General features: G+C 70.9%; 56 protein-coding genes and 1 tRNA gene (2 of these 57 running past the window's edge). 28 read left to right on the top strand and 29 right to left on the bottom strand.

What is annotated here, in order from left to right:
- Positions 1-1,219, bottom strand: the 5' portion of a protein-coding gene (locus tag ABH926_RS05705; protein ID WP_370364272.1) for an MFS transporter. The gene continues 134 nt to the left of window position 1, outside the view; the window shows 1,219 of its 1,353 coding nt (coding positions 1-1,219); it begins with the start codon at positions 1,217-1,219; its stop codon lies off the left edge, out of view.
- Positions 1,220-1,351: 132 nt separating this feature from the next.
- Between ABH926_RS05705 and ABH926_RS05700 the strand changes: the two genes are divergently transcribed.
- Together ABH926_RS05700 and ABH926_RS05695 are read left to right on the top strand one after the other, a co-directional pair.
- The gene (locus ABH926_RS05700) at positions 1,352-1,885 is read left to right on the top strand and encodes a MarR family winged helix-turn-helix transcriptional regulator (RefSeq protein WP_370364271.1); all 534 of its coding nucleotides are present in this window, start codon (positions 1,352-1,354) and stop codon (positions 1,883-1,885) included.
- A gap of 163 nt (positions 1,886-2,048) precedes the next feature.
- Positions 2,049-2,669, top strand: coding sequence for a YbjN domain-containing protein (locus ABH926_RS05695; RefSeq protein ID WP_370364270.1), 621 nt, complete (start codon positions 2,049-2,051; stop codon positions 2,667-2,669).
- Between the two features lie 156 nt (positions 2,670-2,825).
- On the opposite strand, the gene ABH926_RS05690 is transcribed toward ABH926_RS05695, so the two are convergent.
- Positions 2,826-3,842: a DMT family transporter gene (locus tag ABH926_RS05690; RefSeq protein WP_370364269.1), complete on the bottom strand. Its 1,017-nt coding sequence runs from the start codon at positions 3,840-3,842 to the stop codon at positions 2,826-2,828.
- A gap of 155 nt (positions 3,843-3,997) precedes the next feature.
- Here ABH926_RS05690 and ABH926_RS05685 point away from each other — a divergent pair, with 155 nt between their 5' ends.
- On the top strand, positions 3,998-4,993 hold the full coding sequence (locus ABH926_RS05685) for a hypothetical protein (protein WP_370364268.1): 996 nt from the start codon (positions 3,998-4,000) through the stop codon (positions 4,991-4,993).
- A gap of 2 nt (positions 4,994-4,995) precedes the next feature.
- Here the strand turns inward: ABH926_RS05685 and ABH926_RS05680 are convergent, their stop codons facing one another.
- Together ABH926_RS05680 and pknB are read right to left on the bottom strand one after the other, a co-directional pair.
- Entirely contained in the window at positions 4,996-6,834 is a 1,839-nt protein-coding gene (locus ABH926_RS05680) for a SpoIIE family protein phosphatase (RefSeq protein ID WP_370364267.1), read from the bottom strand.
- Positions 6,835-7,084: 250 nt separating this feature from the next.
- Entirely contained in the window at positions 7,085-8,908 is a 1,824-nt protein-coding gene (gene pknB, locus ABH926_RS05675) for a Stk1 family PASTA domain-containing Ser/Thr kinase (protein ID WP_370364266.1), read from the bottom strand.
- Positions 8,909-9,083: 175 nt separating this feature from the next.
- Between pknB and ABH926_RS05670 the strand changes: the two genes are divergently transcribed.
- The gene (locus ABH926_RS05670) at positions 9,084-10,616 is read left to right on the top strand and encodes a DUF4157 domain-containing protein (RefSeq protein WP_370364265.1); all 1,533 of its coding nucleotides are present in this window, start codon (positions 9,084-9,086) and stop codon (positions 10,614-10,616) included.
- Between the two features lie 87 nt (positions 10,617-10,703).
- Here the strand turns inward: ABH926_RS05670 and ABH926_RS05665 are convergent, their stop codons facing one another.
- The 4 genes from ABH926_RS05665 to ABH926_RS05650 all read right to left on the bottom strand — a co-directional run bounded on the left by ABH926_RS05665 (position 10,704) and on the right by ABH926_RS05650 (position 14,255).
- Positions 10,704-11,522 carry a thiazole synthase gene (locus tag ABH926_RS05665; protein WP_370364569.1) on the bottom strand — a complete coding sequence of 273 codons (819 nt, stop codon included), beginning with the start codon at positions 11,520-11,522 and terminating at the stop codon, positions 10,704-10,706.
- Positions 11,523-11,547: 25 nt separating this feature from the next.
- Entirely contained in the window at positions 11,548-11,781 is a 234-nt protein-coding gene (gene thiS / locus ABH926_RS05660) for a sulfur carrier protein ThiS (protein ID WP_370364264.1), read from the bottom strand.
- The gene (gene thiO, locus ABH926_RS05655; protein ID WP_370364263.1) at positions 11,778-12,935 is read right to left on the bottom strand and encodes a glycine oxidase ThiO; all 1,158 of its coding nucleotides are present in this window, start codon (positions 12,933-12,935) and stop codon (positions 11,778-11,780) included. The genes thiS and thiO overlap by 4 nt, the downstream gene beginning before the upstream one ends.
- 84 nt (positions 12,936-13,019) lie before the next feature.
- Positions 13,020-14,255, bottom strand: a complete 1,236-nt coding sequence (locus ABH926_RS05650) for a low temperature requirement protein A (protein ID WP_370364262.1) — start codon at positions 14,253-14,255, stop codon at positions 13,020-13,022.
- Positions 14,256-14,306: 51 nt separating this feature from the next.
- Between ABH926_RS05650 and ABH926_RS05645 the strand changes: the two genes are divergently transcribed.
- The 5 genes from ABH926_RS05645 to ABH926_RS05625 all read left to right on the top strand — a co-directional run bounded on the left by ABH926_RS05645 (position 14,307) and on the right by ABH926_RS05625 (position 17,612).
- Positions 14,307-15,476, top strand: a complete 1,170-nt coding sequence (locus tag ABH926_RS05645) for an NAD(P)/FAD-dependent oxidoreductase (protein ID WP_370364261.1) — start codon at positions 14,307-14,309, stop codon at positions 15,474-15,476.
- A gap of 10 nt (positions 15,477-15,486) precedes the next feature.
- Complete coding sequence (locus ABH926_RS05640) at positions 15,487-15,909, top strand: Rv2175c family DNA-binding protein (RefSeq protein WP_370364260.1); 423 nt, start codon at positions 15,487-15,489, stop codon at positions 15,907-15,909.
- A gap of 68 nt (positions 15,910-15,977) precedes the next feature.
- Positions 15,978-16,616, top strand: a complete 639-nt coding sequence (thiE, locus tag ABH926_RS05635) for a thiamine phosphate synthase (protein ID WP_370364568.1) — start codon at positions 15,978-15,980, stop codon at positions 16,614-16,616.
- 109 nt (positions 16,617-16,725) lie between these two features.
- Positions 16,726-17,196: a ribonuclease domain-containing protein gene (locus tag ABH926_RS05630; protein WP_370364259.1), complete on the top strand. Its 471-nt coding sequence runs from the start codon at positions 16,726-16,728 to the stop codon at positions 17,194-17,196.
- Positions 17,193-17,612, top strand: coding sequence for a barstar family protein (locus tag ABH926_RS05625; protein ID WP_370364258.1), 420 nt, complete (start codon positions 17,193-17,195; stop codon positions 17,610-17,612). The genes ABH926_RS05630 and ABH926_RS05625 overlap by 4 nt, the downstream gene beginning before the upstream one ends.
- Here the strand turns inward: ABH926_RS05625 and ABH926_RS05620 are convergent.
- A complete protein-coding gene (locus ABH926_RS05620) occupies positions 17,584-17,874 on the bottom strand; it encodes a sensor histidine kinase (protein WP_370364257.1) in 291 nt (96 codons plus the stop codon). The two genes, ABH926_RS05625 and ABH926_RS05620, sit on opposite strands and share 29 nt — an antisense overlap.
- Before the next feature lie 355 nt (positions 17,875-18,229).
- On the opposite strand from ABH926_RS05620, the gene ABH926_RS05615 reads away from it, so the two are divergent.
- The 3 genes from ABH926_RS05615 to ABH926_RS05605 all read left to right on the top strand — a co-directional run bounded on the left by ABH926_RS05615 (position 18,230) and on the right by ABH926_RS05605 (position 21,476).
- Positions 18,230-20,137, top strand: a complete 1,908-nt coding sequence (locus tag ABH926_RS05615) for a glycosyl hydrolase family 18 protein (RefSeq protein WP_370364256.1) — start codon at positions 18,230-18,232, stop codon at positions 20,135-20,137.
- Between the two features lie 234 nt (positions 20,138-20,371).
- The gene (locus tag ABH926_RS05610; protein WP_370364255.1) at positions 20,372-21,076 is read left to right on the top strand and encodes a hypothetical protein; all 705 of its coding nucleotides are present in this window, start codon (positions 20,372-20,374) and stop codon (positions 21,074-21,076) included.
- A 94-nt stretch (positions 21,077-21,170) separates the two neighbouring features.
- A complete protein-coding gene (locus tag ABH926_RS05605) occupies positions 21,171-21,476 on the top strand; it encodes a hypothetical protein (protein ID WP_370364254.1) in 306 nt (101 codons plus the stop codon).
- A 65-nt stretch (positions 21,477-21,541) separates the two neighbouring features.
- Here ABH926_RS05605 and ABH926_RS05600 read toward each other — a convergent pair whose 3' ends face one another.
- Positions 21,542-22,357, bottom strand: a complete 816-nt coding sequence (locus tag ABH926_RS05600) for a class II aldolase/adducin family protein (RefSeq protein WP_370364253.1) — start codon at positions 22,355-22,357, stop codon at positions 21,542-21,544.
- Between the two features lie 86 nt (positions 22,358-22,443).
- On the opposite strand from ABH926_RS05600, the gene ABH926_RS05595 reads away from it, so the two are divergent.
- Positions 22,444-23,058 carry a TetR/AcrR family transcriptional regulator gene (locus ABH926_RS05595; RefSeq protein ID WP_370364252.1) on the top strand — a complete coding sequence of 205 codons (615 nt, stop codon included), beginning with the start codon at positions 22,444-22,446 and terminating at the stop codon, positions 23,056-23,058.
- 12 nt (positions 23,059-23,070) lie between these two features.
- Here ABH926_RS05595 and ABH926_RS05590 read toward each other — a convergent pair whose 3' ends face one another.
- On the bottom strand, positions 23,071-23,436 hold the full coding sequence (locus tag ABH926_RS05590) for a MerR family transcriptional regulator (RefSeq protein ID WP_370364251.1): 366 nt from the start codon (positions 23,434-23,436) through the stop codon (positions 23,071-23,073).
- Positions 23,437-23,494: 58 nt separating this feature from the next.
- Between ABH926_RS05590 and ABH926_RS05585 the strand changes: the two genes are divergently transcribed.
- Both ABH926_RS05585 and ABH926_RS05580 read left to right on the top strand, forming a co-directional pair.
- Complete coding sequence (locus ABH926_RS05585) at positions 23,495-24,373, top strand: NAD(P)-dependent oxidoreductase (RefSeq protein WP_370364250.1); 879 nt, start codon at positions 23,495-23,497, stop codon at positions 24,371-24,373.
- Positions 24,374-24,477: 104 nt separating this feature from the next.
- A complete protein-coding gene (locus tag ABH926_RS05580) occupies positions 24,478-25,425 on the top strand; it encodes a TIGR01777 family oxidoreductase (RefSeq protein WP_370364249.1) in 948 nt (315 codons plus the stop codon).
- A 222-nt stretch (positions 25,426-25,647) separates the two neighbouring features.
- Here ABH926_RS05580 and ABH926_RS05575 read toward each other — a convergent pair whose 3' ends face one another.
- The 3 genes from ABH926_RS05575 to ABH926_RS05565 form a co-directional block, all read right to left on the bottom strand.
- A complete protein-coding gene (locus ABH926_RS05575; protein ID WP_370364248.1) occupies positions 25,648-25,947 on the bottom strand; it encodes a DUF2218 domain-containing protein in 300 nt (99 codons plus the stop codon).
- A gap of 7 nt (positions 25,948-25,954) precedes the next feature.
- Positions 25,955-27,037, bottom strand: coding sequence for an aldo/keto reductase (locus tag ABH926_RS05570; RefSeq protein WP_370364567.1), 1,083 nt, complete (start codon positions 27,035-27,037; stop codon positions 25,955-25,957).
- Positions 27,038-27,103: 66 nt separating this feature from the next.
- Positions 27,104-28,336, bottom strand: a complete 1,233-nt coding sequence (locus ABH926_RS05565) for an Ig-like domain-containing protein (protein ID WP_370364247.1) — start codon at positions 28,334-28,336, stop codon at positions 27,104-27,106.
- Positions 28,337-28,444: 108 nt separating this feature from the next.
- Between ABH926_RS05565 and ABH926_RS05560 the strand changes: the two genes are divergently transcribed.
- Positions 28,445-29,734: an adenosylmethionine--8-amino-7-oxononanoate transaminase gene (locus ABH926_RS05560; protein WP_370364246.1), complete on the top strand. Its 1,290-nt coding sequence runs from the start codon at positions 28,445-28,447 to the stop codon at positions 29,732-29,734.
- 33 nt (positions 29,735-29,767) lie between these two features.
- Here ABH926_RS05560 and ABH926_RS05555 read toward each other — a convergent pair whose 3' ends face one another.
- Positions 29,768-30,085: an SDR family oxidoreductase gene (locus tag ABH926_RS05555; protein WP_370364565.1), complete on the bottom strand. Its 318-nt coding sequence runs from the start codon at positions 30,083-30,085 to the stop codon at positions 29,768-29,770.
- A 49-nt stretch (positions 30,086-30,134) separates the two neighbouring features.
- Here ABH926_RS05555 and ABH926_RS05550 point away from each other — a divergent pair, with 49 nt between their 5' ends.
- Entirely contained in the window at positions 30,135-31,202 is a 1,068-nt protein-coding gene (locus ABH926_RS05550; protein ID WP_370364245.1) for a phosphotransferase family protein, read from the top strand.
- A 173-nt stretch (positions 31,203-31,375) separates the two neighbouring features.
- On the opposite strand, the gene ABH926_RS05545 is transcribed toward ABH926_RS05550, so the two are convergent.
- The 3 genes from ABH926_RS05545 to ABH926_RS05535 are packed head-to-tail and all read right to left on the bottom strand — an operon-like array spanning position 31,376 to position 33,602.
- Positions 31,376-32,026 (bottom strand): hypothetical protein, encoded by a 651-nt coding sequence (locus ABH926_RS05545; RefSeq protein ID WP_370364244.1) that lies wholly within the window; start codon positions 32,024-32,026, stop codon positions 31,376-31,378.
- Positions 32,027-32,068: 42 nt separating this feature from the next.
- Positions 32,069-32,716 carry a Tat pathway signal sequence domain protein gene (locus ABH926_RS05540; RefSeq protein ID WP_370364243.1) on the bottom strand — a complete coding sequence of 216 codons (648 nt, stop codon included), beginning with the start codon at positions 32,714-32,716 and terminating at the stop codon, positions 32,069-32,071.
- A gap of 7 nt (positions 32,717-32,723) precedes the next feature.
- The gene (locus tag ABH926_RS05535; protein ID WP_370364242.1) at positions 32,724-33,602 is read right to left on the bottom strand and encodes a hypothetical protein; all 879 of its coding nucleotides are present in this window, start codon (positions 33,600-33,602) and stop codon (positions 32,724-32,726) included.
- A gap of 271 nt (positions 33,603-33,873) precedes the next feature.
- On the opposite strand from ABH926_RS05535, the gene ABH926_RS05530 reads away from it, so the two are divergent.
- From ABH926_RS05530 to ABH926_RS05520, 3 genes are all read left to right on the top strand, one after another.
- Entirely contained in the window at positions 33,874-34,698 is an 825-nt protein-coding gene (locus ABH926_RS05530) for a TetR/AcrR family transcriptional regulator (protein WP_370364241.1), read from the top strand.
- Between the two features lie 170 nt (positions 34,699-34,868).
- The gene (locus ABH926_RS05525; RefSeq protein WP_370364240.1) at positions 34,869-35,474 is read left to right on the top strand and encodes a DUF6230 family protein; all 606 of its coding nucleotides are present in this window, start codon (positions 34,869-34,871) and stop codon (positions 35,472-35,474) included.
- Between the two features lie 3 nt (positions 35,475-35,477).
- On the top strand, positions 35,478-35,948 hold the full coding sequence (locus ABH926_RS05520; RefSeq protein ID WP_370364239.1) for a DUF6114 domain-containing protein: 471 nt from the start codon (positions 35,478-35,480) through the stop codon (positions 35,946-35,948).
- A 66-nt stretch (positions 35,949-36,014) separates the two neighbouring features.
- Here ABH926_RS05520 and ABH926_RS05515 read toward each other — a convergent pair whose 3' ends face one another.
- The gene (locus ABH926_RS05515) at positions 36,015-37,268 is read right to left on the bottom strand and encodes an FAD-binding oxidoreductase (RefSeq protein ID WP_370364238.1); all 1,254 of its coding nucleotides are present in this window, start codon (positions 37,266-37,268) and stop codon (positions 36,015-36,017) included.
- The gene (locus ABH926_RS05510; RefSeq protein WP_370364237.1) at positions 37,262-38,764 is read right to left on the bottom strand and encodes an FAD-linked oxidase C-terminal domain-containing protein; all 1,503 of its coding nucleotides are present in this window, start codon (positions 38,762-38,764) and stop codon (positions 37,262-37,264) included. Before ABH926_RS05510 ends, ABH926_RS05515 begins: the two co-directional genes overlap by 7 nt.
- A 311-nt stretch (positions 38,765-39,075) precedes the next feature.
- On the opposite strand from ABH926_RS05510, the gene ABH926_RS05505 reads away from it, so the two are divergent.
- Positions 39,076-40,107, top strand: coding sequence for a GlxA family transcriptional regulator (locus ABH926_RS05505; protein WP_370344264.1), 1,032 nt, complete (start codon positions 39,076-39,078; stop codon positions 40,105-40,107).
- Positions 40,108-40,233: 126 nt separating this feature from the next.
- On the opposite strand, the gene ABH926_RS05500 is transcribed toward ABH926_RS05505, so the two are convergent.
- Positions 40,234-40,608 (bottom strand): cupin domain-containing protein, encoded by a 375-nt coding sequence (locus tag ABH926_RS05500; RefSeq protein WP_370364236.1) that lies wholly within the window; start codon positions 40,606-40,608, stop codon positions 40,234-40,236.
- Positions 40,609-40,736: 128 nt separating this feature from the next.
- On the opposite strand from ABH926_RS05500, the gene orn reads away from it, so the two are divergent.
- From orn to ABH926_RS05485, 3 genes are all read left to right on the top strand, one after another.
- Positions 40,737-41,378: an oligoribonuclease gene (gene orn / locus ABH926_RS05495; protein WP_370364235.1), complete on the top strand. Its 642-nt coding sequence runs from the start codon at positions 40,737-40,739 to the stop codon at positions 41,376-41,378.
- 128 nt (positions 41,379-41,506) lie between these two features.
- Positions 41,507-41,579, top strand: a tRNA-His gene (locus ABH926_RS05490).
- A gap of 89 nt (positions 41,580-41,668) precedes the next feature.
- Positions 41,669-42,979, top strand: coding sequence for a (Fe-S)-binding protein (locus ABH926_RS05485; RefSeq protein ID WP_370364234.1), 1,311 nt, complete (start codon positions 41,669-41,671; stop codon positions 42,977-42,979).
- Here the strand turns inward: ABH926_RS05485 and ABH926_RS05480 are convergent.
- Entirely contained in the window at positions 42,948-43,802 is an 855-nt protein-coding gene (locus ABH926_RS05480) for a hypothetical protein (RefSeq protein ID WP_370364233.1), read from the bottom strand. The two genes, ABH926_RS05485 and ABH926_RS05480, sit on opposite strands and share 32 nt — an antisense overlap.
- 98 nt (positions 43,803-43,900) lie before the next feature.
- A complete protein-coding gene (locus ABH926_RS05475) occupies positions 43,901-44,893 on the bottom strand; it encodes a hypothetical protein (protein WP_370364232.1) in 993 nt (330 codons plus the stop codon).
- A 246-nt stretch (positions 44,894-45,139) separates the two neighbouring features.
- Between ABH926_RS05475 and asnB the strand changes: the two genes are divergently transcribed.
- Entirely contained in the window at positions 45,140-47,803 is a 2,664-nt protein-coding gene (asnB, locus tag ABH926_RS05470) for an asparagine synthase (glutamine-hydrolyzing) (RefSeq protein WP_370364231.1), read from the top strand.
- Positions 47,804-47,919: 116 nt separating this feature from the next.
- Here the strand turns inward: asnB and ABH926_RS05465 are convergent, their stop codons facing one another.
- Entirely contained in the window at positions 47,920-48,111 is a 192-nt protein-coding gene (locus tag ABH926_RS05465; protein ID WP_370364230.1) for a hypothetical protein, read from the bottom strand.
- A 147-nt stretch (positions 48,112-48,258) separates the two neighbouring features.
- Between ABH926_RS05465 and ABH926_RS05460 the strand changes: the two genes are divergently transcribed.
- Entirely contained in the window at positions 48,259-48,849 is a 591-nt protein-coding gene (locus tag ABH926_RS05460; protein WP_370364229.1) for an SMI1/KNR4 family protein, read from the top strand.
- A 195-nt stretch (positions 48,850-49,044) separates the two neighbouring features.
- On the opposite strand, the gene ABH926_RS05455 is transcribed toward ABH926_RS05460, so the two are convergent.
- The 4 genes from ABH926_RS05455 to ABH926_RS05440 form a co-directional block, all read right to left on the bottom strand.
- The gene (locus ABH926_RS05455; RefSeq protein WP_370364228.1) at positions 49,045-49,524 is read right to left on the bottom strand and encodes a carboxymuconolactone decarboxylase family protein; all 480 of its coding nucleotides are present in this window, start codon (positions 49,522-49,524) and stop codon (positions 49,045-49,047) included.
- Positions 49,521-50,609: a dihydrodipicolinate reductase gene (locus ABH926_RS05450; protein WP_370364227.1), complete on the bottom strand. Its 1,089-nt coding sequence runs from the start codon at positions 50,607-50,609 to the stop codon at positions 49,521-49,523. The genes ABH926_RS05455 and ABH926_RS05450 overlap by 4 nt, the downstream gene beginning before the upstream one ends.
- Positions 50,599-52,242, bottom strand: coding sequence for a GMC oxidoreductase (locus ABH926_RS05445; protein ID WP_370364226.1), 1,644 nt, complete (start codon positions 52,240-52,242; stop codon positions 50,599-50,601). Before ABH926_RS05445 ends, ABH926_RS05450 begins: the two co-directional genes overlap by 11 nt.
- 128 nt (positions 52,243-52,370) lie before the next feature.
- Entirely contained in the window at positions 52,371-53,003 is a 633-nt protein-coding gene (locus tag ABH926_RS05440) for a flavin reductase family protein (RefSeq protein WP_370364225.1), read from the bottom strand.
- Positions 53,004-53,069: 66 nt separating this feature from the next.
- Between ABH926_RS05440 and ABH926_RS05435 the strand changes: the two genes are divergently transcribed.
- Both ABH926_RS05435 and ABH926_RS05430 read left to right on the top strand, forming a co-directional pair.
- Positions 53,070-53,813 carry an ArsR/SmtB family transcription factor gene (locus ABH926_RS05435; RefSeq protein ID WP_370364224.1) on the top strand — a complete coding sequence of 248 codons (744 nt, stop codon included), beginning with the start codon at positions 53,070-53,072 and terminating at the stop codon, positions 53,811-53,813.
- 243 nt (positions 53,814-54,056) lie between these two features.
- Positions 54,057-55,523: a choice-of-anchor P family protein gene (locus ABH926_RS05430; RefSeq protein ID WP_370364223.1), complete on the top strand. Its 1,467-nt coding sequence runs from the start codon at positions 54,057-54,059 to the stop codon at positions 55,521-55,523.
- A 128-nt stretch (positions 55,524-55,651) separates the two neighbouring features.
- Here the strand turns inward: ABH926_RS05430 and ABH926_RS05425 are convergent, their stop codons facing one another.
- Positions 55,652-55,740, bottom strand: the end of a protein-coding gene (locus ABH926_RS05425) for a hypothetical protein (RefSeq protein ID WP_370364222.1). 466 nt of this gene lie beyond the right edge of the window; the window shows 89 of its 555 coding nt (coding positions 467-555); its start codon lies off the right edge, out of view — the gene reads right to left on this strand; its stop codon occupies positions 55,652-55,654.

Raw genomic sequence — 55,740 nt, 5'->3', positions numbered from 1 at the left:
GTGGGGCTGGCGGCTCGTCGACGAGTTCGTCCGCGACCGGGTGCGGGCTCGGACGTACCGACACGGCGAGGGTGAGCAGACAGACCACCAATAGGCCCGCGAACGCATAGCGCGACCCGCGTCCGCTGCTGTGGTTGGCCAGCGCGATGGCGGACGTCACCACGTACACGCCACCGGACGTGCCGAGGCTGCGCGCGGTGTTCAGCAACCCGCTGACGACACCGGAGGACTTCTGCGGGACCGCCGCCATCACCTGGGCGTTGTTCGCCGGTGCGTAGGTGCCCAGGCCCAGGCCCAGAACGCCAAGCAGGGGCACCAGCACCACCGGTTCGAAGGGGAGCACGAGCAGCCCGGCCAGGGCGGCGACCGCCAGACCCAGCCCGATCCCGGCGCGGCACTTCAGGAACGACGCGCCGATCGCGAAGCCGACCGGCAGCGTGGTCAGCACCAGCCCGGAGGACAGCGCGCTGCTGCCGCGGGCCGCCATGATCACCGGCACCAGCACCAGCGGCCCGAACAGGACCAGGTAGCCGCCGGCCGCGCCGAGCAGGCCCCGGCGCACGGCGCGCTGCCGCAACGGGGCCAGGTCCAGCCGCAGCCCCGGGGTGCGCTCCCGGGTGCGCGGGAGCAGGAACACGCCGCCGATCAGGGCCACCACGCCGACCGGGACGTTCACCCCGAACACCCAGCGCCAGCCCAGGGTGTCCACCAGCAGGCCGCCGACCGCCGGGCCCAGGCCCAGCCCGAGCGCCTGCGCCGCGGCCTGGACGCCCAGCGCCTGGCGCAGCTTCTCGCGCGGGGCCGCGTTGGAGATCAGCGCGATGCTGTTGGCCTGGAGCATCGCCGCGCCCAGGGCCTGGACCACGCGGAAGGCGATGAGGGTGTCCAGGCTGGGGGCCAGCGCGCAGGCCGCGGAGGCGGCGGTGAAGACGGCGAAGCCGTAGACGTAGAAGAGCTTGCGACCCAGGGCGTCCGACAGGCGTCCGGTCGGGACCAGCAGGACGGTGAGCGTCAGCAGGTATGACAGGGAGACCCAGGAGACCGCGCCCAGGGAGGCGCTGAACTCAGTGCGCAGGGCCGGGTAGGCCAGGGTGGTGATCGAGGCGTCGAGCTGGCCCATGAAGGCGCCGAAGCAGACCGTCAGGACGGCCAGGCGCCACGCCGAGGGGTGGTTGCGTATGCGGTCCGGGCGGGGTCGCTCACGAAGGAGGACGTTCACAGCTTTTGGATCCAGCACATCTGCAGCGTACTCCGAAAGTTTCGGACACCGAAATATTCGGAACGCCGACACTGTGTCTCAACCCCGCGGAGGGGCGGGCGTAACCGGGCCCCGGTCTTCTAAGGTCTGGACATGCCTACGCAGGAGACCCCCGCGACGCCCGCCACGCCCGAGCCGTCAGCACCGTCCGCGCCGTCCGACGCGACCGCTCAGCAGCTCACCGACGTGGTGACGCGGCTGCGGCGCGCGCTGCGCACCTCGATCCGCACGGAGTACCCGTGGGAGGCGCTGCCGATGGCGCAGATCGAGCTGATGCAGGCGCTCAGCGACCGCTCCCCGGCCCGCGTGGGCGATCTGGCCGCGCGCCAGCGCCTGTCCACCTCAACGGTCAGCGGCCTGATCGGCCAGCTGATGACCGCCGGCCTGGTGGTGCGCGGGACGCACGCGGACGATCGCCGGGTGGCGGTGGTGGAGCTCACCGAGGCCGGCCGCCGCCAGCTCGCCGACTGGCAGGCCGCGCACCAGCGGCGCATCGGCGCCGCGCTGGAGCGGCTGGAGGTGCCCGAGCAGGAGGTGGTGGCCGCGGCGCTGCCGGCGCTGGCGAAGCTGGTGGAGTACCTGTTCGCGGGGTCGGGGCTGGGGGCCGAGGGCGGCGACGAAGGCTAGCTTTGCGTGAACATCGGCCGACATCCGGGCGATCCCGGCTCCGTCTCGGCCACAATGCTCCAGTGGCGCCGCATCCGACGCGTGCCGTCTGGAGTACAGCCTGGCGGCCGGGTGATGACAGGATGGAAGAGCCAACTTCTGAATCTGCCGCTGAGGACAACGCATGACCATCGACCCGGGAGCCATCCCGAACTTCGGCCCGCAGCAGCCGCCGCAGGGCCCGCCGCCGATCATCAAGCCGGACGCGAACCTGATCGGCGACCTGTTCGAGCAGGTGGGGATCAAGTACGGCACCGATGAGGAGGGCGACATCGTCGCCTCCTGGCCGGGCTTCCGCGTCTACGCGATGTTCCGCGGGGACAACAAGGAGCTCTTCGCGGTGCGCGCCTTCTACGAGCGCGCGTACCCGCTGGAGGAGAAGCAGGAACTGCTCGACGTCATCGACGAGTGGAACCGGGACTCGCTGTGGCCGAAGGTGTACACCCACACCAACGAGGAGGGTGTGCTGCGGCTCGTCGGCGAGGCGCAGATGGTCGTGCCGCAGGGCGTGAACGTCGACTACTTCGTCTCCAGCGTCATGAACTGGGTGCAGGCCTCGATCGGCTTCCACGGCTGGCTGGCCGAGCGGCTCGGGCTCGAGGTCGAGGTGGACTCGGTCGGCCAGGGCGACCAGGACCAGGACGTCGACGGCACCGACAAGGGCATCGACAAGGGCACGGACAAGGGGACCGGCAAGGGCACCGACTCCGGCAAGACCGACGACTCGGACGAGTCCGAGGACTGATCCGCGGCGCGCGAGCGTGTCCTCGGCTTGTCCTCGGCGTGACGGCGGCTGACGCTCCCGCGTCGGCCGCCGTGCCGGAACCAGGGGATGGCGACGGGGCTGAGTACGCCGCCGGGATGGTGAGGCGGTGTCCGGGCTGACCGGCTGAGGTACCGGTCAGGGCTCGAGCGCGGCCGCGAGTTCCGGCGACGGCCCCGGCGCCTGGTTCGCGACCCCGGGCCGCTCCTTCGCCTTCTTCCCCCAGCGCGGACCCAACTCCACCGCGTACATCGCCGCCAGCACCATCGCCGCCCCGATCCAGCCGCGCACCGCCAGCGTCTCCCCGGCCAGCACCCCGGCCACTCCCGCGAAGACCGGTTCCATGGTCAGCACGACCGCGGCCCGCGTGGCCGGCATCCGGGCCTGCGACCAGGTCTGCAGGAAGAAGCCCGCCGCCGTCCCGAGCAGCGCCGTCACCGCGATCGAGGCCCAGCCCGCGGTGTCCGGGGGCAGCGTGATGCCGGGGTGGCCCGCGTGCGCGGCCGGCGCGAGCAGCAGGCAGACCGCCGCGACCGTCCCGATCTGCACCACCGCCAGCGCGTACGCGTCGTGCCGGTGAGACCATTCGCCCAGGCCCACGATGTGCACCGCGAAGAAGAACGCGCCGACGACCGTCAGCAGCTCCCCGCGTCCCATCGACAGCCCGTGCAGCGAGATCAGCCCGAGCCCGACCGTCGCCAGCACCACCGCCACCCACACCGCCCCCGGCAACCGCCGCCGCAGCACCACCCCGCCGATCAGCGGCGTGAACACCACGAACAGCCCGGTGATGAACCCCGACACCGACGCCGAGGCGGTCTGCAGCCCGAACGTCTGCGCCACGTACCCGGCCGCCAGCACCAGACCGAGCAGCACCCCGTGTCGCCAGCCGGCCCGCCCCAGCGCTGCCAGCGCCCGCGGCCGCACCGCGAGCATCGCCGCGCACGCCACCGCGAACCGCAGCCCGAGGAAGTCCAGCACCGGCACCGCGGCGATGGCGTCCTTCACCACCAGGAAGGTCGAGCCCCACACCGCTGTTGTGGCCAGCAGGCCGGCGGTCGCCAGCAGTCCCGATCGGCGCGGCAGCGTGTTGCGGTCGGTGGCCGGCGGGCGCGCGCTGAGCGCCGATTCGGGGGTGGGTGCTTCGATGGTCACGCCGGCAGTCTCTCATAAATTTGCCGAATGACGGATTTATATTCGATCGACCTCGGAGCCCGCCGGCCGCCGGGCCTCCATCCCCGCGCCCGGCCGTTCGCCCCCAGGCCATAGCAGCACCTTGGTACAGTTGCCGTTCGAACCTGGATGCGAAGGTGGGGGAATCCATAGTGCTGGAAGCGTTGGCCGAATTCGTTCGGGGACGGACCACCGCGCAGGAGATCGAGGCGATCGACGACGGCCAGGGCCTGTACCTGCCGCCGGACGCCGGCGTGGAGGTCTCCGAGCTGATGGCGCCGCAGGACCCCGCCGAACTCACGGCCAACGTCGTCTCCCTGCGCAACCTCATGCCGGGCGGCGACCTGTTCCACACCGCCGTCCTGGCGCTGATGTGCGGCACGCTGGTGGAACGCGGCGCCGACGCCGGAGCCGCCATCGACGCGACCCTGGAACTGTTCGTCCAGCAGCTCGATGCCCTGGCCGACGACCGCAACCGCGGCGACCGCATGATCACCGGCGCCGGCGAACTGACCTTCATGGCGACCATGACGATGCTGTGCCGCTCGGTCGGCACCCGCAAGCGCTGGCACGCCCGCCCCGACCTGATGGCCCGCCTGGACGACCTCGAAGACGCCGGCCTGGTCCCCTGGTTCCTGCGCGAGGTCTTCACCCTCCACGACGACGTGGACCTGCTGGTCCTGGACACGAAGAACCGCCGCGCGTTCCGGTTCCGCATGATCGGTGTCCGCGACCGCCTGTACCACTGCTACGCGCTGCTCCAGGACGCACTGCTGCGCCACACAGGCCCCGGCTACCTCGACGCCGAACCCGTCGACCCGGCGGCGGTCCGCTACGCCCGCAACCGCGACCTCACCGAGGACGACTACGCGAACCAGGACATGCACGACCACCTGCGCTTCAACTTCACCCTGCCGGGCGCGCTGATCATGCCCGGCTCGGCGTCCCCGTCCGAGCTGCCGACGGTGGACGGCCTGCCGTACCTGCTGGTCGAGCCCAAGGGGATGTCGATCAACTGGAACCCGGCGAACATGTACGGGGTCGTGCACGAGGCGCTGCGGGCTTCGGTGGAGCTCGTGCGGGAACTCAGCCAGGATCAGGCCGAGGCGCTGTTCGCGAGGTGCGGGCTGTAGCGCTAAGCCGCCACGCCCAACCCCTCCAATGCGAACCACACAACCTTGCCCGTCGAAGTCCGCCGCGACCCCCAATCCGCCGACAGCTCACTGACCAGGAACAACCCGCGCCCGCTCTCCTCCAGGTCGTCCGGCAGCGCCGCCGGCCGCGGCTCCGCCCCGACCTGGTCGGCGACCTCGCACGTCAGCCGCTCGTCGTAGGACAGCCGGATCTCTATCGGCCCGGGTCCGGCCGCGTGCCGCACCGCGTTCGTCGCCAGCTCGCTGACCAGCAGCTCCGCCGTGTCCACGGTGTCCTCCGGCAGCCCCCACGATCCCGCCTGCTGCCGTACGAAGTGCCGGGCCTCGCGCACCGCGTACGACTCCGCCGGCAGCTCCCACGACGCCGAGCGCGACGGCGCGCGCCCGATCCGGGCCACCAGCAGCGCCAGGTCGTCGCGGTCGCCCTCCAGCACCAGGGTGCGGGTCAGGGTGTCGCAGATCTCTTCCAGACCCGCCTCGGGATCGCCCAGGTTCTCCAGCAACAGATGTAATCCGTCTCCGATGTCGCGGTTCTTCGACTCCACCAGTCCGTCCGTGCACAGCACCAGCAGGGAGCCCTCCGGCAGGTCCAGCGTCCAGGACTCGAACGGGTCCGAGACGAATCCCAGTCCCAGCGGCCGGTTCGCCGGGACGTCCTCCACCCGCGGCTTCACCGACGGGTCCGGGTCCACGATCACCGGCGGTACATGGCCGGCCCGCACGATCTCGCACGTGCGCGCCTCCGGGTCGTGCACCGCGATGATGCACGTGGCGAACAGGTAGCTGTCCGCCATGTCCGGCAGCAGGGCGTCCAGGTGCCCCATCAGCTCGGTGACCGGCAGCTCCAGGCGGGCCAGTGTCCGCACCGCGGTGCGCAGCTGGCCCATCACCGTGGCGGCCTGCATCCCGTGCCCCATCACGTCCCCGACCACCAGCGCCACCCGGCCGCCGGTCAGCGGGATCACGTCGAACCAGTCGCCGCCGACCTCCGCGACGTCGCTGCCGGGGACGTAGCGGTGCGCCACCTCCATGCCGGGCGGCGGCTGCACGCGCTTGGGGAGCAGCGAGCTCTGGAGCGTCAGCGCCTGCGACTTCTCCAGGTTGTACAGCCGCGCGTTGTCGATGCACAGCGCCGTGCGCCGCGCCAGGTTGTCCGCCAGCTCCACGTCCCGGCCGCAGAATTCGGCGCGCTCGGCCGGGTCGCGGTTGAACGCCAGCAGCCCCAGCACCCGGCCGCGCGCCATCAGAGGACTGAGAAGCAGCGAGCGCCCGGCCATGGCCCGGTAGAAGTCCGGCCGCCCGAACTCCTCGGCGGTGCGCCCGGCCAGGTCGTCGGGGACCACCGGGAAGAACAGCGAGCGCCGCTCGGCCATGCACCGGGCGAACGGCGAGGCCGGCGGGCACACCGCGGTCTCCCCGATCGGCAGTGTGGACAACCAGAACTCCACCGGCAGCGGGTCCTTCTCCGATACCCCCAGGGCCAGCCGGCGCACCCGCGCCCCGCCATCCTTGAACGGCGCCGGGATCTCGTGGTGGGTGGCGACCCGCTCCTGCAACAGCACCCACGTGGTGTCGGCGAAGTCCGGGATGGCGATCGCGACCAGTTCCTCGGCGGTGCGCACTAAGTCCAGGGTCGTGCCGATCTCCTCGCTGGCCCGGTTCAGCAGCGCCAGTCGCAGGCGCACCGAGTCGGCGGTGTCGTGCCAGTCGTGCGGCGGTGCGGCGTGCCGGGGTGTGCGCTTCTCACCTCCCGCTCCAACCAGGCCCGCTTCCGGGGCGCCGGGTGTTACGGAAAAGGGAGTGGCGGCTTGTCCCGCCACCGTCCTATCCACTACGTGCTCCCACCCTCTCGCTGCCTGCCCACCCGTGCGCCGTCCGCCACAGCGGCTCCGCGCACGTCCACTCTTCCCCATACCCGCCCGGCCGTGCCGCTGACCATCGCTGACCTTCCGTCACCGGGTGGACACTGTCGAGTATGGAGGTCTCCCTAAGGGGAACGCGCCGAATCGCAGAAGTCTTCGTCCTCGCAGGTGACGCGGGGGGAGCACGGCGATCGGGCGCGCTCCCGTCTCAGGGCAGGGGGTTCTCGAACAGCGCCACGGGGTCTTTGTGCCGCGCATATTTCCCCGCCTCAGGCTGCTGCGAATGAACGGTGTCGCCGAAAAACCACTTATTGACTTCTACGTTGTCGAACCCCGCGGCCGCCAGCTTCGCTTTGGCCTCGTCCTCCGAAAGTCCGGTCACGTCGGGTACCGGGAAGGTCTGCGCGCCCTTGGAGATGGTGAGCGTCACCGTGGCCCCGGGCTGGGCCGAGGGGGGCGTCACCGCCACCACCGAGCCGCTGGCCACGGTCTCGGAGAAGACCTGGTCCGGCGCGATCACCACCTGGAACCCGGCGGTCCGCAGCGCCTGGGTGGCCGAATCAGGGTCCTGACCGGCCTCGTCCGGCACCGAGACCGGCCTGGGGCCCTTGGACACCGTGATCCGGACGTCGCCGCCCCTTTTCACCTTGCCGGACGGATCCGGTGAGGAGGTGATCACCTGCCCGGAGGGCACACTGTCGCTGTAGTCGGACAGCACGTCCGCGTGCAGCCCGTCGCGCGTCAGCTCCGCGAGCGCGGCGTCCTGGGTCTGCCGGATCACCGAGGGCATGGAGCGGAACTGCCCGCTGGCCGTCCACCACGCCGCGATCCCCAGGATCAGCGCCACGACCAGGATCACCGCCAGCGCGTAGTGCCCGCGCCGGGGCCGCCACCGCTGGTCGGCCGGGACCAGTTGGCGCGGCTGGTTCGGGGACGTGCGCGCCTTGTAGACCTGCTTGCCGCCGGGTTTGGTGGCCCGGGCCGCGTGGTCCACCCGGGTCGGGTTGGTCGGCAGCGGCGGGGGCGGCGGCACGGCCCGGGTGTGCTCCGGCGCCGGCATCACCCGGGTCCGCGCGAAGTGGCGCTGGCCGGACATCGCGGCGAACTCCGCGGTCGCGGTGTTGTCGGGGTCGGATTCCTCCATGATCGCGCCGAAGTCCAGCGCCGCGTCCGGCAGGCTGCCGATGGTGCGCATCACCTCGGCGTGCAGGACGTTGGCGTCGGCGGGCCGCAGCCCGGGCTCCCGGGCCGTGGCCCGGGCCACCAGCGCGTCCAGCGCCGGGTCCAGGCCGGGCACGGCGGCCGACGGGCTCGGCACGTCGTCGTGCACGTGCCGGTAGGCGACCTGGATCGGGGAGTCGGCGACGAAGGGCTTGGCGCCGGTGAGCATCTCGTAGAGCACGATCCCGGCGGAGTACACGTCCGAGCGGGCGTCGCAGATCCCGGACTTGACCTGCTCGGGAGCCAGGTACGAGGCGGTGCCGACGATCATCCCGGCCAGCGACACCGTGGCCCCGGCGGCGGCCGAGCGGGCCAGCCCGAAGTCGGCGACCTTCACCGCGTGCGCGTAGGTCCCCTCCTTGCCGATCAGCACGTTCTCCGGTTTGACGTCCCGGTGCACCATCCCGGCGCGGTGCGCGGCGCCCAGCGCCGACAGCACCGGCCCGAGGATCTCCAGCGCCTCGCGCGGCGTGCAGCGGCCCCGGTCGGACAGCAGCTCGCGCAGCGTCTGGCCGTCGACGAACTCCATGACCAGATACACGTGCCCGCCGTCGGCACTCTGGTCGAACACCGCCACGATGTTCGGGTGCGTCAGGCGCGCCGCGGTCTTCGCCTCCCGGATGAAGCGCGACACGAACTCCTCGTGCCGCGCCAGCTCAGGATGCATGACCTTCAGAGCGACCACGCGGTCGAGCCGCCGGTCGGTAGCCAGGTAGACCGTTGCCATGCCCCCGCGAGCGATCAGGGAGTCGACCCGGTAGCGCTCGTCGAGGACCTGCCCGACCAGCGAATCGTCCAAAGTCTTGTCCACGGGGCTGAGTCTAGAACGTGGGACCGTCGATGGTCGGGTGGGAAACAGCCTATTGTCCGCCCCGGTTGCCCCTACGGGCAGTCATCGATGCCCGGGAGCCGTCTGCCGGGATCGCCGCGATCACGCTATCAATGGTGGATTGAATGTCCTCTGTACCCCTGCGAAGGCGGGACCCATGCACACACCGGAAAAGTTGCCCGCGAGCAAGGACGGAAAGGGCGGCGGACCGGCCAAGGCACCGCGGCCGTCCGTGCTGTCCCCGGCCGCCGCGGTCGGCGGGCCGATGACTCCCGCCGCCGTCCTGACGCTTCAGCGCGCCGTCGGCAATCAGGTCATGTCCGGCATGCTCGGCCGGGAGGAGCACGTTCACGGCGCCGACTGCGGCCATGGCTCCGTCCAGCGCCGCGTGGCCGTCGAGACCGAGAACGCCGAGTCGCCGGCGGACATCCTCAAGGCCGCCATGGCCTCCGCCAGCCGGTCGATCGAGAGCGGGACGCTCAAGAAGGCTGAGTCGTTCTATCAGAACAACCGCCTGTCCCGGGGGCGCGTGCACACCGGCCAGCTCGCGCAGCGCGCGGTCGCGGCGTTCGGTGCCGAGGCCATGACCGTCGGCGAGCACATCTTCTTCGGTGCGGGCGTCGAGAACGACACGGCCACCGCCTTCCACGAATACGGGCATCTCGACAAGAACACCAGGGGGATCGCCGAGACGGGCACCGCCGGCGCCTCCGGGATCCCCGTCACCGACCCGGGCCAGCACAGCGAGCGGGAGGCCGAGAACGACGGCGCCGCGGCCGCCGGCGGGGCCGAGGTCGCCCCGTCGGTCGTCGCGCAGCGGGCCGCGGGGCAGGGCGCTGCGGCAGCCGGCGGGGAATCGGCCACCGTTCAGCGCACGCGCAGCTCGGGGCGGCGTCGTTCCAACAGCCCGCGCGATGAGGAGGAGGAGCGCAGCTACCGTCATCGTTCTCGCTCCTATGACTACGACTACGAGGACGCGCGCGCCACCACCTCCTACGTTCCCGCCCCCAGCTCCAGCGGATCCAGCCCGCGCTCTGACGACTACTACGGCGCCACCGACTACGACCGCTACGACGCCAATTACGTGACCCCTGAAACCATGGAACAGAACCCGCCCGGTCGCCGGGCCATCGGCCAGAACGCGGTGATGGGGCGCAATTCCGCAAGGGATATTCTGACAAGCGCGGGCAGGACGCCGAGAGGTACGGCGGCTCATCTGCACACCGGCGCGGCCTACGCTCTGGGCGATGGGCTGGAGGGCCAGACGCAACGGGCGAGCAATCTCACGCCCGGCTCGCAGGCGACGAACCTCGACCACAAGAGGTATGAGGACTCGGTCCCCGAAGCCACGGAGTTCCTGGGTCTGACGGTGACCGGTGCGGGCCTGACCGGCAGCGGTGCGAGCGGCCGGGGGTACGACGTCTACGACTCCATGGACTACCAGGTCCGCGGCCCCGATGGCAGAAGGCTGATCGACTCGCATCCTTTGGACCTGAGTGACTACAGTTCGGCCGCCGACCGGCAGAGCCGCTCTGACTACCGGCCGACTCGAGAGATCCGCGAGGATACGCGGTACTCCGCCATCGGCCACGTCATGGACGCGGTCCACCCGGACGACTGGGATCCCGAGTATCGCGCCTATGAGGAGCAGCGCCGGCGCCGTCATGGCCGCCATGGCAGAAGGCACTGACTGAGATGAGCGAAGGCGCGGCGGCCGGTTCCGGCTCGCCGCGCCTTACTCGTCGCGCCTTGTCCGTGGCGCCGTTCGCGGCGTCGCTCAGGCGCCCGTGTCGAACGCGGGCACCTCGTCCCGCAGGTGCGCGCGACCGTCCATCGTCGAGGAAGCCTGCGCGTGGTAGCGCTTGGGCATCCGCCCGGCCAGCCGCGCCAGCCGCCCGGCCTCGATCGCGTGCCGCATCGCCGTGGCCATCGCCACCGGGTTCTGCGCGCGGGTGACGGCGGTGGCGAGCATGACCGCCGAGCAGCCCAGCTCCATGGCCAGCGCGGCGTCCGAGGCGGTGCCGATGCCGGCGTCCAGGATCACCGGGACCGAGACCGCGTCCACCATCAGCTCGATGTTGTGCGGGTTGCGCACGCCCAGGCCCGAGCCGATCGGGGCGCCGGCCGGCATCACGGCCGCGCAGCCGATCTGCTCCAGCCGCTTGGCCAGCACCGGGTCGTCGGAGGTGTACGGCAGGACCGTGAAGCCGTCGTCGACCAGCGCCTCGCAGGCGGCGACCAGCTCGATCGGGTCCGGCAGCAGGGTGTGCTCGTCGGCGATCACCTCGACCTTGACCCAGTCGGTGCCCAGGGCCTCGCGGGCGAGCTTGGCGGTCAGGATCGCCTCGCCGGCGGTGAAGCAGCCGGCCGTGTTCGGCAGGACCTGGATGCCGTTGCGGCCCAGGACGTCCAGGACCGAGCCGCGGGTGGCGGTGGACACGCGGCGCAGCGCCACGGTGGTCAGCTCGGTGCCGGAAGCCAGCAGCGCCTGCTCCAGGACGTCCAAGGACGGCGCTCCGCCGGTGCCCATGATGAGCCGTGAGGAGAAGGTCTTCCCGGCGATCTCGAAGCTGGCGTCGGAGACGGGGTCGGACATGGCTTTCTCAGCAGTCATGGCTTTCTCAGCCTCCTTGCACGGCGGTGAGGATCTCCACCCGGTCGCCGGCCGCGAGCGGGGTGCCGTCCCAGGAAGCGCGCGGGACGACGGTTTCGTTGACGGCCACGGCGATGCCGCCCCGGTTGCCGTCCCGGGCCGCCTCGACGACCGAGACGACCAGGTCCGCGACGGTGGCGCCCTCGGCGATCTGCGAGGGCTCGCCGTTCACTGACAGCTGCATGATGTGCTCAGTGCTCATTTCTGGGATCCCGCGAACCTGAGAGGACTGAAGGGCGCCAGCGCCTCCGGGACCGCGCCGGTGGCCAGGATCTCGGCCATGCCGTCCGCGGTGGCCGGCGTGAGCAGCACCCCGTGCCGGTAGTGGCCGGTGGCGTACAGCAGCCCGGGCAGCGCGGTGGGGCCGATCAGCGGGGCGTTGTCGGGGGTGCCGGGGCGCAGCGCGGCGCGGGTCTCGATCAGCGGCAGCTCGGTGATGCCGGGGACCAGCTCGCGGGCGTCGCGCAGCAGTTCGTAGACGCCGCCGGCGGTGACCGTGGTGTCGTAGTCCTGTTCCTCGACGGTCGCGCCGAGCACGAGTTCGCCGTGCGCACGCGGTACGAGGTAGGCGTGGTTGTTGCGGACGACGTAGCGCACCGTACGGGACAGGAACGGCTTGAAGACGTCCGGCACCGCCAGCCGCAGGATCTGCCCCTTGATGGGCCGTACCGGCGGGATCAGCCCCTCGGGGACGCCGGCGATCTGCCCGGACCAGCATCCGGCCGACAGCACCACCTGTCCCGCCGACAGCGCGGTGCCGTCCTCCAGCACCACTCCGGTGGCGCGGTCCCCGGTCACGGTCAGCTCGGCGACCTTCGCGCGCACGATCGTCACGTCCGGATTCCGCTCCAGCGCCGCGAACAGCGCGGCCAGCAGCATCCGGTTGTCGACCTGGTGGTCGCCGGAGACCAGCAGCCCGCCGCGCACACCCGGCGCCAGCATCGGCTCCAGCCGCCGGGCGTCACGGCCGGTCAGCCATTCCGCTTTCAGGCCCAGGGATTGCTGGAACGTGTGGAGCTCGGAGAGGACTTCCCGGTCGTCGGCGTCGAAGGCCACGACCAGCGTCCCGGCCTCGCGGTACCCGGGGTCCAGGCCGTCGGAGGCCTCCCGCAGCTCCTCGATGAAGGAGGGATAGCGCTGCGCCGAGGCCAGGTTCAGGCCCAGCAGCGTCTCCTCGCCGTAGTGCAGCTCGGTGACCGGCGTGAGCATGCCCGCGGCGGCGAAGGAGGCGTTGGAACCCGGCGCCGGATCGCAGATCGTCACCGACAGTCCGCGCGCGGCGGTCCGCCAGGCGGTGGCCAACCCGATCAGGCCGCCGCCGATGATCAGGACGTCGGAACTGGCAGGCACTGGCATGGTCCACAGTCTAGATCCGACGTCCGATGTACGGCGGTGGCCCTCCGCCGGGGCCCGGCCGAACACAAGCCGCACACAAGACGTTCACCGGCCGGCGGCGCCCTGCCAGACGTTGATCAGCATCAGCGGCTTGCCGGAGCCGACCCAGTAGAACTCGAACGCGTTCAGCGCGATGACCAGCGCCGCGAGCAGCGCCAGCGGCGCGATCGCGGGCAGCGCGGGGGAGCAGGCGGTGATGACGATGGCCAGCAGCGCGGCCACCGTGCGGGTCCAGGAGGCGCCGCCGAACATCATGATCCGCGTGTAGCAGAAGGTCGCTATGTACAGCGAGACGCCGCTGCCCAGCAGCAGCGCGTGCACGCCGTGCGGGTGCGCCGTCGGGTCGGCCACCGCCTGCGACATGCCGGCCGCGGCCAGCATGATGCCCAGCACGAACAGCATGTGGCCGTAGGAGAAGGAAGAGCGCACCAGCAGCGCCGGGACCTTGGCGACCTTCAGCGCGTGCTCGGTCGCCGAGGCGCCGTACTGGAAGTACGTCCACCACAGCCCGCACGAGAGCAGGAACGCGACGAACAGCGTCACCGCCTCCTCGCCGTGCAGCGCGTTGCGCGTGCCGCCCTGCCCGATCCCGACCAGCGTCTCGCCGAGCGCGATGATGACGAACAGCCCGAAGCGCTCCGGCAGGTGCGAGGCGTCGAACTGCATGGAGTCCAGCCGGTGCCCGAGCACGATCGGGACCGCGAGCTCGATCGCCGCGATCGCCAGCCACACCCACTGCCGGGTCTCCGACGGCAGCAGCCCGGCCAGCGTCCAGGCCAGGCCCGCCAACACGCCGACGGTGAACGGGTTGAGCCGGACCTGGAAGGCGTCGCGCGCCTGCATCGTGACGCCGAGCAGGATCCGGGAGACCAGGTACGCCGCGCCGAACAGCACGCCGCGGTTGCCGTAGGCGTCCGGCACCGAGATGCACATGACGAACGCGGCCCCGGCGATGGCCAGCAGCACCAGGTGCCGCTTGGTCGCCGAGATCACCATGCCGTTGAACACGATGGCGCAGCCCACCCAGGCCCACCAGAACGGCACGAACAGCAGCACCGAGCGGCCCAGGTCCGCCCAGCCGGTTCCGACGTACATCGCGTGCGCGACCTGGGTGACCGCGAACACGAACACCAGGTCGAAGAACAGCTCGGCCCAGGTCACGCGCTGTACCGCGTGCGGGGACCGGCCGTGGTCCGGGCCGGCGTCGTCGGCTGCTATATCGGCGTTGCCGTCGTCCTCGTCGGATTCGATCGGGGTGTCCGGGTAGTCCTCGCTCGCCACGGCGACCATGATGGCGCATACAGGTTGTCCCCGGGATACAGTGACGGACTGATGAAACTAGAACGTGTTCTTGTCGTCGGCGGCGGCATGGCGGGACTGCACACGGTGCGGTCGCTGCGTGAAAAGGGTTTCCAGGGCTCGGTCACGTTCCTGGGCGAGGAGAAACACGCGCCCTACGACCGGCCCCCGTTGTCCAAAGCGATGCTCGCCTCCGGGCGCGGCGCGGTCGAGGAGGTCGAGGAGCTCGCCTTCGCGTTCGACTTCGCCGACTCCGGCGTGGAGTGCCGGTTCGGCGAGCGCGCCGTGGGCTGGGCCCCCGGCGTGGTGACCACCGAGACCGGCGTCGAGCTGCGCTACGACCGGCTGGTCGTGGCCACCGGATCGGTGCCGGTCCAGCTCGGCTTCGGCGAGACGCTGCGCACCTACGAGGACGCGCTGCGGCTGCGCGAGCGCGTCCTGGGCGGCAAGCCGATGGCCATCGTCGGCGCCGGGTGGATCGGCGCCGAGGTGGCCACCGCGGCCCGCAACGCCGGGACCGAGGTCGTGGTCCACGAGGCGCGGGAGCGCCCGCTGGCCGCGATCTTCCCGCCGGCGATCGGGCAGGCGATGGCCGGCTGGTACGCCGAGGCCGGCGCCGTGCTCAAGTGCTCGGACCCGGTCACCGGCCCGCCCCCGGGTACCGACCACACCCTGGTCGCCGTCGGGGCCCGCCCGGACACCCGCTGGCTCGGCGAGGCGTTCCACCGCGCCCAGGACGGCTCGCTGCTGGTCTCGGAGCATCTGGAGACGAACGTGCCCGGCGTGTTCGCGGTCGGGGACGTCGCGGCGTATCGCAGCGTGCGCTACGGCGGACGCCACATCCGCGTCGAACACTGGGACAACGCCCTGCGCGGCCCACAGTCGCTGGTGCCGAACCTGCTGGAGGGCGTCGGCGCCGAGATGTACGACCCGGTGCCCTACTTCTGGAGCGAGCAGTTCGGACGGATGGTGCAGTACATCGGGCACCACACCTCCGCCGACCGCACGGTGCTGCGCGGCGACCTGAGCACGCCGTCCTGGTCGGTGTGCTGGCTTGATCCACACGCCCGGCTGACCGCCGTCCTGGCGATCGGGCGCCCCCGCGATCTGGCGCAGGGCCGCCGCCTGGTGACCGCCGGAGCCGTGATGGACGCCGCCCGGGTGGCCGATGCGGGAGCACCTTTAACGGCGGCGGTGCTCTAGAACACCTGGCATGCTTGGGAGCGTGACTGAGAAGAACACCGCAGTTGGCACCGCACACGCCGAGGCCCACCGCGACTCGATCGACCCCGAGACCGACGCTCTGGTGGGGGACTGGCTCACCCTGCCCGATGTCGCCGAGCGCTTCGGCGTCCAGGTGACCCGCGTCCGGCAGCTCCTGCGCGACAACCAGCTGATCGCCGTCCGCCGCGGCGAGAACAACGCCCTGCACGTCCCCGCCGGCTTCCTCATCGACGACCACACGGTCAAGGGCCTGACCGGCACCCTGACCCTGCTCAGGGACGCGAAGTTCTCCGACGAGGAAGCCCTGCGCTGGCTGTTCACGCCGGACGACTCGCTGCCCGGCACGCCGGTCCAGGCGCTGCGCGAGAACCGCGGCACCGAGGTGCGGCGGCGCGCGCAGGCCGAGCTGTGAGCTCTGCCGTTACCGCTGCCGTTACCGTTACCGCTACCGCTACCGCCACCGCTGCCCCGGCATCCGCTCTGCGCGACAAGCTGGCCGACGCGCGCCTGTACCTGTGCTGCGACGCCCGCGAGAAGCAGGGCGACCTGCCGGAGTTCCTGGAAGCGGTCCTGTCCGGCGGCGTGGACATCGTCCAGCTCCGCCAGAAGGGCATCGAGGCGCGGGCGGAGTTGGCGGCCCTGGAGGTGTTCGCCGACGCCTGCCGCCGCCACGGCAAGCTGCTGGCCGTGAACGACCGCGCCGACGTGGCGCTCGGCGCCGACGCGGACGTCCTGCACCTGGGCCAGGACGACCTGCCGGTCTCGTTGGCCCGCAGCGTCATCGGCGCCGGACCGCTCATCGGCCGGTCCTGCCACGCCGAGGAGGAAGTCGACGCCGCGGCGATGGAGCCCGGCGTGGACTACTTCTGCACCGGCCCGGTCTGGCCGACCCCGACCAAGCCCGGCCGCCCCGCCCCGGGCCTGAGCCTGGTCGAGTACGCGGCGGTGCTGGCGCCCGAAGGCGCGCGGCCCTGGTTCGCCATCGGCGGCATCGACGCCGGCAACCTCGGCGAAGTGCTGGCGGCCGGCGCGCGGCGCGTGGTCGTGGTGCGGGCGCTGACGGAGGCCGCGGATCCGCATGCGGCCGCCGCGGAGCTCAGCGGGATGCTGCGGGGATGAACCGCCGGTGCCGGCGCGGCGAGTTCGCGTCGGCACCACCCTGGTCGACGGTGCATCGGTCGGCTCCGGCCGCGTGCCCTGATGATCACCGTGAGTTAGGCTCGCGACCGTGACCCCGTCCGCGTCGCCCCGAGCCGCGTCCCGTGCCGCGTCCCGTGCCACGTCCCGAGCCACGTCCCGTGCCGCGCCCCTCGCGGCGCTGCTCGCGCTCCTGGTCGCCGCGGTCCTGGGGCTGTCCGGCTGCGGCGGCTCGTCCAGCAGGAATTCGCCCGCGTCCCTCAAACCCGCGGGCATGGCCACCGTCGCCGAGACGAGCCTGCCCGCCGAGGCGCGCGACGTCATCAAGCGGATCGAGAACGGCGGCGGCTTCCAGTACCGCCAGGACGGCGTCACCTTCCAGAACCACGAGCGGCAGCTGCCCGCCGAGCCCGGCGGCTACTACCGCGAGTACACCGTCGCCACGCCGGGGGCGGTCGATCGTGGGGCGCGGCGGCTCGTGCTCGGCAAGAACGGCGAGCTCTACTACACCCAGGACCATTACAAGTCCTTCCTGCGGGTGGTGCGAGGTGGTGCGACATGACAGCGTTGGCCCACGTCCTCGGTGAGGCCGGCCCCGGGGTCCGCGTCTGGAACTCCGACCGGTCGGCGGCCGAGATCCGTACCGAGGCCGAGGAGATCGCCTGGCGCTGCGTGTTCGTGGACTGCTCGCGCGTCCACGACAAGCCGCAGTTCCTCGAGGAATGCGAACGCTCCTACCGTTTCCCCGCCTACTTCGGCCACAACTGGGACGCCCTCGCCGACTGCCTCGCCGACCTGCAGTGGCTGCCCCCGCCGGCGACCGGCGGCGGGATCCTGACCGTCGTCGAGGACAGCAACACCTTCGCCTTCGCCGACCTGGACGCCTACAGCATCGCCCTGGAGGTCTGGGAGGAGGCCGCCGAGGCCTGGCGCCGGATCGGCGTGCCCTTCACCGTGCTGCTGCGGCCGGGAGCGTGATCCGCAGCAGCGCGCCGACCGGCTGCGGCACGGCCTCCATCCGGCCGCCGTGCGCCTCGGCGACCTGCTTGGCGATCGCCAGGCCGAGCCCCGACCCGGGCAGCGACCGCGCATCCGGCGAGCGGCGGAAGCGGTCGAAAACGTAAGGCAGGTCGGCGTCCGGGATGCCGGGCCCGTCGTCGCCGACCTCGATGACGGCGTACCCGGCGACCGCCCGCACCGCGATGCCGGCCCGCGTCCCGAACTTCAGCGCGTTGTCCACGAGGTTCCCGATCGCACGCTCCAAAGCCGCCGGGGGCCGCGGGCACGGCGCCGCCGTACTTCGCCGACGTGCGCAGTGGCGGCGTCCTGCACCTTCTTCTTGCACGCGTCCGCCGACGGCCGGTTCCTCCGTCGCGGGATCACCGAACCAGCCACGCTTCTCGCCGAGTCGCGGCGAACCTTTGCATTCCCTTAGGAATCGCTGGGCGTTCAGACTCTTGACACCCCGTCTGGTCTACACCATTTTGAACTCAGCCCCCGTGGTGTAGACCACTAACCCCACAAGATCCAGGAGTCTTCCCCGAGAGAGGTGTGCTTTGACCTGTGCAAGAACGCGCCTCCGCGCGTTCGCGGCCATGCTGGCCGCAATCCTTGTCGCCGCCGCGATGACCGTCGCCCTGAGCGCTTCCCGCGCCCGCGCCGACAGCAACCTGGTGGTGAACCCCGGCTTCGAAAGCGGAAGCCTGAGCCCGTGGACCTGTGACGCGGGCACCGGCAGCGTGGTCGGCTCGCCGGTCCACAGCGGCAGTCACGCGCTGGCCGGAGCGGCGAACAACTCCGACGACGCGCAGTGCACGCAGACCATATCCGTGCAGCCGAACTCGGCGTACACGCTGTCGGCCTACGTCGAGGGCGCCTACGTCTACATCGGCGCCACCGGTTACAGCTCCACGTGGACGCCGTCGGCGACCTCGTACCAGCAGCTGAGCACCAGCTTCACGACCGGCGCCTCGACCACGAGCGTCCAGATCTACCTGCACGGCTGGTACGGGCAGGGTACGTACTACGCCGACGACGTCTCGCTCGTCGGACCGGGTGGCCAGACTCAGGTGCCCCCCGTTCCGAGCGGTCTGTCGGTGACGGGTACGACGTCGAGCTCCGTGTCGTTGTCCTGGAGCGCGTCCAGTGGTGCGACGGGGTACAACGTGTACCGCGGCGGCACCAAGGTCGCGAGCGTGTCTGGGACCTCGTACACCGACTCCGGCCTGAGCGCCTCCACCAGTTACAGCTACACGGTTTCCGCGACGAACTCTGCAGGGGAGTCGGCGCAGTCCGGTGCTGTCACGGGTACCACGGCCGGGAGCGGGACCTCGGTCCCGCCGACTCCGGGCGGTCTGTCGGTGACCGGTACGACGTCGAGTTCCGTGTCGTTGTCCTGGAGCGCGTCCAGCGGTGCGACCGGGTACAACGTGTACCGCGGCGGTACCAAGGTCGCGAGCGTGTCCGGGACCTCGTACACCGACTCCGGCCTGAGCGCCTCCACCACCTACAGCTACGCGGTCTCGGCCACCGACTCGGCCGGTGAGTCCGCGAAGTCCTCGGCGGTGAGCGCCACCACCTCCGGCTCCGGCGGCACCGGCGGCTCGCTGCCCAAGCACGTGCTGACCGGCTACTGGCAGGACTTCGTGAACAGCGCCAAGCCGCTGAGCCTGGCGGCCGTGCCCTCCGGGTACAACCTCGTGGCCGTGGCCTTCGCGAACGCCGACCCGAGCAACCCCGGCGGCGTCACCTTCAGCGTCGACTCCGGGCTGTCCTCGGCGCTCGGCGGCTACACCGACGCGCAGTTCAAGGCGGACATCGCCACGCTGCACTCGCGCGGCCAGAAGGTGATCGTCTCGGTCGGCGGCCAGAACGGCGCGATCAGCGTCGGCGACTCGACCTCGGCGAACAACTTCGCCAACAGCGTCTACGGCATCATGCAGAGCTACGGGTTCGACGGTGTCGACATCGACCTGGAGAACGGCGTCAACGCCACCTACATGGCACAGGCGCTGAACACGCTGTCCGGCAAGGCCGGCTCCGGGCTGATCATCACCATGGCCCCGCAGACGATCGACATGCAGTCGACCGGCATGGCGTACTTCCAGCTGGCGCTGAACATCAAGAACATCCTCACGATCTCCAACACCCAGTACTACAACTCCGGGTCGATGAACGGCTGCGACCAGGGTGTGTACGCCGAGGGGACCGAGAACTTCATGACCGCGCTGGCCTGCATCCAGTTGCAGGGCGGGCTGCGCCCGGACCAGGTGGGGCTCGGCCTGCCGGCCTCCGGCAGCGCGGCCGGCGGCGGGTACGTCTCGCCGTCGCTGGTGAACAACGCGCTGGACTGCCTGGCGGCCAAGACGAGCTGCGGCTCGTTCGTCCCGCCGAGCACCTGGCCGACCATCCGCGGCGCGATGACGTGGTCGATCAACTGGGATGCGAGCAACGGGTGGAGCTTCGTGAACACCGTCGCCCCGCATCTGGCGGCGATGCCGTGACACGGAGGTGATGCCGGCTCCCCGGCGCGCGCCGGGTCCTGCGGACCGGGGACAGCGCCGGCGCTGACGTCCTGAGACAGGGCCGGCGCTCAGGCGCCGGGCGGGCCATTCGCGGCGGCCGTCGGACTTCGGTCCGGCGGCCGCCGTCTGGTTCGCCGGCGGCCGTCCGGTTCACAACACACAACGGATCCGGCCGTGGTTCTCCCTCAGTGTTCTGCGTTACCGTGAACCGATGTGATCCACGCCGTCACAGCGCCGTTCTCCGCCGCGCTCACCGTGGTGTTGATGCTGTTGGCCATCGCGGCCGGCGCGGTGTTGCTGTTCGGCGCGTTCGCCCTGATCGGGCCCGCACTCGCGCTGCTTTTCGCCGGGATCGGGGCCGCCGTGCAGGGCATCGGGCGATTACCGCGGCTGACCGCGCGCGGGTGTCTGCGGCTCGGGCAGCAGGTGGTGGTGTGGCTGCCGGGTCCGCGGCGGTGGCACCGGTGGGTGGCGCGGCATCCGAAGGCGGCGCAAGGCGCGCGGATGCGGTTGGTACGACGGCGCCGAGTCGCCCCGGCGCTCCTTCAGGAGGTGTTCGTCAACACCACGACCAGCGAAGCGGTGCGGGTCGCCGTGGTGCGGCGCTGTACGGAACTCGGCGGTGTGGCACAGGTGATGCCGACGGTCGCGCGTGACTGGTGGCCGAACGCCTTCGCCTGGCCGCTGACGTACGCCGACGACGCGGTCCTGGTGCAGCAGGCACTGCGCAACTGCCTGCGCCTCAAAGATCGCACGGTGTTGCGAAGCGGCTATGCGCGACTGGCTCAGCTCGCCGGGCCCGAGGTGGTGTGGGCGATGGAGCTGGAGTACGCCGGCTCGCTGGAGCGGATGGACCCGGTGGTGCGCGGCTCCATGCAGGCCGGCGACACCGACGTACTCCTGAAGTGGCTCGACTGAGGGCTCGATGTAACCCGGCCGCGTATCTCTTCACGGGTCACCGCGATACGCGGTCGGCGTTTCATCCGTGCAGGGAACAAGGGGAGGCAGGACGATGAAAAACAGTACGCGTACGGCCCGCACGAAGCGCAGGATCTGGCTGGGGTCCACCGCGGCGTTCCTGGCCAGTGCCGCCACCGTCACGGTGTTCGCGGCTCCGTCGCAGGCCGTGCCCACCCTGCCGCCGCCCGGGCAGACGTCGCTGTTGGTGGAGGACTTCTACGTCGACACCCCGACCAACATCGTCGGGCAGATCTTCATCACCGGCTGCCGGGACACACCCGCCCCGCCCGCGTGGGGCGACACGTCCGTGCCGTTGCACTTCATCACGGCGCTGTCGTGCGGGCCGGACGCCGGCTGAGCCCTGCGCGGTGGCATAGTGCGGCCCGGGCTCGGCGAGCCCGGGCCTTCTGTCGGCGAGGCGCCTCAGTCGAACAGGTCCGGGTCGGAGGCCACGATCTGGTCCCACATCGGACGCGCCTGGAACCAGCCGGCGAAGTGGCCGCCGATCTGCTCGCGCACCATCAGCGCGGTCTCGCGGTCGATGTGCTTGGGCGTCCCGGCGGCCATCGCCAGCAGCTGCGCCTGGCACGAGCGCTCCATCGTCACGAACCACCACACCGCCTCGGCCACCGACTCGCCGACCGTGATCAGGCCGTGGTTCTGCAGGATCGCGGCCTTGTAGCCGGCCAGGGCGGCACCGATGCGCTTGCCCTCCTCGACGTCGCTGGCCACGCCGCCGTAGCCCAGGTACAGGCCGTGGTCCTCGAAGAAGGTGCACGCGTCCTGGGTGATCGGGTCCAGCGGGATGCCCAGCGAGGCGAACGCCTTGCCGTGCAGGGAGTGCGAGTGCGCGGCGGCGATCACGTCCGGGCGCGCGCGGTGCACCTCGGCGTGGATGACGAAGGCCGCGCGGTTGACGTGGAAGCGGCCCTCCAGGACGTTGCCGTCGTGGTCGCAGCGGATCAGGTCCGAGGCCTTGATCTGGTTGAAGGACTGGCCGAAGCCGTTGACCCAGAAGGTGTCCGGGAACTCCGGGTCGCGCACCGTGATGTGGCCGGCCACGCCCTCGGAGAAGCCGAACCTGCCGAAGATGCGGAAGCCCGCGGCCAGCTGCTCCTTGCGGTACCGGCGCTCGGCCGCGACGTCGTCGAACGTCGGCGGGACCGGGAAGTAGAGCTCCTGCGCGACGTCGCCGACGGCCTGCTCGACGGCGTGGACGTCCGGTTCGGTGGTGGTCATGGCAACCCTTCCGGTTATCGGATACGTCGATGTATCGGATGCGTTCCTGTATCGTTGACCGGGTCCGGAGGAGGTGTCAAGGGCCCGTGCCCAAAGGGATGACGAAGCGCCGGCCGCAGACGCTGGCCAAGCTGCTCGACGCGGCACTGGAGGCGTTCGCCGAGAACGGGTTCGGCGGAACGCGCATCGAGGACGTCTGCGAGCGCGCCGGCTACACCCGCGGTGCGTTCTACTCGAACTTCGCGAGCAAGGAAGAGCTCTTCTTCGCGCTGTTCGACCGGCACGCGGAGCGCGTCCTGGAACGCTTCGAGAAGCAGGCGGCGGCGCTGAGCAGCGGACCGGTGACGCTGGCGGGCATCGCCGCGGCGCTGGCCGACTTCGATGAGGCCGAGCGGACGTGGTACCTGGTCACGACCGAGTTCACGCTCTCGGCGATCCGGGACCCGCAGGCCGCGCAACGGCTCGCGGAGCACGACGCCGGACTGCGGGTCGAGGCGGTGCGGCTGCTGGGAGACCTGCTGGCGCGCGCCGGGATGCGGCTGCGGACCGGCGTGGAGCTGGAGTCGCTGGTCAGGATGCTGATCGCGGTGCGCGAAGGGGCGCTGGCGCAGAGCTATGTGGAGCCGGGGGAGTTGCCGCCGGGGACGCTGGAGCGGTTGTTCCTGCCTGCTTTGCTGGGAGCGGTGACGGAGGCGGCGTGAGGGCCGCGGTTCTCAGGCGTTCGTGATCACCAGCGGTCGCCCTATCAGTGAGTCGAGGATGTCCCGTGCCACCTCCAGGTCCTCGATCTGTTGCGTGATGCGGGCGCGCTCGACCGCGAGTCCCTCGTGCAGCTCCGGGCAGCGGCCGGTGAGGACCACCGAGTCGTCGACGACGTTCGGCAGGATCTCGGCGATGGCCGAGGTGCCCAGGCCCGCGGAGAGCAGGACGCGGATGCGCTGGACGGTCGCCACGCTGCGGTCGTCGTAGATCCGGTAGCCGCTGGGCAGGCGGGCCGGGGCGAGCAGGCCCTGCTCCTCGTAGTAGCGCAGGGCGCGGATCGAGGTGCCGGTGCGGCGGGAGAGTTCGCCGATCTTCATGGCTCCAGGAGAGCGCGGGGTTGACTCTTACGTCAACGTGAGGCTTTAGCTTCGCGGCATGGACAGTGGTGCACAGAAGATCGCGGTACTCGGGCTCGGCCCGATGGGACAGGCGCTGGCCACGGCGTTCGTGCGCGCCGGGCATGCGGTGACGGTGTGGAACCGGACGCCGGGCAGGGTTTCGGAGCTTCCGGGTCCGGTCTCGGCCGCGGTTTCGGTGGCGGGTTCGGTCACGGAGGTAGTACGGGCGGGAGATCTGGTGGTGGCCTGCCTGATCGATGACGCGGCGGTGCGGGGCGTCGTGGAGGGGGTGGAGTTCGGCGGGCGTCCGCTGGTCAATCTGACCAGCGGCGATCCCGGGCAGGTGCGGGAAACGGTGCGATGGGCCGGCGCGCAGGGCATCGCCTATCTGCCCGGCGCGATCCTCACTCCGACGCCGATGATCGGGACGCCGGCCGGCACGGTCCTGCTCAGCGGCGATCCGGATGTGCACGCGCGAGTGGCGTCAGCGTTGTCCGCGCTCGGTGAGCGCATCGTCTACCTCGGTTCGGATCCGGCTCGGGCGAGTGCTTTCGACGTGGCGCTCCTGGATCTGTTCGCGACTGCTACCAACGGGCTGCTGCACGCTTTCGCCTTGGCCGGCGCTGAAGGTATCGCTCCGAGTGAGTTCGTGGGCTTCGCTTCCGGCATCGGCGGGCTCTTGCCGGAGATGGCTACGCGTTTCGCGGCGCAGATCGAAAGTGGGGAGTTCCCCAGTTCGCGGTCCAGTATCGCCTCGGCCGCGTCGAGCATGCGGCACATCACCGCCGCCGCGCGTGACCACGGCCTGGACACCGGCATGCTCGACGCCGCGCGGGCCGCGATCGAGCGCGCGGTCGCACAGGGGTACGGCTCGGACGGGCTGGGGCGGTTGGCGACGATGTTCGGACCCCGCTGATCCGACTCCGCTGATCCGACCCCGCTGATCCGAACCCGCTGACCTGCGCGGAATCCCGCCCCGCTATAGTTTGAGCGATCGCTTAAACGAGAGGGCGGCGCGAGATGAAGATCGTGATCCCCGGCGGAACCGGGCACGTCGGCGCGGTGGCGGAGCGTGCTTTCACAGCGGCCGGGCACTCGGTGGTAGTACTGAGCCGGAACCCGGTGCGCCCGAACCAGGTGCGCTGGGACGGCCGGACGCCGGGGGCGTGGGCGGCGGAGATCGACGGCTGCGACGTCGTGCTGAACCTGGCCGGACGCAGCGTCAGCTGCCGCTACACGCCCGAGAACCTGCGCGACATGATGGACTCGCGGGTGTTGTCGACCCGTGCCGTCGGCGAGGCCATCGCCCGGGCCGAACGCCCGCCTCGCCTCTGGCTGCAGGCGAGCACCGCGACCATCTACGCCCACTCCTTCGGCACGCCGCACGACGAGGACGGCGTCATCGGCGGCGCCGAGGCCGGGGTGCCGGCGTACTGGGCGTACAGCGTTGAGATCGCGAAGAACTGGGAACGCGAGCAGGCCCGCGCCGACACCCCGCACACCCGCAAGGTGGCCCTGCGCTCGGCGATGGTGATGAGCCCGGACCGCGGCGGCATCTTCGACTACCTGTCCTGGCTGGCCCGCCTCGGCCTCGGCGGCCCGGTCGCCGGCGGAGCCCAGTACGTGTCCTGGATCCACGACCACGACTTCACCGCCGCCCTGGACCACCTCATCACCCACGAACAGCTCACCGGCCCGATCAACCTGGCGGCCCCGAACCCCTTGCCCCAGCGCGATTTCACCCGCACCCTCCGCCACGCCTGGGGCATGCCCCTGGGCCTGCCGGCGACCCGCACGATGGCCGCCCTCGGCGCCCTGGCCCTACGCTCGGACACCGAGCTGCTGCTCAAGAGCCGCCGCGTGATCCCGGGCCGGCTGCCCGACACCGGATTCCGCTTCGCCCACCCCGACTGGGACGACGCGGCGCCGGACCTGGTGCGGCGGGTGCGGGCCGGGCGAGGGCGCTGAGGCGGGATACCGCGCGGGGCGGCCGGCGCTTTCGCAAGCTGTCGGCCCTCAGCTCGCGAACCAGCCCATCCCAAAACACTGCGGCCGGGCACGCGGAGCGCTCATCAAGCGCACCTTCAGCATGCCCGGCCGACGATGGCCACCCGGCACCTACACCGGCACCAGCACCTACACAAGCACTAGCACTAGCACCGGTATCGATACCTACACCTCCGCCGACTCCTACACCTGCGCCGCCTCGGACCACCGCACAACCAGCGCGTCCTTCTCCCCGAATCGCACCAAATGCCGCGCCACCACGTCCTCCACCGCCGCGAGCCGTTCGGCGTCCTGCGCCCGCGCCGTCAGCCGCAGCGTGCCGGGCTCCGCGCTCAGCTCGCAGGCGCCGGAGCTGAAGATCAGCGTGCCGGTGTGCCCGTCCTCGGACTGCTCGGCGTCGATCGTGTTCCCCAGGTGCGAGACCAGCTGCTTCAGGTAGCGCTCGGGGCGGTCGGTGGCGACGTTCGCGACGGATTCGATCATGCTGTGATTATTCCTCCGCCGCCTCCGCGTCCGGGGTAGCCGCGGCGCGGTCGTCGGGCGTGCGGCGCCGCAGGGCGGGCCGGCTCAGCGCCGGGGGCAGCCAGCCGCCGCCTTCGGCCACCCACACGAGGTCGGTGCCCGGTGCCACGATCTCGTCGATGCGGTCCAGGGTCGCGTCGTCCAGGACCAGGTCCTGGCCGGCGAGGGAGGACTCCAGCTGCTCGATGGTGCGCGGGCCGATGATCACCGAGGTCACCGCCGGGTGTGCCAGCGGGAAGGCGGTGGCCAGCTGCGGGAGGGAGATGCCGAGGTCGTCGGCGAGGCCGAAGAGCTTCTCGACCGCGTCGTATTTGGCGGCGTTGGCCGGCAGGGACGGGTCGAAGCGGTCCGCGCGCAGGGCGGCGCGGCCGGCGGTCAGGTCGATGTCGGTGCCGCGGCGATACTTGCCGCTCAGGAAGCCCCAGGCCAGCGGGCTCCAGGTGAGCACGCCCATGTTCAGGCGCTGCGCGGTGGGCAGGACCGAGCGCTCGATCTCGCGGGCCAGGATCGAGTACGGCGGCTGCTCGGTGCGGAACTTCATCAGGCCCCGGCGTTCGGCCACGTGCCAGGCCTCGACGGTCTGCTCGGCCGGGAAGGTGGAGCTGCCGAAGGACCGGATCTTGCCGGCGTGGACCAGGTCGGTCAGGACACCGAGGGTCTCCTCGATGTCCGTGTTCGGGTCCGGGCGGTGGATCTGGTACAGGTCGATCCACTCCGTCTGAAGACGGCGCAGACTGTCCTCGACGGCGCGGGTGATGTAGCGCCGGGAGTTGCCGCCGTGGTTGCGCTCGCCGTCCAGCGAGAAGTGGACCTTGGTGGCCAGCACGATGTCGTCGCGCCGGCCCTTCAGGGCCTTGCCGACGATCTCCTCGGACTCCCCGGTGGAGTACATGTCCGCGGTGTCGACGAAGTTGATCCCGGCATCCAGCGCGGCGTGGATGATCCGCTCGCTGTCGGCGTGGTCGGGGTTGCCGATCTGGCCGAACATCATGGTGCCCAGTGCGTAGGTGCTCACTTCGATGCCGGTGGCACCGAGGACGCGGTAGTTCATCGTCATGTCGGCCGACGCTACGACCTGGAGTCGACTCCAGGTCAAGCGCGACGGGCCGCGTGCCCTCTAAACCTTCACCGCGCTCCCGCTCAGCCACTGGTTCCAGCTCTCCATCCAGTCGCCGTACCCGTTGCCCGGCGAGACCGTCTTCGGCGAGTTGACCACCTGCACCAGGTCCCCGGGCAGGGTGTTCGAGAACAGCCACGCCGCGCGGTCCGTCGACAGGCCGACGCACCCGTGGCTGACGTTCGCGTACCCCTGCGACCCGACCGACCACGGCGCGGCGTGGATGTACGTGCCCGAGTACGTCAGGTGGATCGCCCACCGTACGTCCGGGATGTCGTAGGCGTCGCCGAAGCCGACCGACCGCGACGTCATGTGCACGTCGGAGGCCTTGTCGATGACCGCCATGGTGCCGCCCCAGGTGTCGTCGCCCGGCTTGCCGCCGGTCACCGGCATGGTGCGGACCGTGTTGCCGTTCTGGTAGACGGTCATCTCGTGTTTGGACAGGTCCACGACCGAGACCTGCTTGCGGCCGACGTTGAAGGCGAAGGAGGTGTCGCTCCCGCCGTACTGGTCGGACCCGGCCGGCACGCCGTCCAGGTTCAGCGACACCCGGACCTTGGTGCCCGGCTGCCAGTAGCTCTCCGGACGCCAGTCCAGCCGGGCGTCGGACAGCCAGCTCCAGTGCCCCGCCTGCGGCGGGTCGGTCTGCACGACCAGTGCCTTCTCCACGGCCGCGCGGTCGGTGACCGAGTGCGTGAACTGCACCAGGATCGGCATGCCGACGCCGACCAGGTCGCCGTTCTGCGGCTCGGTGGTCTGGAACTTCAGCTGGCTGTCGGCCGAGGGCGCGAAGGTGGTGAACGACGAGGTCCGGGTCACCTGGGTGCCGTCGGAGGAGACGCCGACCGCGGTGAGCGTGTACTTGGTGTGGGTGCGCAGATGGTCTGCCGCGGTCCACACCGTGCCCTGGGGGTTCAGCGACCCCGGCACGGTGGCGCCGTCGGGCGCGGCCAGCGTGACCGAGGCCAACTGCTCCCCGGACTGTGCCGTGACGCTCACCGGCACCTCGGTGCGGATGCCGGTGGCGCCGTCGGTCGGCACGCTGGTCAGCGGAATCGGAGTGGCCACCGGCTGTACGGTGGCGTTGGCGGTGCCCGGCATGGCGGCCGAGCCGAGGGCCGCGCCGCCGATCAGCGTGGCGACGGCGGCGACGCCGAGAGTCCGGCGGGGTTGGCGCGGGGTCCCGGTGCGCACTCTGGTCTTCTCCAGGTTCGTGGCGGATGAGCGGTGCATACCGATACATGTGCGCCGCTTCCTTCTCATATATGCCGATCGATGAGCCGAACGGCGGAAGACACACCGAGTTATCCCCCAGAAGGTTCGAAGTGGTTTCATTCCTGGGTGAGCGACGCACAACTTTGGACCCCCGAATTGGCCGCCGCCGACCGCGACAAGGTCTGGCACCCCTACGCCCCGATGCCTTCGTCGGTCGAGCCGTTCCCGGTGGTCTCCGCCGACGGCGTCCGCATCCGCCTGGCCGACGGCCGCGAACTCGTCGACGGCATGGCCTCCTGGTGGTCGGCGATCCACGGCTACCGCCACCCGGTACTGGACCAGGCGGTGCGCGACCAGCTCGATTCCATGGCGCACGTGATGTTCGGCGGCCTCACCCACGCCCCGGCCGTCCGGCTCGCCGAGCGCCTGACCGGCATGGCCCCGGCCGGCCTGGAGCACGTGTTCTTCGCCGACTCCGGCTCGGTCTCGGTCGAGGTCGCGATCAAGATGTGCCTGCAGTACCAGCGCTCGCAGGGCCACGCCGCGCGCACCCGGCTGATGACCGTGCGCGGCGGCTACCACGGCGACACCTTCGGCGCGATGGCCGTCACCGACCCGGCCGGCAGCATGCACCAGCTGTGGGCGGACGTCCTGCCCGAGCACGTCTTCGCCGACCGCCCGCCGGCCGAGCTCACCGAGGAGTACGCCGCGCACCTGGCGGACCTGGCCGCCCGCCACGCCGACACGCTGGCCGCGATCATCGTCGAGCCGGTGGTGCAGGGCGCCGGCGGCATGCGCTTCTACGACCCGGCGGTCCTGAAGGTGCTGCGCGCCATCTGCGACGAGCACGGCCTGCTGCTGGTCTTCGACGAGATCGCCACCGGCTTCGGCCGCACCGGCGAGCTGTTCGGCGCGGACCACGCCGGCGTCAGCCCGGACATCATGACCATTGGCAAGGCCTTGACCGGCGGATACCTGACCCTGGCGGCGGTGCTGTGCACCAGCCGCGTGGCGCACGGCATCTCCAGCGGTGAGGCCCCGGTGCTGATGCACGGGCCCACGTTCATGGCCAACCCGCTGGCCTGCGCGGTCGCCTACGCCTCGACCGGCCTGCTGCTCGACGGTGGCTGGCGCGAGCCGGTGGCGGGGATCGAGAAGCAGCTGAACACGCACTTGGAAGTGGCCCGGGAGCTGCCCGGGGTGGCGGACGTGCGGGTGCTCGGCGCGATCGGGGTCATCGAGATGGAGCAGCCGACCGACATGCGCACCGCGACGAAGGCCGCGATGGACAAGGGCGTCTGGATCCGGCCGTTCGGGAAACTGCTGTATGTGATGCCGCCGTATGTGACGTCCGAGGAGGACGTCGAGCGCATCGCCGCGGGGCTGGTGGCCGCGGCGCGCGCTTCGGGGGTGTGAGGGGCGTGAGGGGCGTGAACGTGGCAGGCAGCCTCAGATCCCACCCTTGATCATCGCCCCGCCGTCCACCACCAGCACCTCGCCGGTGATCCACGAAGCCAGGTCGCTGGCCAGGAACAGCGCCGCGTCGGCGATGTCCTGCGGCTCGCCGAGCCGCTCCAGCGCCCACGGGTACTTGGCGTCGGGCTCGGCGCCCTCCCACAGCATGCGGGCGAACTCCGTCTTCACCAGGCCGGGGGCGATCGCGTTGACGCGGACCGCCGGGGCCAGTTCGCCCGCCAGGTGCTTGGTCTGGTGGATCAGGGCCGCCTTGGTGGTGCCGTAGACGTGCCGCGATCTTGCGACTTTCAGAACGACCTCGCTCTTCCGCGACGGAACGATAGGCCATACCTTTCAAAGGGTGACAGACCCCGCCGCGCCCGCCTTGGCCGGGCTCGACCCGGCCGCCGTCGCCGCCTACCTGGCCGACATCCCACAGGTGGAGGCCAGGCCCCCGCTGACCGCCGAGCTGATCGCCGGCGGTCTTTCCAATCTCACCTACGAGCTGCGCGACGCCGCCGGCCGGACCTGGGTCCTGCGCCGCCCGCCGCTGGGGCACGTGCTGCCCACGGCGCACGACATGCGCCGCGAGTACCGGGTGATCTCCGCGCTGCACGGGACCGGGACGGTGCCGGTGGCGCGGGCCTACGTGCTGTGCGAGGACACCGGCGTGATCGGCGCCCCGTTCTACCTCATGGAGAAGGTCGGGGGTGTGGTGCTGCGGACGCGGACGCAGTGCGCGGCACTCAGCGTGGCGCAGCGGCGGTCGGTGGGGGAGAGCCTGGTCGACGTGCTCGCCGCCCTGCACCGGGTGGATCCCGAGCAGGTGGGGCTGGCCGATTTCGGGCGCCCGGACGGGTATCTGCACCGGCAGCTGGACCGCTGGGACCGGCAGTACGCGGCGTCGCAGAGCCGGGAGATCAGGGGGCTGTTCGAGCTCGGCGACGGGCTGCGCGCGGCGGTGCCGGTGACTCAGCGTTCGACGATCCTGCACGGCGACTACCGGCTGGACAACGTGATGATGCGGCTGCCGGAGGCCGGCGCGTCGTCGGTGGCCGCGGTCTTCGACTGGGAGATGTCCACGCTGGGGGATCCCCTGGCGGACCTGGGCCTGTTGCTCACCTACTGGGAGGACCCGGGCCACCCCTCCAAGGAGATCCTCGCCGCGGCCGGCGGCGGCCTGACCAACCACGAGGGCTTCCCGCACAGCCGCGAGATCGTCGACCGCTACCAGGCCGCGACCGGGCTGATCGTCGACGACCTCGACTGGTACATCGCCTTCAGCCACTACAAGCTCGCGGTGATCCTGGAGGGCATCCACTACCGGCACGAGCGCGGCCTGACGCTCGGCGAGGGTTTCGAGCGCGCCGGGGCGGCGGTGCCGGCGCTGGTCGAGGCCGGCCGCCGCTATCTGGACCGAACTCGCTAGAAGACACAGCGAGGACAGGGCAGAAGAAGAAGACAGGGCAGAAGAAGGCAGGGCACAAGAAGCAGACAGCGCAAAAGAAGCGGAGGAGCCCGGAGCCCGACCGGGCCCCTCCGCTTGTGGGGCAGTTCAGCGTATTGGGTCTACCGCCCGTTCGTCACGTTCTGTTGCCACCGCTAGTTGACGAAGACCTTCTTGCTGCTCTGCGTGGTGTCCAGCACCGGACCCACACCGCCCTTGAACGTGCCGCTGCTCGGGCACAGACCGGAGCCGCTGATCAGGTTGACGTTCTGGGTGGCGAAGCTGATCGAGTTCGTGGTGTTGGACAGGCTGCCGTCGATCTCGGTGACCGAGCCGGTGGTCCCGTAGTCACAGGTGACGTTGCCCAGGAACGAGGCCAGCGTGACCTGCTCGTCCAGGCTGGTGACCTTCAGCTTCGGGCTGGTGCCGTCCACCACGGTGCCGGTGGCCGGACCGTTGATCTCCACGCTCACCACGCTGATGGTGCCGCTCACCGTGGTGGTGCAGTTCGCGGGGTCGGCGTGCAGTTGGGTGATGGACTCCACGGCGTTGCCGGTGCCCTTGTTCGGGTTGGCGGTGACCTTGGCGGTGAACTGGCCGGTCTTGCAGTCGATGGTGCCGCTGCTGGTGGTGAAGACGAAGTCGCTGTTGATCGCGCCCTTGACGATGTCGTTGACGTTCACGTTGGTGCCGCCGGCGCTGCCGACGGTCAGCACGCCGCCGGTGGCGGCGCCGGCCTGGCCGGCCGCGCCGAGGACCAGGCCGACGGTGGCCACAGCGGTCAGGGCGAGGGTACGGGTTCGCATGAGGGACTCACTTTCTTGTGGCGTTGATGGCGGGAGGGGCGGTCAGTTGACGAAGGTCGCCTGACTGCTCTGCGTGGTGTCCAGCACCGGACCGACGCCGCCCTGGAACGTGCCGCTGCTCGGGCACAGACCGGAGCCGCTGATCAGGTTGACGTTCTGGGTGGCGAAGCTGATGGAGTTGTCCGTGTTCGACAGGCTGCCGTCGATCTCGGTGACCGAGCCGGTGGTCCCGTAGTCGCACGTGACGTTCCCGAGGAACGAGGACAGGGTGACCTGCTCGTCCAGGCCGGTGACCTTCAGCGTCGAGGTGGTGCCGCCGACCACGGTGCCGGTGGCCGGGCCGTTGATCTCCACGCTCACCACGCCGATCGTGCCGCTCACCGTGGTGGTGCAGTTCGCGGGGTCGGCGTGCAGTTGGGTGATGGACTCGGTGGCGTTGCCCCCGACGGCCGGGTTCGCGGTGACCCCGGCGGTGAACTGGCCGCTGCTGCAGTCGATGGTGCCGCTGCCGGTGGTGAAGATGAAGTCGCTGTTGATGGCGCCGGCCAGGCTGTCGCCGACGTTGACGTTGGTGCCGCCGGCGCTGCCGACGGTCAGCACGCCGCCGGTGGCGGCGCCGGCCTGGCCGGCCGCGCCGAGCACGAGGCCGACGGCGGCCGCGATGGTCAGGGCGAGGGTGCGGGAGCGCATGACGGGCTCACTTTCTGGTGGCGTCGATGGCGTTGATCAGATCGCTGTCGCTGGAGTCGACGGCCAGGTTCGTGGTGACCGAGGACAGAGTGATCGCGTTGTGCCCGGCCGCCGAGGGCAGGCCGAACAGCAGGTTCACTATCCAGTCGGCGCTGCCGAACAGGCCGCAGCCGTTGGCGCCGGGCACCGGCAGCGCGTTGTCGTTCAGTGTCGCGTTGGAGAAGCCGACGACCGTGTCCTTGAAGCCGTTGGGGTCCCGGCCGATCGAGATCGTTCCGGTGCTGCCCTTGACCGGCTGGTTCGGCGGCGGCGGGTTCGTGGTCCCGGCCGTCGGGCTCAGCACGATCGGCGCGCTGTCGGAGCCGACGTAGCAGTCCAGGCCGAGGAACGCGTTGAGCAGGTGCAGCTTGATCGGCAGTTGGAAGATGGGGTAGTTCTCCCCGGCCGACAGCGGCGCGAAGTTCGTGATCGGGCCGGCCGGCTCGATCAGCACGATGGCGCTGGTGACGCCGGGCCAGAAGTTGGACAGGCCCGGAATCGGCACGTCCAGCGGGCTGGACTGCAACTCCTTGCCGTCGGTCGGGGTGACCGTGGAGAACAGCTCGGCGGTGCTCTTGTCCGGGAAGGTGACCGTCGGGCCGCCCTTGGCCCAGGTGACGCCGAAGGAGACGGTCATCGGTGAGCTGAAGTTCACCTGGGTGGAACCCACGGTGAACCCGCCGCCGCCTATCGTGGCCACCGTGCAGCCCACGACGGCCTGGTTCGGGTCCTGCATCTGGGTGCTGGAGGTGGGGCAGGTGCCCATGCCCGTATACGGGCCCGAAGGCTGCCCGCTCGCCGCGGCGGACGGCGAGGCGACCGCGGCGACCAGGGCCAATGTGCCCACGACCGCGGTGAGTGTACGTTTTCTGAGCCGGTGGAACAGGCCTGGGACAGCCATGTTCACGCTCCCTCGTCAGCGGGGATGTCAGATGAGCGGGGACTGCGTCGACGATGACGCCGGTGGAGACTGCACGAGATCGAAGAACGCTGCTTTGGGTGAGCGAGTACCGATTTTCGGTGATCCAGTACGGCTCACGCTCTGATACCGGCCGGTAACAAAACCCGTGGAGTTTGTAACTCCGCAGGGTTCGCCAGTCAAGCCCCCGGGGGAGAAGATGCCTGTTTCACCCGTTCTGGCCCCGCTGCCCGGCGCGCGCTCCCCGCGCGATCCGCAGCGGGCGATCAAGCGCGGCCCCAGCCGGGTGCCGCGCGAGCAGGTGGCGGCCACCCAGCGCGACCGGCTGTACGACGGCCTGGTGCGCACGGTCGCCGAACGCGGCTACGCCAACGCCTCGGTCAGCGACATCTGCCGGGTCTCGGGCGTGACCAGGCCGGCGTTCTACGAGCACTTCGAGAGCAAGCAGGGCGCGTTCCTGGCCGCCTACCGGCACGGCACCGAGGTGCTGTTCGCGATGCTGCGGCAGGCGTTCCTGGAGGAGGCCGACCAGGCCGGGGCCGGGGACGGCGACGGGCTGTGTCCGCTGCCGCAGTCCCCGGCGGACATCGAGACCTGGACCCGCGCCACCTGCGCGGTGCTGGCCGTGCTGCTGGACGTGCTGGCCAGCGTGCCGGCCTTCGCCACGGCCGCGATCGTGGAGATCGACGCGGTCGGACCGGAGGGGCGGCGGGCGCGCTCGGAGCAGTTGCATGCCTTCGAGGCCTTCTTCGCCCTGGCCCCGGCCACACCGCCGGGCGTGGACCGGGACGAGGTGGTGAACTCGGTGGTGGCCGGCGCCTACGGCACGCTCTACCGGTACATCGCCGACGGCCGCTCGGCCGAGCTCGCGACCCTTCTGCCCGCTCTGGTGTATTTCGTGGTCGCGCCCTTCGCCGGCCCCGAGATCGCCGCGAAGGCCTCGCACGCCGCCTCGGCCGACCATCCCCGATCGGTCGCGCCTTGTGCCCCGGCGCAGGCCGGGCCCGGTGTCGGCGACGACTGAATCAGGGCCCGAACGGTTGACCGATTCAAAACCCTGAGAGTATGTTACCCGTCAGTCACCTCGTGGGTGACTCATGTCACATTCCAGCCGTGCCGGTGCTGGTTCACTTCTCGTCCAGGCGTTCGCGCCGGCACCATTTGCGCCTGGTGACAGGAACGGAAAGGAGCCGAATGGCGACGAAACGCGAAGGCAGAGTCCGTTACCGCCGGGCCGCGATACCGGGGATGGCCGCGCTGGCCGCCACCGGAGCGCTCGTGGTGCTCACCGCGCAGGGCGCTCTGGGTGTGCAGTTCGCGATCTCCGGGATGCCTTTCGTGGTGACCGCGGACCACCTGACCGGGTCGAACTTCCAGCAGTACGGCAACCTGGACTCCGCGCTGCCCGGCAACCCCTGGCTGAAGAGCAGCAACGGCCAGGCCGTGGTGATGACCTCGGTGATCGGCGATGCCAAGGTCTACAACCTGTGCCAGAGCGTGAACCTGGTCGGGGTCAACCTGGTGATCCGCGCCGGCACCGGATCCACGCCGGTGCACGCGACCAACCTGGTGCTGGACGGCACCGACCTGTCGGGCAACGCGTCCTTCACCAACATCCAGATCGGCCGGGACGCCAGCAACCTGACCGAGGTGCCCAGCATCGAAGGCCACGCGTACACCTTCGCGCAGCAGGCCGACAGCGTGGACATCACGGACGTCCGCCAGGACAACTACGCGTCCACGGCTTCGACGTTCTCGCTGCCGAACCTCAGCATGACCTTCCAGAGCAAGGGCTGCTGAGCGGTGACAGAGCACGAAGAAGGCGCGCCCCTCCTCTTCCCGGAGGCCCCGGCCCCCGAGGAAGGCGGCGGGGCGCGCCGTGCCTTCCGGCACTGGCGCCGCACCCGGCCCTTCTGGGGCGGGCTGCTGGTGGCCCTCGGCGGCGGCGAGATGCTCTCGCTCTACCACACGGCCATGAAGGTCAGCATCCACATGGGCCTGTACGGAATGGCCGGCTACGCGGTCCCCGTACTGCTGGTCGTGCTCGGCCTGAGCCTGATCTTCGACCCGATGCACCGCACCTTCTACTCGGTGCTCTCGCTGCTGTTCGCCGTCGCCAGCTGGATGACCAGCAACCTCGGCGGCTTCCTGATCGGCATGCTGCTGTCCATGACCGGCGCCTCGCTGGCGTTCGGCTGGACCGAGACGCCGCAGGCCGACCCGGAGCCGGCGCGCCGGAGCGAGAACGAGACCGAGGGGCTGCCGATCTCCTGACGCCGGACGCGGCGCGGTGACCGGTCGGAACTCTCGGAACTCTCGGAATCGGAACTCTCAGAACTCTCAGAACCAGGGCGCGAAACGGCCCGGGGCGAACCGGTTCTCCGGGTCGAAGTTCCCCTTCACCCGCCGCATCACCTCGACGCTGCCCGGCGCACGGCCCCAGGACTCCACCATCGCGTCCACCCCGGGGCGGCGACGGCGCAGCATCACGAAGCCGCCGACGGCCTCGACCGAGGTGCGCCAGTTCTTCACCAGTTCGGCATGGGCCTTGGCGTCGGCGCCGGTGACCCGGACCGTGTAGGCGCCGGTGGCCGGGCTGCACGTGAGCAGCGCCTTGACGCCCGCGCGGTCCGCGAACGCCGACAGCGCACCGACCAAGCCGGGGTCGATGCCGGGCCGGGTGGCGGCGCGCAGGACGGTGTCCCCGGGTTCGGCGACGACCCGGGCCGCGTGCGACTCCCAGAAGCTGTGCGCCTCGCCGGCGTCGAGCTCGGCCAGGCTGCCGGTGAGCATCGAGCGGGCCGCCGCGGCGCGCGCGGCGGCGCCGTCGGCGGTTCCGTCGAAGCGCACCGCCAGGACCTGCTCCGGTTCGCACCACTCCACGGCCGTGGGCTCGATCGCCGAGCGGGTCAGGGCCCAGGTGAGCTTCTGGGCCAGCGCGGTGTTCACGTCGCGCACCATGACGGTGCGGGAGGTCTGCGGCAGCGGGTGCACGCGCAGGACGAGTTCGGCCACGACGCCGAGGGTGCCCAGCGAGCCGTGGCACAGCTTGGCCAGGTCGTAGCCGGCGACGTTCTTGATGACGTGCCCGCCGCTCTTGGCGATCGCGCCGTCCGGGAACACCATCGTCGCGCCGATCACCAGTTCGCGCAGTGACCCGTAGGCCAGCCGGCGCGGGCCGGCGTCGCCGGTGGCCAGCAGGCCGCCGATGGTGGCCTCCGAACGGGCCGGGTCGTAGGGCAGCCACTGGCCGCGCGCGGCCAGTTCGGACTGCAGCACGTCCAGCCGGATCCCGCCCTGGACGTGCACCGTCATGTCGGCCGGGCGGTGGTCCAGCACGCGGTCCATGCCGGCCAGCGACACCGTGGTGCGCGCGTCGCGCACCGGCGCGCCCCAGGTGGTCGCCGTCCCGGTCCCGCGTATCAGGACCGCGCCGACCGTGGAGACGGCGTCGCGCAGGTCCTTCAGCGTCGTCGGGGTGATCGAGCGCGGGCCGGCCGGCGGTTCGGGCGCACCGGCGCCGTCGGCCGACGTGCCCTGGGCCGCGGACGGGCCGCCGTCGGCGTGGGATGCGGAGGAGGAGGCGCCTACCATCTTTGGATCTTTCCGGTCTCTTCGAGCGGGTGCGGCTGATAGGCCCCGGCCCGGGCCTCGCCGCACAGCGCGGGAGTCGGGAAAACCTTGCCGGGGTTGCACAGCCCTGACGGGTCGAACGCGGCGCGCAGACGGTCCATCGCCGTCAGGTCCGCGGGGGAGAACATCTTGGGCATCGAGCACGCCTTGTCCACGCCGATCCCGTGCTCGCCGGACAGCGAGCCGCCGAGGGCGACACAGAGCTCTGCGATATCCGCGGCGAGGGCTTCGGCGGTCGGTCCCTGGCCGTCGGCTTCGCGATACAGAACGAGCGGATGCAGGTTTCCGTCGCCGGCGTGGAAGACATTGGCAACACGCAACCCGGCCGCCGCCGACAGGTCCGCGATGCCGGCCAGCGCCTCGGCCAGCCGGGTGCGCGGCACGACGCCGTCCTGGAGCAGGAACTCCGGCGAGAGCCGTCCCATCGCGGCGAACGCGGCCTTGCGGCCGGCCCAGATGGCGGCGCGTTCGGCGGCATCGCGAGCGATGCGCAGCCGGGTGCAGGCGTGCTCCGAGCACAGGGTGCTGACCTGCTCGAACTGCTCGGCGCACTCCTCGGCCGGACCGTCCAGTTCGATGATGAGCGAGGCCGCGGCCTGTCGGTCGTAGCCGGCGTGCACCGCGTCCTCGCAGGCCCGGATGGCCAGGTTGTCCATCATCTCGATGGCGGCCGGCACGATGCCGGCGGCGATCACCGCGCTGACCGTCTCGCAGGCCGAGGGCACGTCGGGGAAGTCCGCGACCAGCGTGCGCACCGCTTCGGGCCGGCGCAGCAGCCGGACCGCGATCCGGGTGGCCACGCCGCAGGTCCCCTCGGCGCCGACGAAGACGCCGCGCAGGTCGTAGCCGGGGGCGTCGTAGCAGGGCGCCTCGATGTCGTCCGAGCCCAGCACCGCCGTGCCGCCGTCGGGCAGCACGGTCTCCACGGCCAGCACGTGGTGCGAGGTGAAGCCGTACTTCAGGCAGTGCGCGCCGCCGGAGTTCTCCGCGACGTTGCCGCCGATCGTGCACACCACCTGGGAGGAGGGGTCCGGGGCGTAGTAGAGCCCGTATTCGCCGGCCGCCGCGCTGATGGACAGGTTGGTCGCGCCCGGCTCCACGATCGCGACCCGCCGGTCGGGGTCAACATCAAGTATCCGGTTGAGCTTCGCCAGCGCGATGACGACGCCAGATTCGGCCGGCAGCGCGCCGCCGGACAGCCCGGTGCCGGCGCCGCGGGCGACGTACGGGACGCCGTGCCGGACGCAGGCGCGCACGATCGGCGCCACCTGGGAGCGGTCGGCCGGAAGCAGTACCAATCCGGGCAGAACGCGGTGCACGGTGAGCGCGTCGGTCTCGTACGCCCGCCGTTCGGCCTGCCCGGAGAGTACGCGCAGGCTGGGCCCGCACTCGGCCACCACATCCCGGAGTACCGCGCCGAGTGCCTGCCGCCGGTCCGTGCGTGCTGTCCGCTCCATGCGCCGTGCCCCCTTCCGGCCGTCCCCCCGCGCCTGGTGTCCCCGTACGGATCCTGCAGTAGATCACCGCAGATCCTGCAAGTAGATCACCACAGATTATTGGTAGATGAACACAGATCACCACTGTGCGCCACCCGGGCGGGCCCTCGCGGGGCCGGCCGCGCGGGTGGACACGTGTGCCCCGATCATGTATGTGTTCTGATAATCACCGGCCCGGCACGGCTTCCGCTCCAAGTCGCTTTTCCCTTTGCCTACAAAGGAAAATGGCTCGTTCCGACGATCCATCTGGACCAGAGAGGTCAGCCCGCCGAATGACACTGACTGCCCCCCGCCCGCGCCTGGCCCCCACGCGCGACCGGGGTACCGTCGCCGTCCTGCTGTTCAGGGACGCCCCCTTGTTCGAGTCCTCGATACCGATCTCGGTGTTCGGCGTGGACCGGCGGGTGATGGGCCTGCCGTACTACCGGTTACTGGTGTGCGCCGGCGAGGCCGGACCGCTGGCCACCACCGGATCGCTGCGGGTGTCCACGCCGTTCGGCCTGTCCGGCGCCGACCAGGCCGGCACCGTGATCGTGCCGGCCTGGCGGGCGCCGGGCGAGCGGCCTCCGGAACCGGCGCTGGCCGCGGTACGCAAGGCCCACAAGGAGGGCGCGCGGCTGGCCGCGTTCGACTCTGGGGTCTTCGTGCTGGCCGCGGCCGGCGTCCTCGACGGCCGCGGGGCCACCACGCACTGGATGTACGCGCCGGCCCTGGCCCGCCATCACCGCCGGGTGAAGGTGGACGCCCGCTCGATGCAGATCGACCACGGCGACGTGGTCACCGGGGCCGGCGCCGCGGCCGGCCTGGATCTGTGTCTGTACCTGGTCCGCATGGACCACGGCGCGGAGGCGGCCAGCGCGCTGGCCCGCCGCCTGGTGGTGGGGCCGGGCCGGCGCAGCGGCCAGGCCGCGTACTTCGACCGCCACCTGCCCAGCGAACTCGGCGCCGGCACGCCGATCGGCGACGCCATGAGCTGGGCCCTGGACCACCTGGCCGAGCCCTTCGACGTCGACGAGTTCGCCAAACACTCCGCGATGTCCCGCCGCACCTTCGACCGGCGCTTCCTGGAGGTCACCGGCACCACGCCGCTGAGATGGGTGAACTCCCAGCGGGTGATCGCCGCCCAGCGCATCCTGGAGTCCACCGACCTGCCGGTGGACGAGGTGGCCCGGCGCTCCGGCTTCGCCTCGGGCCCGGCGATGCGCGCCAACTTCCTGCGGGTGCTGGGCACCCAGCCCGCGCGCTATCGCGAGGCCTACCTGGCCTCCCGGGCCAGAGGCGGCCGCGAGGGCCGCGAGGGGTAGGTCGGCCACGAGCCGGACCGGGATCGCCGACGACCGGGTCGCGCCTGCACGGTGTGGCCCAGGTCGGGTTCAGGGCGTCCCGTCGGGCGTCCTGCCGGGCCGTCCTACTTGTTTCATCCGGCCTTCCTACTGGGCCCACGGCGGCGTGAAGGGCGCGCCGTCCACGATCGCCCGCATCCCGACGGACGTCGCGACCGTGAGCCGCGCCGGGTCCTGGTCGCTGGCGTTGCGGATCCTCAAGTCGGCGTGCGCCGGCACGATGATCGCGTCGCCCGGGCCGGCGGTCGCCTCGCGCCCGGCGACGGTGGCCGCGACCGTGCCGCTGACCACCACGAAGACCTCCTCGCGGTCCACGCTGTGCGCCTCGCTGACGGCGCCGGGTTCCAGCTCCAGGGCCCAGACGGCCAGTTCGGCGCTGCCGCGCGAGGGCACGGCGAGCGGGCGGAAGGTGAAGCCGTCGCGGGCGAAGCGCGGGGCGTCGGCGAGAGTGGCCAAAGGCATGGTGGGTTCCCCTTGATTCGAGTCATATGGACAACGTGGTTGACGATCTCAGCCTAGGCTGCTGGCGCGCAGAAGGTCAACCCAGTTGTCGATCACGCTTTCCGCCAGGTCCCCACTAGGGTGGATCCATGAGTGACAGGCTGGTGTGGATCGACTGCGAGATGACCGGGCTCGACCTGGACAAGGACGCTCTGATCGAGGTGGCCGTCCTGGTCACGGACTCGGAGCTGAACGTCCTGGGGGACGGGGTCGACGTGGTGATCGCACCACCGGCCGAGGAACTCCCCGGCCTGCTGGAGGGCATGGTCGAGGTGGTGCGCGAGATGCACACCGCCTCGGGCCTGCTGGAGGAGCTGGCCGACGGCGTCACGATGGCCGAGGCGCAGGAGCGGGTCCTGGCCTACGTGCGCGAGCACGTACCCGAGGCCGGCAAGGCGCAGCTGGCCGGCAACTCCGTCGGCACCGACCGCGGCTTCCTGGCCCGCGACATGCCCGAGCTCGAGCAGCACCTGCACTACCGCATCGTGGACGTCTCCTCGATCAAGGAGCTGGCCCGCCGCTGGTACCCGCGCGTCTACTTCAACTCCCCGAAGAAGACCGGCAACCACCGCGCGCTCGGCGACATCCGCGACTCGATCGCGGAGCTGCGCTACTACCGCGACGCGATCTTCGTCCCGCAGCCCGGCCCGGACTCGGAGACCGCGCGCACCCTGGCCGGCCGGATCGAGGCCGAGGAGGCCGCCGCGGCCACGGCGCGCGCGGACTCCTGACCTCCGCTCGGGCCCTGCGGGGCCCGAGCTAAAGGGTTGTGCAGAGCACCACCGGATTCATGTATTCTTGGCGTGCCAGCACGGCGCAGGGCCCGGGAGACCGGGATTCGGCGCCGTGAGGGACCATGGTGGGCGTAGCTCAGTTGGTAGAGTCCTGGGTTGTGATCCCAGTTGTCGCGGGTTCGAGCCCCGTCGCTCACCCTCCGTGGAACGGCTCCTGATCTCGACGAACGAGATCAGGAGCCGTTTTCGCTGTGGACGGCGCACTGTCGATCAGTACACTCCCGGCCATGGGCGAGAACCTGGACGACCTGACTTCCGCATGCGTCCACTGCGGGTTCTGCCTTCCGGCGTGCCCCACCTACGCGCTCACCAGTGACGAGAACGACTCGCCGCGCGGCCGCATCCACCTGATGCGCCAGGTGCTCGAGGGCAAGGCCGAGCTCGACGACGCGGTGGCCGAGCACGTCGACTCCTGCCTGGGCTGCCTGTCCTGTGTGAGCGCGTGCCCCTCCGGCGTCCAGTACGACCGGATCATCGAGGAGTTCCGTCCCGAGGTCGAGCGCGCCTACGCCGAGCGCCGCGGCGACAAAGCCTTCCGGGAACTCGTGTTCGGGCTCTTCCCGCACCCGGCGCGGCTGCGGGTGGCGGCCCTCGGCGCGGTGGCGTACCGCCGGACTGGTGTCGCGGCGCTGGTCCGTTCCAGCGGACTGCTGCGCCGCTTCCCGAAGCTCGGCGCCATGGAGGCGCTGATGCCTGACACCACGCTGCGCAAGGCGTGGAGCACGCTGCCGGCACAGACCTGGCCCGAGGGCGAGACCCGCGCCACCGTCGCCATGCTCTCCGGATGCGTGCAGCGGGTGTTCTTCAGCGACGTCAACGCCGCGACCGCGCGGGTGCTGCGCGCTGAGGGCTGCCGCGTCGTGGTGCCGGAGCAGGGCTGCTGCGGCGCCCTGTCGCTGCACGCGGGGCGCGAGCAGGAGGCCGAGCGGTACGCGCGGCGGCTGATCGACGCGTTCCGGCGGCCGGCGGCCGGCACGGTGCCGCTGGCGGAGCTGGACGCGGTCGTGGTCAACGTCGCCGGCTGCGGCTCCACCCTGAAGCAGTACGGCGAACTGCTCGCCGACGACCCGGACTACGCCGGACCGGCCGCGGAGTTCGCGGCGAAGGTCCGCGACGTCTCCGAGGTCCTGGCCGACCTGGAACCGCGCGCCGAACGCCACCGGATCCAGGCCCGCGTCGCCTACCACGACGCCTGCCACCTGGCGCACGGCCAGGGCGTGCGGGCTCAGCCGCGCAAGCTGCTGGCCGACATCCCCGGCCTGGAAGTGGCTGAGCCGGCCGAGGCCGCCTTCTGCTGCGGCTCGGCCGGCGTGCACAACCTGGTGCGCCCGGAGGCGGCCGAGGAGCTGGGACGCCGCAAGGCCGAGCGGATCCGGGCCACCGAGCCCGACCTGGTCGCCACCGGCAACCCCGGCTGCCTGCTGCAGATCCGCCGGCACCTGGGGGACGACACGCCGGTGGTGCACCCGATCGAGATCATCGACGCCTCGATCAGGGGGCTGACGCTCAATCCTGAGCGCCGTCGACCCACTTCGTGACGTCCTTCTGCTTGGTCCGGAACGTCTTGCCCCGGGCCCGGAACACCAGCTGCGCGACGGCCCGGCCGTTGTCCTGCCGTATGGTCTCCCACTCGTGGTCGGCCGGCGGCTTGTCGTAGTTCGGCTCCAGCTTCCTCACCGCCAGCTCGGTCAGCTCGACCCGGCAGCCCGGCTCCAGCTCGTGGGCGATCTGGATCGCCGCCGCGACGTTCTCCAGTCCGAGCCGCGCCCAGGAGCCGTCCGCGAACACGAAGCTGACATCGGCCCCGCCGCTGCCGAACGCGTGCTTCACCACCGAGGCCAGCGCGGCGCGCGGCGCTTCCCACAGCACCTCGGGGTGCTCCAGCCCGCCGTCGGCGACGGTGCCCAGGATCACCAGCCGCCGGTCGGTGACCGCCAGGTCGGTGCGGTACAGCTTGGCCCGGCGGTCCGGATCCAGCTGGTGCGGGAGGTTGCGCGCGATCGTGCCCGGGGCCGCGACCAGCACCGGGAAGTCCTCGACCTCGCGGGCCGGGTCGGTGGGCCGGGCGCCGTCGCCGAGATCCACGTTCGGGTTGGCGTTGCTCACCGCGTTGACCGCGATCGCCGCGATCACCACCACCGCCTTGCCCAGGCCCCACGCGGCCTTGTTCGTCCGCGCGGCGGCGTCCGAGCGCGGGGCGTACGCCGGGCCCTCGGGCCAGCCGGGCAGCTCGGCGGCGATGTCGCGGCCGGCGTCGTCACGGAACCAGCGCATGCCCGCGACCTTCTCGGCGCGGCCGATCGCGAAGCTGACGCGGCCGCGGTGGACGAGCGTTTCGTCGGGTTCGGGATACCAGCTCATGGGACGAACAGCTTATTGATCCGGTCGGGTGTGTGCCCCATCCGTTCGGCGGAGTCCGCCGCTCAGTCCGCCGCTCAGTCCGCCGCTCAGTCCGCCGCTCAGTCCGCTGTGGCCCGCTCGATCCGCCGTCGCTTCCACGCCGGCCACCACCGGTCCAGCAGGAAGTAGGTGATGATGCCCAGGCTGATCGCCACCAGGTGCTCGCGCCCGGCCAGGTTCGGCAGGATCGCCGCCTCGCCGCCCATCGACACCGCGGTCAGCGCCACCACCCAGTACGTGCGCAGCCGCAGCGCCAGGTAGATCAGCAGGGACACCACCGCGACCGAGGGGCCGGTGTCGACCTGGAAGTTGTCGATCTGCGGGGTGCCGATGTGCAGCCAGTTGCTGGCGTAGACCATCAGCCGGGCCGCCATCGAGGTCACCGCGCTGGTGATCATCGCGATCGCGATCATCTTCTTCCAGCCCAGCCAGCACTCCGCGATCCCGAAGGCGATCAGGACCTGGGCCATCGCGCCCCAGGCCGGCAGGTCCGGGGCCGGGGCGAACAGCGACAGCGGCAGCTGCGGCAGCAGCTGCCAGATCGGCTCGCCCTGCCGCACCCCGGCGATGTCGATGACGAACGCCAGGCCGCCGGGCCGGTTCATCTCCAGGATCCAGAGCACCCCGATGGTCAGGACGCACAGCAGCGTGGCCGGGATCGCCATCAGCTTCTTCGTCCGGACCTCCCGGACCGGCACCGAGAAGAAGACCACCATGTCGCGGACGAAGGTGCGGCCCACGGCCTCCACGGCGCGCACCACCGGGTTGCGCCGCAGCGCGCCGGTGGGCTTGAGCGGGCCGGCGGTCTCAGCCGGCTTGACGGGCTCGACGGGGGACAGCGCGGCCCGCATGGGGTCGCCGCCACGCGGGGCGTGCGGGTCCAGTGGGTCGAGTGGGTCGAGTGGGTCCAGCGGGTCGACTGAGTCGAGGGGGTCCGGCGGGGTGCCCGGAGCCGCTGTGGGCGACCCCACTGGTTCCCCGGGTTCGCGGCCGGCCCCGGAGCCTGCTTCGAGGGGATCCGGTGACTTGTCGGTCACGGTCTCATTCGCCATCGTCGTCCCCCCGGATCGGTAGCCGTGGCGTCCGGCATAGGCGGATGCGCTGGAAATCCGCCTCCGACTCCGATATTAGCAACGTCAGAAGATCCCACGCCGGGCCGGGGGAGGGAGCATCTCACGGGAGACCTCTGCCCGCTCGTAGATCACACTACTCGACGTCGCACAGGCGTCACCCGCTCGTCGTATAGGTTTGGCTCAGCGCGGAGCAGGTTCTACATACGGCGAGGAGTGGCACGGCACATGTGCGGTATCGCGGGCGTCTTCGGGGCCCATGACGAGGCCATGCTCAAGAGGATGGGCGACGCCATCGCCCACCGGGGACCCGACGGCGAGGGCGTCTACAGCGACGGGGCGCACGTCGGCTACGCCCACCGCCGCCTGGCGATCATCGACCGGGCCCACGGCGACCAGCCGTTCCTCACCGAGGACGGCCGCTACGCCGCCGTCTACAACGGCGAGGTCTACAACTACCGCGAGCTGATGGCCGAACTGGAGGCCCTCGGCCACACCTTCCGCACGGTCTGTGACACCGAGGTCGTGGTCCGGGCCTTCGCCGAGTGGGGCGAGGCGGCCTTCGACCGGTTCAACGGCATGTTCTCGGTCGCGATCCACGACACCGAGACCGGCAAGAGCTACCTGGCGCGCGACCACTTCGGCATCAAGCCGCTGTACCTGGCCTCGGTGACCGGCCAGGACGGCGGCCACCGCCTGGTCTTCGGCTCGGAGATCAAGGCGATCCTGGCCTCGGGCCTGGTCCAGGCCGCGCCGGACGACCAGACGCTCTACCGCTACCTGCGCTTCCGCATCCACGAGGACTCCGACCGCACCTTCTTCGCCGGGATCGAGAAGGTCCGCCCCGGCGAGGTCGTGGTCGTCGAGGGTTCCGACGTGCAGCGCCGGATGTTCACCACGCTGCGCGAGGACCTGCTGGCCGACGGCCCGCGCTCGCCGTTCACCAAGGACACCACCAAGGAGTTCAAGGAGCGGCTCACCGAGGCGATCCGGATGCGCCTGGTCGGTGAGGTGCCGGTGGGCACCGCGCTGTCCGGCGGCCTGGACTCCTCGACCGTGGTCGCGGTGATCAGCAAGCTGATGAAGCAGCACGCGCAGGACGTGGAGTCGGTCGGCGCCACGCAGAACAGCTTCTCCGCTGTGTTCCCCGGCAGCGTCAACGACGAGGAGCGCTACGTCGACGCGGTCATGGCCAAGGCCGACGGCCCGATCGAGTGCCACAAGATCCACCCGAACCCGGACGAGTTCTTGGAGGACCTGGCCGACTTCGTGCGCACGCAGGAGGAGCCGACCATCTCCACCGGCCCCTACGCGCAGTACAAGGTGATGCAGGAGGCCACCAAGCACGTCACCGTCCTGCTCGACGGCCAGGGCGCGGACGAGATGATGGCCGGCTACCTGCCGTACTACTTCGTCTACCTGCGCCAGCTGCGCAAGGAGAAGCAGTACACGAAGCTGATGCGCGAGGTGGTCTCCTCCACCGACGTGCTGTCCCGCTACGGCAAGCAGGTCGTGCGCGGCAAGCTCGGCCTGGACAAGCCGGTGGACATCCGGCAGATGCTGGACAAGGGCTTCGCCAAGCAGCACAAGGGCGAGACGTTCAGCCCCGTGCCGGACGACCTGAAGGCGCGCCTGGTCGAGGACATCTTCGCCAACTCGCTGCCCTCGCTGCTGCGTTACGAGGACCGCAACACCATGCGCTTCTCGCTGGAGGGCCGCGTGCCCTTCCTGGACTTCAACCTGGTGCGCTACCTGTTCACGCTGGAGCCCGAGGCGATCATCAAGGGCGGCTGGAACAAGAAGATCCTGCGCGACGCGGTGCGCGGCCTGCTGCCGGACCAGATCGTCGACCGCCGCAACAAGATCGGCTTCACCACGCCGGAGCGCGAGTGGTTCCTGCGGATCAAGAACCACGTGCACACGGTGTTCCGCTCGGACTCCTTCGGTTCGCGGCCGTACTTCGACCAGGCCTCGGTGCTGCGCGCGTTCGAGGAGTTCATCAGCGGCAAGAACAGCGACACCATGCTGTTCTGGCGGCTGCTGAACGTCGAGCTGTGGCTGAGGACCTTCGTGGACGCCCCCGGCACCCACGTGGACTCCACGACCTCGGCGGCCAAGGAGTACTTCGCGGCCAACCCCGGCAAGGACATCGCGATCAGCACGCCGTCCAGCGGGCAGGTGCTGCGCTTCCCGATCCAGACCGACGCCTTCGCCAAGGGCGACGACTACCACACCAAGATCTCCGAGTACGGCGCCGAGTTCGCCGCCCGCGCCGCGGAGTCCGACGAGCACGCCGAGGCGCTGAACAGCCCGTGGTTCCTGGCGGTCAGCGAGAAGGTGGTGGCCATCTCCCAGGGCCGCAGCTACTTCCTGTGGGAGATCAAGCCCTCCTTCGCGGCCCGCAAGCTGCAGAAGTTCGTGGTCCGCACGCCCGCCGGCATTGGCCTCGGCTCCCCGGAGACCATGCAGCTGGCGATCCAGGAGGCGGGCCTGGCGCGCATCGTCGCGGCCTCCGCGGCCGGCGCGGTCGGCAAGGTCGTGGGCCGCAAGGGCCTGTTCTACCAGCTGGCCGGCCCCGCGGTCCGGGCCATCGACGGCCCGACGCAGTACTCGCTGTACCCGTCGAACGTCTCGGCGAAGCTGGCCCCGGCCGACCCGGGCAAGGCCGCCTCCGAGCTCGCCGACCGGCTGCGCAGGTCGCTGACCGGGCAGGCCGCCGACACCTTCCAGGGCGTGGCCATCATCGACGCCAACGACCTGGGCTGCAACATCCTGGGCCAGGCCTCCACGGTCTCCGAGGAGAAGATCGCGGAGATCTTCAAGGACAACCCGCTGGGGCAGGGCGCGCAGCGCACGCCGCTGGCGGTGGTGGTGCTGCCCAAGCAGAAGTAGCGCTTGAGCCGAGGCTTGAGCCGAAGTTTGGAAAAGGCCCGGTGGCCCGCGTTCGCGCGGGTGCCGGGCCTTCGGCGTGCTGTGCTGTGATTTGCCGTGCCGTGCCGTGCTGTGCGTCAGCCGATTTCGTGGAACGCGTGGTAGTGGCTGTCAGCCCACTGCCTGGCCTCGTCGTGCGTCCGGTGTCCCGGGGAGCGCGTGGTGCACTCCTCGCACTGCGCCCGCCACGGCCAGCCGCCCCACGTGTGGACGATGGTGACCGGACCCCACTCGTTGTCCTGACGCTCGCGTTCGATGACGGTGTTCATCGACACACCCCTCCTCGCGTCTCGCAACCCATTTCACCAGCACACTGCCGGGTGGCGCCATCGGATATACCCCTAGGGAGCCCGCCACGGAGAGATGCTCCCTGTGACGCTGGAGTAGACGCCCCGGGCGCGGCTAATCTACGGCTCGTGACTATCGAAGACGACGACGACCTCGCCTTGCCCGCGGCGCTGGCCGCGATAGCCGCGATCGGCTTCCCCGCCGAGGCCGGCGAGGACGAGGACGACGACAACGACCACGATGACGAGCGCGACGAGGACGACGCGCCCGAGCACCCGCCGGTGGACTTCGAACCCTTCGAGGAGTTCCTGGACCCCGACGACACCGCCGACTGGTTCCGCGGCTGGACCGCCAACCCGGACGCCGACGCCGGCCAGTTCCGGGTCTTCGGCCAGACCGCCGACGGCGGCTACGCGGCCTTCTGGCTGGTCCGCGAGGACGCACCGCTGGCCGAGCAGCCGATCGTGTTCCTGGGCTCCGAGGGGGAGACCGGCGTGGTCGCCTGCGACCTGCCCTCCTTCCTGTGGCTGGTGGCCGACGGCTCAGGACCCTACGAGGCGGTGGAGCACCCCACCCGCCGCTCCAAACCGCACCCGGAATTCACGGCCATCGCCGAGAAGCACGCCGGAACCGAGCGCATGACGGCCCGCGAGGTGGTCGCCGCGGCCCGGGACGAGTTCCCGGACTTCGAGGACACCATGGTGGAGCTCTCGCGCTGAGCGTGGCGAGCCCGCGTACGCACGACGCAGGCGGCGACGGTGCCGCCCGGTCGTGTTCGGGCCGGTTGGCCGGTTGGCCGGTGGTTCCGGTTGCCGGTTGCGGTTGCGCCGCGCCGGCCATCCGCGCCGCCGCCGGTCCCGGCCGCGCCGCTCCGGATCCTGGCCGCGCCGCCGCCGGTCCCGCCCCGTCCCCCCTCAGTGCCCTGGCAACACGCACACCGCATCGATCCCGAGCACATGGTTCAGCCGCCCGAAGGCCAGCCACGAGCCCAGGCACATCGTCAGCTCGACCACCTCGGCCTGCGAGTAGCGGGCCAGCATCCGGCCCCAGAACTCGTCGTCCAGCCCGTGGTGGTCCAGCGCGTAGCGCTCCGCGTACTCGGCCGCGAGCTTGGTGCGCTCGTCGAGGGATTCCGCGCCGCGCCAGTCGGCCACGGCCTGGTCGAAGCCGTCCTCGACCTTCGTCCCGGCGCGCTCGGTGCGCCAGTCCAGGCAGAACAGGCAGCCGTTGATCTGGGCGATCCGCAGGCGCGCCGCCTCGAACTCGCGCAGGCCGAGGGTCGTGTGTTCGTACACCGCCATCGAGAAGGCCGCCGCCGCGGGGCCGATGCCGGGCACCATCTCACCCCAGACGTAGCCGATCGGCTCCTTGCCCTCGGGCATGTCGATGATCACTGTGTTCCTTCTTCCCAGATCCCTGCGGCCGGGCGGACCGGCACGTCCAGCGCGTCGTAGAGGCCCGGCTCGCGGTCGGCCAGCCACTCGATCGCGCCGACCAGCCGGCCCACCGCGGTCGCGTTGCCGCCGGCCGAGCGGTTTCCGCCCTCGTCCTCGGCTTCGAGCGTGACCTCGATCCGCGGCCGGCCCTCGATCAGCACCCGGTGCGCCCCGACGCCGTCCGGGGCCTGCGGCCAGTGCGGTGCCACCGAGCCGTGGACGCGGGTCACGTGTTCGATCACGATGCGGGGCACGCCCCCGATCTCGCCGCGCACCTCGAAGCGCACACCGCCCTGCGTCCCGGCGGCGAACTTCCCCATGGTCGCGGTCTCGACGTCGGTGTCGAGTGCCGCGCGCTCCACGTGCTCGGTGATCGCCGACAGCCGCGCGCCCAGGGCCCGCGCCATCAGCCGGATCTGCCCGCCCCACACCATCGTGGGCACGCCCGGCGCGGTCATCGGCGGCTCGTAGTCCATCGGCTGCCCCATGCCCACCAGGTAGCGGACCGAGTCCTCCTGGTCGTAGGTCGCGTAGTCGAAGATCTCCTGGCAGCGCAGCGCGCTGATCCGGGACCCGAGCCCGGTCATCATCAGCGGCAGCACGTCGTTGGCCCAGCCGGGGTCGACGCCGGAGGCGAACAGCGACCCGCCGCCGGCGGCCACCGCCGCCAGCACGCGCTCGCGCTGGTCGGCCGGCGCGCTGTGCGGGTCGTAGAACGCGTACAGCGCCGGCGTGACCACGATCGCGCCGGCCCGGATCGCGCGGACGACGTCCTCCAGCGCCTCGTCGGGGCGCACGTCCCCGGACGCGGCGTAGACCACGGCCCTGGCGCCGGCCAGCGCGGCCTCGACGTCGTCGGTGGCCGCGACGCCGAGCCGCTGCCCGAGCCCGGCCAGTTCCCCGGCGTCGCGCCCCACCTTCTCCGCGTTGTGCACCAGCACCGCGCTCAAAGCCAGGCCGGGACGTGCGGCGACCGCCCGGATCGCCGCCCGCCCGATGTTCCCGGTGCCCCACACCAGGGTGGGGATCAGCTCAGCCGCCATTGGCGATGATGTTCTCGATGTTCCGCTCGGCCAGCGCGGTGATGGTCACGAACGGGTTCACGCTGGTGTTGCCGGGGATCAGCGCGCCGTCCATGACGTACAGACCCGGGTAGGCGGTCAGCCGGCCGTAGTTGTCAGTGGCCTGGTTCAGCACCGCTCCGCCGAGCGGGTGATAGGTCAGCTCGTCCTGCCAGGTCTTGTACGTGCCGAACAGGTCGGTCCGGTAGATCGTGCCCTCGGTGGAGTTGATCTTGTCGAAGATGGTCTTGGCCATCGTGATGCCGTCCTGCTTCCACGCCTGCTGCCAGCTCAGGTCGACCTTCTGCGTGCTGTTGTTCCAGGTGAACTGCGCGCGGTGCGGGTTCTTCGTGATCGACAGGTACAGCGAGGCCCAGGTCTCGATCCCGACCGGCAGCGGGGCCACCTCGGCGAACGCGCCGCCGTTGGTCCAGTTGTCGATGCCGCCGCAGGGGACCGTGGACTGCTGGGAGCCGGTGGGGTCCCAGATCTGGTTGGCGCGGCCCACCATGATGTTGCCGTTGTCGCCCCAGTTCTGGCCGACCTGGTCGTTCAGGTTCGGCAGCTGCCCGGTGTCGCGCATCTGCACCAGCAGCTTGCTGGTGCCCACGCTGCCGGCCGCGAAGATCACCTTGTCCGCGGTGACCTCCTTGGTGACGACCACGTTCCCGGTGGTGTCCAGCTGGTTCATCAGCACCGTGTAGCCGCCGCCGGAGGCCGGGGACACCGAGGTCACCTTGTGCAGCGGCGAGATGTTGACCTTGCCGGTGGCCAGCGCGGCGGGGATGTACGTCTTCTGCAGGGACTTCTTGCCGTAGTTGTTGCCGTAGAGCAGTTCCTGGCCCAGAGCAGAACGGGGGACCGTGCCGGCGTCCTCCTGCTGCATGTAGTTCCAGTCGTACACGTCGGGCACGAACACGTACGGGAACCCGGAACGCCCGGCCTGCTTCTGCCCCACCCGCGCGAACTGGTACCAGGCGGTGGTGTTGAACCAGCTGTTCGGGATGACCCCGGCGCCGAGCCCGGCGTTGGCCCGGGGGTAGTACACGTTGTACATCTCGGCCGGGTTCACCGAGGGCAGGATCGCGCCGAAGTTCTCCTGCTTCGGCGTCACCGCCATGCCGCCGTTCACCAGCGACCCGCCGCCGACGCCGCGGCCCTGGTAGACGGTGATCCCGGCGAAGTCCTCGGCGTCCAGGATCCCGGTGTACAGCGGGATGCCGCGATCGATCGGGATCCCCAGGAAGTAGCCGACCGGCTGCTTGGTCTCGGTCCGCAGCCAGAACGACCGCTGGTCGGGGCTGGTCAGGTTGCAGAAGATCTTCCCGTCCGACCCCGGGGTGTCCCAGGCCATGCCCATCTCGATCATCTCCACCGCGACGCCGGCCTGGGCCAGCCGCAGTGCCGCGACCGAGCCGCCGTATCCGGTGCCGATGATCAGCGCCTGGACGTGGGCTCCGTTGGAGATCGGGGCGCTGCGCCGCGCGGCGGCCGCGGCCCGCGAGGCCGAGAAGCCCCCGAGAGCCGCGGCGCCCAGGACCGTGCCTGTGCCGGCCAGGAATCCGCGCCGTGACAGACCTCGGGCTTCTGGGCCACGCCTTGATGTTGCACTCATGTGACACTCCTCACAGGTGCGGAATTTGAGACTTGTGTACTACCGCCCGCATGAGAAGTCACGACTTACTGACGAGTAATATAACGGAACGTCAGATCAGAAAGGCCAGGTAGATCGTGTGGAATCGGTCAGCGCGGGGTCTGGCTCCGGTAGGTGTGGCCCAATTCCGGGCCCAGCCCGAAGTAGTGCCGGAAGTTGTAGATGAGCGGACTCCAGGCCGCCGGCTCGACGTGGTCCGTCCCCGGGACCACGATCGCCGGGTCGGCGTGCACCCTGAGGACCTGCGCCTCGACGATGAGGAAGTCGTCGGTGACGTCCGCGAGGGCCCTGGCAATCGCGGCCTCAAATTGCAGCCCGCACTCGGCGACCCTCGGCGGCCTGACAACCTCCGATTCCCGTTCTGTGAACCCCGATACGCCGAACTTGTCAGGCTCGTACCGCATCCCCGCCGGCTTGCTCTCCGGCACCGGAAAGCGGCCGGTGACAGTGGCCAGGCTCTCCACGCGCCGCCACAGATGCGGCCCGGGGACGTTGATCACGACCTGCGGGCGGCGCGCGAGGTTGTACGCGGTCTGGCCCTCGGCGCCGAGCCCCATGACGATGGTGTGTCCGAGTGCCCACGCCGAGGAGATCGGCGCGAGGTTGGCCGAGCCGTCGTCGTTCTCGGTGGACAGCAGGACCACCGGGGTGCCGAAGTAGAGGATGGCCGGCTCGATCGCGATGTGGTCCGGGCCGGCGGCGGTGTCGGTTGAGCTCGTCATGCGCCCGACGGTAGGCAGCGGACGTTTCGGCGGCCGCCGAACGATACCCGGAGAATAATCGCTGCCATGAGCACCACCGGCCCCACCACCGCGAACCCCCTGCTGGCCGGCGCCGACCTGGCCGCGACGGCCCGCCTGCTGGCCGACGGCACCCGCGCCACCTTCTGCCTGGCCCTGCTCGACGGCCGGGCCTGGACCCCGACCGAACTGGCCCGGCACGCCGGCGTCGCCCCGTCCACCGCCACCGAGCACCTGAACGCGATGGTGGCCGGCGGCCTGCTGGCCGAGGAGCGCCAGGGCCGGCACCGCTACGTCCGTCTGGCCGACCAGCAGGTCGCCGAACTGATCGAGACCATGGCCGCGGCCGCCCCGGTCCGCCCGGCCCCGCCGGCGCGCACCCTGTCCGCCGACAGCCGCCGCCGCGCCCTGGCCCACGCCCGCACCTGCTACGACCACCTGGCCGGCCGCGTCGGCGTGGCCATCGCCGACGCGATGACCGACCGCGACCTGGTCGACTGGCGGCACGGCCTGAGCCTGACGCCCGAGGGCGAGCGCTGGCTGGCCGACCTCGCGATCGAAGTCCCGACCGCGTCGAAGCGCCCCGCCCTGCGCCCCTGCCTGGACTGGACCGAACGCCGCCCGCACCTGGCCGGTGCGGTCGGCGCCGCCCTGTGCGAGCACGCGCTGGATCAGGGCTGGATCAAGCGGGTCGGCACTTCGCGCGCGGTGCTGGTCACCTGGCAGGGGCGCGAGGTGCTTCAGGAGCGACTCGGGCTCTCGGAGCAGGTGCTGACGCCGGCTGCGGGGTGACGCGGGTCATCGGACACCACATTGACTCAGTTCCCTGATTCTATCCCGCCATCCCCACCGTTGGCCGAGCTATGCGGCATCGACCTGGCGCCCCGCGAAGCGCCGCGCCAGCAGACACCCGGCCCGCGCCCGAGCGACTGCGAATCAGAGCTCGAATAGCTTCACCCCCGCGCGCGGCGACTCCGGGTCCGGAGTGGACCTGCCCGCCGCGCCGCTCCGTTTCGGGTTCAGAAGGGGTGGAACATGTCAGCAGCCTCGATGAGTGTGCGAAGAGCCTTGGCGTTCCTGGGAATGCTGGTGCTCACCTGCGCCGCGGTGGTGGTCGGGACGGCGGGCCGGGCGCACGCCGACGCCAATGTCGCGGTGCAGCTCGGGTACGCCGACAACCTGCGCGCCAATCCCAACAACTTCCCGACGCCCTGGGAAGGGGCGCCGAATGTCACATACGGCGGCTGCACCGGCGGCTGCACTTTCGACGCAGGCGCGGTGCGCGTCATCAACAACACCGGCGTCAACGTCAACGTCGACTACATCCACGTCAGCTTCGGCACCTGCGTGTACGACATCTGGCGGCACAACGTCCCGCTCGCGCCGAGCGGGCAGTACATCGTCACCCAGACGATCAACTCCTTCAGCGCCGGCTGCACCTCCGACGGCTCCTTCGACACCTCCGACATCGGGCCGAACGGTGCCAACTGGTCCGGCGACTGCAACCAGTCCGGCGTGGTGCCGCTGGTCACCGTGTCCATCGACGGTGTGGTCAGCAACTTCGACGACACCGGCAAGATCCTCAACACCGGCGGCGTGGACGGCGCCAGCTGCGGCATGGGCAACGAGTCCCAGCAGTGGGCCCCGGTCGGCAGCGTCTCCTGCCCCGGCTCGATCCTGAGCCTGGCCCCGCCGCAGCAGGACCTCGCGGTCGGATCGCCGGCCACTGTCACGGCCAACCTGGTCAACAGCTGCGGTGACCCGCTCCAGGGCGCGCCGATCTCCTTCAAGATCGCCAGCGGCCCGAACGCCGGCCTGACCGGCAGCGGCACCACGGACGCCTCGGGCAATGCGACGTTCACCTATACCGGAACGGTGTCCGGGACGGACGTCATCGGCGCCTCGACGACGAACCCGGCCGGCACCATCACGTCCAACAACGTCCAGGTGACCTGGCAGACCCTGCTGACCGGCGACGCCTACGGCCTGAAGTCCTCCGGCCTGGTGAGCATCGCGCCGACGCCCGAGGCCGGCCCGGTCGCGGTGACCGGGGCCAGCACCAGCTCCCCGCCGTGCGACGCGAACATCCTCGGCCTGATCATCAACGCCAACACGCTCTGCGCGAACGTCTCCACCGCCGTGAACCCCGACTCCTCCACTGCCAACGCCTCGGTGCAGCACGTCGGCATCGCCGTCCTGGGCCTGCCGGCGATCCAGATCGGCGCGGTCTCGTCCACCTCGCAGATGGTCTGCGCCGGCGGTACCGGCGGGGCGAGCATCGCGACCATCACCGTCGGCGGCGTCGCCGTCCCGATCAGCGTGAACCCGGGCCCGAACACCACGGTGAACGTGCTCGGCATCAAGCTGATTCTGAACGAGCAGATCGCCACCGGTGACGCCACCGACCACACGCTGACGGTCAACGCGGTGCACGTGATCGTGCCCGGGCTGCTGGACACGGTCGTGGCGTCCTCGACGAGCGACATCCACGGGTGTGTCTGAGCCCTGAGACGACGCTGACGTAGCCGGCGCGGTTCCGGACACGCGGACACACGGACACGCGAAGGCCCGGCTGGGGATCCCCGGCCGGGCCGTCAGTGCTGAGGGCGGATGGCCGCCGGCGAGGCGCGTCAGCCCGAGCAGGCGGTGATCATCGCCGTCGAGTCGCTCGACATCGCGCTCATGTCAGGCACCTTCCCGGAGGAGGCCTGGCCGGCCA

Origin of the sequence: Catenulispora sp. GP43 (assembly GCF_041260665.1) — a bacterium.
Taxonomy (GTDB): Bacteria; Actinomycetota; Actinomycetes; order Streptomycetales; family Catenulisporaceae; genus Catenulispora.
The sequence above is the reverse complement of the archived record's forward strand: the minus strand, read 5'-3'. Positions and strand labels throughout refer to the sequence as shown.

Coding starts and splice junctions, on each gene's coding strand:
- ABH926_RS05700 (WP_370364271.1), top strand. CDS start 1,352: ATGCCTACGCAGGAGACCCCCGCGACGCCCGCCACGCCCGAGCCGTCA.
- ABH926_RS05695 (WP_370364270.1), top strand. CDS start 2,049: ATGACCATCGACCCGGGAGCCATCCCGAACTTCGGCCCGCAGCAGCCG.
- ABH926_RS05670 (WP_370364265.1), top strand. CDS start 9,084: ATGCACACACCGGAAAAGTTGCCCGCGAGCAAGGACGGAAAGGGCGGC.
- ABH926_RS05665 (WP_370364569.1), bottom strand. CDS start 11,522: ATGTCCGACCCCGTCTCCGACGCCAGCTTCGAGATCGCCGGGAAGACC.
- thiS (WP_370364264.1), bottom strand. CDS start 11,781: ATGAGCACTGAGCACATCATGCAGCTGTCAGTGAACGGCGAGCCCTCG.
- thiO (WP_370364263.1), bottom strand. CDS start 12,935: ATGCCAGTGCCTGCCAGTTCCGACGTCCTGATCATCGGCGGCGGCCTG.
- ABH926_RS05645 (WP_370364261.1), top strand. CDS start 14,307: ATGAAACTAGAACGTGTTCTTGTCGTCGGCGGCGGCATGGCGGGACTG.
- ABH926_RS05640 (WP_370364260.1), top strand. CDS start 15,487: ATGCTTGGGAGCGTGACTGAGAAGAACACCGCAGTTGGCACCGCACAC.
- ABH926_RS05625 (WP_370364258.1), top strand. CDS start 17,193: ATGACAGCGTTGGCCCACGTCCTCGGTGAGGCCGGCCCCGGGGTCCGC.
- ABH926_RS05615 (WP_370364256.1), top strand. CDS start 18,230: ATGCTGGCCGCAATCCTTGTCGCCGCCGCGATGACCGTCGCCCTGAGC.
- ABH926_RS05605 (WP_370364254.1), top strand. CDS start 21,171: ATGAAAAACAGTACGCGTACGGCCCGCACGAAGCGCAGGATCTGGCTG.
- ABH926_RS05600 (WP_370364253.1), bottom strand. CDS start 22,357: ATGACCACCACCGAACCGGACGTCCACGCCGTCGAGCAGGCCGTCGGC.
- ABH926_RS05590 (WP_370364251.1), bottom strand. CDS start 23,436: ATGAAGATCGGCGAACTCTCCCGCCGCACCGGCACCTCGATCCGCGCC.
- ABH926_RS05585 (WP_370364250.1), top strand. CDS start 23,495: ATGGACAGTGGTGCACAGAAGATCGCGGTACTCGGGCTCGGCCCGATG.
- ABH926_RS05580 (WP_370364249.1), top strand. CDS start 24,478: ATGAAGATCGTGATCCCCGGCGGAACCGGGCACGTCGGCGCGGTGGCG.
- ABH926_RS05575 (WP_370364248.1), bottom strand. CDS start 25,947: ATGATCGAATCCGTCGCGAACGTCGCCACCGACCGCCCCGAGCGCTAC.
- ABH926_RS05570 (WP_370364567.1), bottom strand. CDS start 27,037: ATGAACTACCGCGTCCTCGGTGCCACCGGCATCGAAGTGAGCACCTAC.
- ABH926_RS05565 (WP_370364247.1), bottom strand. CDS start 28,336: ATGCACCGCTCATCCGCCACGAACCTGGAGAAGACCAGAGTGCGCACC.
- ABH926_RS05545 (WP_370364244.1), bottom strand. CDS start 32,026: ATGCGAACCCGTACCCTCGCCCTGACCGCTGTGGCCACCGTCGGCCTG.
- ABH926_RS05540 (WP_370364243.1), bottom strand. CDS start 32,716: ATGCGCTCCCGCACCCTCGCCCTGACCATCGCGGCCGCCGTCGGCCTC.
- ABH926_RS05530 (WP_370364241.1), top strand. CDS start 33,874: ATGCCTGTTTCACCCGTTCTGGCCCCGCTGCCCGGCGCGCGCTCCCCG.
- ABH926_RS05525 (WP_370364240.1), top strand. CDS start 34,869: ATGGCGACGAAACGCGAAGGCAGAGTCCGTTACCGCCGGGCCGCGATA.
- ABH926_RS05515 (WP_370364238.1), bottom strand. CDS start 37,268: ATGGTAGGCGCCTCCTCCTCCGCATCCCACGCCGACGGCGGCCCGTCC.
- ABH926_RS05510 (WP_370364237.1), bottom strand. CDS start 38,764: ATGGAGCGGACAGCACGCACGGACCGGCGGCAGGCACTCGGCGCGGTA.
- ABH926_RS05505 (WP_370344264.1), top strand. CDS start 39,076: ATGACACTGACTGCCCCCCGCCCGCGCCTGGCCCCCACGCGCGACCGG.
- ABH926_RS05500 (WP_370364236.1), bottom strand. CDS start 40,608: ATGCCTTTGGCCACTCTCGCCGACGCCCCGCGCTTCGCCCGCGACGGC.
- orn (WP_370364235.1), top strand. CDS start 40,737: ATGAGTGACAGGCTGGTGTGGATCGACTGCGAGATGACCGGGCTCGAC.
- ABH926_RS05485 (WP_370364234.1), top strand. CDS start 41,669: ATGGGCGAGAACCTGGACGACCTGACTTCCGCATGCGTCCACTGCGGG.
- ABH926_RS05480 (WP_370364233.1), bottom strand. CDS start 43,802: ATGAGCTGGTATCCCGAACCCGACGAAACGCTCGTCCACCGCGGCCGC.
- ABH926_RS05475 (WP_370364232.1), bottom strand. CDS start 44,893: ATGGCGAATGAGACCGTGACCGACAAGTCACCGGATCCCCTCGAAGCA.
- asnB (WP_370364231.1), top strand. CDS start 45,140: ATGTGCGGTATCGCGGGCGTCTTCGGGGCCCATGACGAGGCCATGCTC.
- ABH926_RS05465 (WP_370364230.1), bottom strand. CDS start 48,111: ATGAACACCGTCATCGAACGCGAGCGTCAGGACAACGAGTGGGGTCCG.
- ABH926_RS05450 (WP_370364227.1), bottom strand. CDS start 50,609: ATGGCGGCTGAGCTGATCCCCACCCTGGTGTGGGGCACCGGGAACATC.
- ABH926_RS05445 (WP_370364226.1), bottom strand. CDS start 52,242: ATGAGTGCAACATCAAGGCGTGGCCCAGAAGCCCGAGGTCTGTCACGG.
- ABH926_RS05440 (WP_370364225.1), bottom strand. CDS start 53,003: ATGACGAGCTCAACCGACACCGCCGCCGGCCCGGACCACATCGCGATC.
- ABH926_RS05435 (WP_370364224.1), top strand. CDS start 53,070: ATGAGCACCACCGGCCCCACCACCGCGAACCCCCTGCTGGCCGGCGCC.
- ABH926_RS05430 (WP_370364223.1), top strand. CDS start 54,057: ATGTCAGCAGCCTCGATGAGTGTGCGAAGAGCCTTGGCGTTCCTGGGA.